The organism is Kitasatospora sp. NPDC001547, from assembly GCF_042894165.1.
Classification (GTDB): Bacteria; Actinomycetota; Actinomycetes; order Streptomycetales; family Streptomycetaceae; genus Kitasatospora.
Genome location: NZ_JBIAVL010000003.1, coordinates 1 through 57,263, shown reverse-complemented (window position 1 = coordinate 57,263; position 57,263 = coordinate 1). Strand labels below are relative to the sequence as shown.

Sequence of the window (57,263 nt, the reverse complement as noted above, 5' to 3'; positions counted from 1 at the left end):
TCCTGGTACGTCCTGATCGCCACGATCGTCGCCGAACTGGCGATCGGCGCCGCGGTGGGCCTGGCCGTCGGCCGGATCGGCGCGTACGGGCTCAAGCACGTCGCACTGCCCTCCTCGGGCCTCTACCCGATCGCCGTGATGGCGCTCACCGTGCTCGCGTACGCCGGCGGCGCGCTGCTGCACGGCTCCGGCTTCCTCGCCGTCTACATCAGCGCGGTGATCCTCGGGAACTCCAAGCTGCCGCACGGCCCGGCCGTCCGGGGCTTCGCCGACGGGCTGGCCTGGATCGGGCAGATCGGCATGTTCGTGCTGCTCGGGCTGCTCGTCACGCCCGAGACCATGGGCGACGCGGTGGTGCCCGCGCTGGTGGTGGGCGGGGTGCTGGTGTTCCTGGCCCGACCGCTCTCGGTGATGGCCTCGCTGACCCCGTTCAAGGTGGCGGCCCGCGAGCAGGCGCTGCTGAGCTGGGCCGGACTGCGCGGGGCGGTGCCGATCGTGCTGGCCACCATCCCGGTGGTGTCGGGCGCGCACCGGGCCGACGACGTCTTCAACATCGTCTTCATACTGGTCGTCGTCTTCACCCTGCTCCAGGGACCGACCCTGCCGTGGGTGGCCAAGCGGCTGCGGATCGACGAGGGCGACATGGGCCAGGACCTGGGCATCGAGTCCGCCCCGCTGGAGAAGCTGCACGGGCACCTGCTGTCGGTCGCCCTCTCCCCCGCCTCGAAGATGTCGGGCGTGGAGATCAGCGAGCTGCGGCTGCCCAAGGGGGCGGCGGTCACCCTGGTCGTGCGGGAGGGGAACTCCTTCGTGCCGGACAAGGCGACGGTGCTGCGCGGCGGGGACGAGCTGCTGGTGGTCACCACCGACGAGGTCGGCGAGGCGGCGGAGCGGCGGCTGCGGGCCGTGGACAAGGGCGGCAAGCTCGCGGGGTGGCTGAACGGGCGGTGACGGCGGGGCCCCCGGGCGGGCCCGCCTGCTCGGGGCCTGGCGAGCCGGGCGGGCTGGCGGGCCGGGAGAGCTGGTGAGCCGGGAGGGCTGGCGTCGTCTACGCGCGTAACTGTATGCTGGTTCGACCACGTCGTATGACTACCGCTAGACCACCCCCAGCATCTGCCTGACGCAGAGTTGGCGCGACCGCTCGGCGGCCGCGGTCCGGCCCCCGGCCAGCACGCCGGACCGACCCGGTATCTACCCCGGTCGACGCGCGAGAGGACGACTCTCGGCGCCGTCGGGGCTCCACCATGCCCTGCCGCGCTACCAGGCAGCAGGAAGGACCGACCGTGACGGCGCGCCGAACGGTCGACACCGCCGCGGACCACGCGGCCACCCCCGCAGCTCCGGCCCCCGCCCGCGTCGGGTACGGCGAGCTGCTGCGCACGCCCGGGGCCTGGACGTTCCTGTCCCCCGCCCTCGTCGCGCGACTGCCGTACGCGATGCTCAGCATGGGCATCCTGCTGCTCGTCACCCAGACCCACGGCTCGTACGGCACCGCCGGCACCGTCACCGCGGTCGCCGCCGTCGCCCAGGCCCTGATCGGGCCGCAGACCGGGCGGCTCGCCGACCGCTACGGCCAGGCCGCGGTGCTCGTCCCGACCGTCCTGGTGCACGCGGCCTCGGTCGGCGCGCTGATCGCGCTCGCGCTCGGCCACGCGCCCGCCTGGAGCCTGTTCCTGGCCGCCGTCCCGGCCGGGGCGAGCGTGCCGCAGGTCGGCGCGATGGTCCGGGCCCGCTGGGTGGCCCGGTTCACGGCGGACGGCGCCTCCGAGAACTCCGCGGCCCGGGTGAGCACCGCCTTCGCCTTCGAGTCCGTGACGGACGAGTTCACCTTCGTGATCGGCCCGATCCTGGCCTCCGGCATCGCCGCCCTCGCCAACCCGGCCACCGCCCTGGTCGCCGAGGCCGCGCTGACCCTCGTCGGCGGTCTGGCCTTCGCCGCCCAGCGGGGCACCGCCCCGGCCCGGATCGTGCCGCAGCCCGGCACCAAGCGGGCCTCGGCGCTCGCCTCCCCCGGCGTCCGACTGCTGGCCGGGACCTTCCTCGGGGTCGGCGCGGTCTTCGGCGGCATGCAGGTCTCGGTGAACGCCTTCGCCGACTCGGTCGGACAGCACGACGCCGGAGGCACCGTGTACGGGATCTTCGCCGGCGGCTCGATGCTGGCCGGCGTGCTGTACGGCGTGATCGCCTGGCGGCGGCCGGTGCAGCAGCGGATGCTGATCAGCTACGCGCTGCTGGTGCTGGGCTGCTCGGTGCTGTGGGCGATGCCCAACCTGGTCGCGCTGACCGTCGCCGGGCTGGTCTGCGGGCTGGCCATCGCGCCGACCCTGATCAGCGGCTACACCCTGGTCGAGACGCTGGTCGCGGACGGCGCCAAGACGGAGGCCTTCACCTGGCTGACCGGCGCCATCGGGCTGGGCCTGGCCGTCGGCTCGATGGCGGCGGGCCAGCTGATCGACGGGCACGGGCCCTCGACCGGCTTCCTGGTCCCGGTGGCCGGCGCCGGGCTGGGGCTGGTCGCGCTGTTCTCGCTGCGGCACCTGCTGGTCGCGCCGAAGGACGGGGCGGGCGCCGGTGCGCGGACCGCGGAGAGCGGGCGCCCGATGCAGCTGGCGGGTGTCGCCGAGGGCTGAGCGGACGGTGACCGGCGGGCGCTGCGGGCCGATCTCACACCGGGGTCGCTGGACTGTTCCAGCGGAATGCCGCATCATTGACCATCGTTAGCACTCATCAGGCGAGAGTGCCAGGAGGAAGACAAGTGCCCACGTACCAGTACCAGTGCACCGAGTGCGGCAACGGCCTGGAGGCGGTGCAGAAGTTCACCGACGAGGCGCTGACCACGTGCCCCGACTGCCAGGGACGGCTCCGCAAGGTCTTCTCGGCCGTGGGCGTCGTGTTCAAGGGCTCCGGCTTCTACCGGACCGACAGCCGCTCCTCCTCCAGCAGCTCGGTGAGCTCCGGATCGTCGTCGAGCACCTCGACCTCGTCCGCCGCGTCCACGTCCTCCTCGACGTCGTCGGGCTCCGGCTCCTCGGCGTCGACCCCGGCCTCGTCCAGCCCGGCTCCGGCCGCCGGCTGACCCGGCGCCGGGCACCGGCCCGGACGGACCGCAGACCTCGGAAAGGCCCGTCGGCCCCGCTTCCACGCGGGGGCGGCGGGCCTTTCCGCGTTTCCGTCCGGGGTCGTCCGGCGGGTGCGCGCTGTCGTCCCGGGCGCGTGCTGTCGACGCGGGCGTGTCCTGTTGTCACGGGCGTGTCCATGTTGTCGCGGGCGCGGTGCCGCCTCTGCCACGTCTTGCTGCCTCTTGTCTTCTCGGACGGGTCGAATTCACCCGCACGAGTGAGCGGAGTTGCCCACAGGGCCGGGTTGTCCACAGGCCTGGGGAAAGGGCTTTCCGACGTCGCCGAAAACGCTCATCGTGTGGGCATCCGGTCCGCGAGGGGCCGGTCCGCCGACAGTCCGGAGGTGCGTCGATGACGACCGCGAGCTTCTCCTTCCCCCTGCCCGTACCACTGCCGTTGCCCGCGCCGGCCGTGCCGCCCCGACAGGAGCTGCCGAGCTTCCCGCCGATCCGGCGCGGGTGCGGTGGCTGGCACCGCTGGCGCAGCGCCGTGCGGCGGCGAGCCGGAGTGCCCGTCCTGGTGCTGCTCGCGGTGGCGTCGGCGCTCGCGCTGGGGCCCGCACGGGCCGGGCTGCCGCCGCCCCAGGGCGGCGCGCTGGGCCGGACGGGTTGTCAATCCGGGGTCGCGGAAGATCACCCGTGACCGGAGGACGACTTCGTCGTTCGAGGCGACATGAAGGGGCTTCAAGGAATTCGTGCTGCGTGGAAATGTCGTCGAACTCGCCGTGGCCGTGGTCATCGGCGCGGCTTTCACCAACATCGTCAACGCCTTCGTCAAAGGCGTGATCAATCCGATCGTCGGCGTGTTCGGGACGAAGGACCTCGCGTCCTACAGTTCCTGCCTCAAGGGGCCCTGCGAGGTGAGCCCGACCGGTGAGGTCACGTCCGGAATCCTCATCCTCTGGGGATCGGTGCTCAGCGCCGCGCTCCAGTTCCTGATCACCGCGGCGGTCGTCTACTTCGTTCTGATCCTGCCCATGAACAAGCTGGCGGCCCGCCGCAAGACCGACGTCGAGAAGGCGGCGGAACTCGAGGCCAAGGAGGTCAAGCTGCTGACCGAGATCCGCGACGCGCTGGTCTCGCCGCTGCGCTGACCGGCGGGCGCCCCACGCCCCCGGTCCCCGCTCCCCAGTCCCCGTGGTGCGGTCAGTCCCCGTGGTGCGGCGGGCGCTGGCTCAGGTACCAGTCCAGCCCCCGTCCACCGCTCTCCCCCGCTCCGGGGCGACCGCCCCAGCCCGCGTCGGTGTCGTCCCCGGACTGCTGGTCCAACGGGTCCCGGAAGACCAGTCGGGCCTTGGCGGCCGCGGCCTTCCCGGGCTCCTGCTCCCGGTCCTGGTCCTGCGCCCGGCGCCGGTCCTCTTCCCGTCCCTGCTCGCTCACGCTGTCCACTCCGTCCGTTCGTCCCTTCCCTCAAGCCTAAGAGCCCGTGGCACGCCTCGGGCCCCGGTGCGGAGCGCTCCGCGCCAGGGCCCGGGTGAGGGCTCGGCCAGGGGGCCGGCTGGTCCGTCAGGCGGCTTCGAAGCCCGCGTGGTCCGCGATCTTCTTCAGCTCGGCCAGCGCGTGCTTCTCGATCTGCCGGATCCGCTCACGGGTGAGGCCGTGCTGCTTGCCCACCTCGGTGAGGGTGCGCTCGCGGCCGTCCTCCATCCCGTAGCGGGAGCGGATGATCGAGGCGGTGCGGTCGTCCAACCGCCCGATCAGGTCGTCCAGTTCCTCACGGCGGAGCATGACCATCACGGCGTCCTCGGGGGACGTCGCCCCGGTGTCCTCGACGAGGTCGCCGAACTGGGTCTCGCCCTCGTCGTCGACCGACATGTTGAGGCTGACCGGGTCCCTCGCCCAGTCCAGCACGTCCTTGATCCGGGCCTCGGTGGTGTCCAGCTCGGCCGCGATCTCGGCCGGCTCCGCCTCGCGGCCCAGCTCCTTGGACTTCTCCCGCTGCACCCGCCGGATCCGCCCCAGCTCCTCCACCAGGTGCACGGGCAGCCGGATGGTGCGGGACTGGTCGGCGATGGACCGGGTGATCGCCTGCCGGATCCACCACGTCGCGTACGTGGAGAACTTGAAGCCCTTGGCGTAGTCGAACTTCTCGACCGCGCGCACCAGGCCGGCGTTGCCCTCCTGGATGAGGTCCAGCAGCGGCAGGCCGCTGCGCGGGTAGCGACGGGCGACGGCGACCACTAGCCGGAGGTTGGAGCGGATGAAGACGTCCTTGGCGCGCTCGGCGTCGGCGGCTATCGCCTCCAGCTCCTCGCGCGTGACGCCGTCGGGGAGTCCGCCCTCCTCCTCCAGCAGGTGCTGGGCGTACACGCCGGCCTCGATCCGCAGGGAGAGCTCGACCTCCTCGGCGGCATCGAGCAGGGGCGTCCTGGCGATCTCGTCGAGGTACATGCCGACCAGGTCGCGGTCGGCCTCGAGGTTGGTCGGGCGGGCCGCGCGACTCCGGTCGGCCCTGTCGCGAACGACGGCACGGGTGGCCATGCTTGCTCCCTTTGCTGGTGTTGCCGAGGTCTGCCTGCCTGCCTCGTGAGGGCAAGAAGTGCGGGCCCTGGGGCCTCACACGTAACGATCCAACGAACAGAATCCGGACAACATTCCCAAGTCACTCAGATTCTTCCCGGCGATGCAGTATCCTGCCGGTTTTCACCCCGGTCATGGACAACGGGTGACCGGCCGAATACTTCCCGTGCCATCGGGCGACCGGTTCGGGGGCGATTTCTTCACCCGGCCCACACTGGGCCGCCGCCTACTCGTTGAACCCGCGAACGGCCGCCGGCGTTCCCCGTGCGCGCCGTCTCCCGAGCACGCCCCGCTCCGGTGCGCGCAGGTTCTCCCCACAAAAGATGCCGAATCGCTATCACTGCGGCTCTTGCTCGGCGCGGGACACTGGGAAGGTGTCAGCCATGCACCTGACCAACAGCACGACGCACCTCACTGCGCGTAATCGCAGTCTCCTTCGGGACACCGCACTCGCGCTGGGCTGTGCCGCGCTGTTCGGCCTGCTGGCAGTCCTGGTCACCGGCCGCTGGGGCCCGCTGGCCAGCTTCGACCAGGAGTGGGTCGGCGATCTCCACACCTATGCCCGGGGGCACCCGATCTGGACCGCCGCGGTGCAGACGCTCTCGGACATCGGCGGCACCGTCACGATGCGTGCACTCCTCGGGATCGCGGCCGGGTGGCTCTGGTTGATCGGCGCCCGGGTGCTGGCCGGCTGGGTGGCCGCCCAGGCCCTGGTCGGCTGGGGCGCCCAGTGGGCGCTGAAGCTGGCCTTCGAACGCGGCCGCCCCTCCTTCACCGACCCGGTCTCGCACGCCGGCAGCCCGGCCTTCCCCTCCGGGCACGCCATGGCCTCGGCGATCACCTGCGCCGTCCTGGTCGGCCTGCTCTGGTACCGGGTCCGCCGGCGCGGCCGGACCGCCGCCTGCGTGGTGGCGGCGACCGCGGTGCTGACCATCGGCTGGACCCGGGTCGCGCTCGGGGTGCACTGGCCCAGCGACGTGCTGGGCGGCTGGCTGGCCGCCGGGATCGTGCTGGGCGCCGTGACCGCGGTGATCCAGGTCTGGCGCCCCGGCGCGCTGGCCCGGGACGTGCGGCGGGTCAACTGGCGCACCAGACCCCGGGTGCAGCGGGTCGTCGTGTCGACCGGGCAGGCCCCGCACCCCGCCACCCCGCTGGACGAGGACGGGCCGCACGGCCCCCGGGAGGAACCCCTGGGCGACCAGGCCGACCGGCCCCGCCGCCCGGGGCACCCGAGGACCGCCCCCTGAGGACCCGTCACCCCGTCAGCCGTCGACGGCCGCTGCGGGCCGTCGCGACGGGTGTGCGGGCCGTCGCGACGGGTGTGCGGGCCGGTCCGACAGCGCCGTCCGGGGGCCTGACCGGCGGCTGATCGCCGGGGCGGGCGAGGACCGGCGCCAACTCCTCGTCGTCGACGTCGACCCGGCCGTCCCGCGCAGCACCCGCGAGGCCGAGACCCTCCTCGCCGATCTCACCCTCGCCCGGCCGACCGCACCCCGGACCCGGTTCGCCCTGGGCTGGCGGCACAGCCGGCACCGCGGGCTCGGAAGACCCGGCTCGGAAGACCCGGCTCACGACACCCGGCTCAGGAGGCCCGCATCGCGGCCACCGCGCTCATCCGCCCGACCCGGCGGGCCGGGAGCACCGCGGCGGCCAGCCCGACCAGGACGGTCAGGCCCAGGGCGGCCAGCACGGGCAGGACGGGCGGGGCGCCCACCGTCCCCACCGTCGAGGTGATCGAGCGGGCGGCCGCCCAGCCGTAGGCGGCGCCCAGGGCGGTCCCGACCAGCGCGCCGGCCAGGGAGAGCAGCAGTGCCTCCAGGGTGAGCATCCGGCGCAGCTGCTCGCGCGACATCCCGATCGCGCGCAGCATGCCGATCTCGCGGGATCGTTCGCTGATGCTGAGCATCAGGGTGGCCGCGACGCCGAGGCCCGCGATGGCGACGGAGAAGGACAGCAGGGCCATGCTGACGGCCGTCAGCCGGTCCAGCAGGGAGCCCAGGGTGTCCGCCTGGGCGGCCGTGTCGGTGACGGCGACCTGGGGGTGGTCGGCGAGGGCGCGGTCCAGGGCGCGGCGGGCGGTCGGCCGGTCGTCGCCGGCCGCCGGGCTGATCCAGGCGGTGGTGACGGGCGCGGCGGGGGCGAGGCGGTCCAGGGTCGCGGGCGTCACCAGCAGGGTGGCGCCGCTCTGCAGGGTGAACGGCAGGGTGCTGCGGCCCGCCTGGAGCCGCAGTTCGACGCCGCCGACCCGCCGCACCCCGGTCTCGCCGAGCCCGCTCAGCGCGGTGCCCTCGGTGAGCGCCCGGGCCCGGTCCACGTCGTCCGTCGAGGAGTTGAGCCGGGTCGGGTCGACGGCGGCGACCACGGTGGGCCGACCGTCGAGGTCGACGGTGGCCGAGCGGACCGGGGTGACGGTCAGCCCGCGTTCGGCGCCGAGCGCGCCGAGCGCCCCGGCGGGCAGGGCGCCGCCGCCGGTGGCGGTCGCCGAGAAGACGCCCGGCTGGCGCGCGGAGATCGCGGGCACCAGCGACCGGGAGGTGAGGTCCAGCGCGGTGACCGCGCCGACCATCACGGTCACGCCGAGCAGCAGCGCCGCGCCGGTGGCCCCGGTGCGGCCGGGGTTGAGCCGCAGCTGCTGGGTGGCGAGCCGCCCGGCCGTGCCGCCGAGCTTCCGGGCGGGCCGGCCCAGGAGGGCGACGACCGCGGGCAGCACCCGGTGGGAGAGCCGCAGCACCCCGAAGAAGCTGGCGATCGCCCCGACGGTGACGGCGAGCAGCGACAGCGGCGGCGGGATCGTCGCCCCGGCCACCAGCAACGCCGTGCCCGCGAGCAGCAGTGCTGACGTCCACACCGCGGCGCGCACCCTGGCCGCCCCGCCGGCCGGCGCGGGGCTACCGCCGAGTGCGGCGATCGGCGGCACGGCCGCGGCGGCCTTCGCCGGGCCGCGGACGGCCAGCAGGGTCAGCAGGACGCCGAACAGCCCGGCCGGCAGGCAGGTCAGCGGGGAGGGCATCAGCGACAGGTGCACCGGCCCGAGGTCGAGTCCGCCGACCACGGCGGTGCCGAGCGCGCCGAGGGCGACCCCGAGCAGCACGCCCGCGGCCGAGGCGCCGATCCCGAGCAGCAGCCCCTGGCGGCGGATCAGCCGGCGCAACTGCTGCCGGTCGGCGCCCACGCAGCGCAGCAGGGCGAGCTGGCGGGTCCGCTGGGCGAGCACCACCGTGAAGGTGTTGCCGACCACCATCCGGGCCACCGCGAGCGCGATCAGGACGAACGAGAGTGCCGCGATCAGCACGACGCCGTACATGGTGCCGCTCTGCCGGGTCGCCTCGGTGACCGAGGCCTCGCGGGTGTGCACCTGGGCGCCGGCGCCGAGGGTGGCGCGCAGGGCTTCGACGGTCCCGGTCCGGGAGGCGTCGGGGGCGACCCTGACGTCGAGTCGGTCGGTGGTGACACCGGTCGCGTAACCGGCGACCGCGCCGGCCGGGACGCCGATGACCGGGACTCCGGCGAGGCTCGGCGCGCCCCGCTCGTCCAGGGTGCCCACCAGCCGGGCGGTGGCGGCGCTGCCGTCGGCCCGGGTCAGGTGCACCTCGGCGCCCACGACGGCGTCCAGCCGGTGCGCGGTCGCGGTGTCGAGCAGCACCTCGCCGGGGGCGACGGGCCAGCGGCCGTCCGCGAGCAGCTGCCAGCGCAGCGCCGGGTCCTCGGCGACGGCGCTGACGGCGGCGGTCCGGTCGAGCGGCCGCCCGTCAGCCGCCAGCACGCCGCCCTTGCCGGTCAGCCGCGGAGCCACCGCGGCCACCCCGGCGGTCCGCCGCGCCCGCTCCACGGCGGCCGCGTCCAGTCCGCCGTCCGGGGCCTTCCCGGTCACCTGGACGTCGCCGGGGCCGACCTCGGCGGCCGCGGTCTGGCGGTAGGAGTCCACCAGCGCCCCGCTGCCGCTGACGGAGGCGATCAGGAAGGCCACCCCCAGCGCGATCGCGGCACCGCTCAGGAGCAGTTGGCGCAGCTGGCCGCGCAGCTCGGCCACGGTGTATCGGTACGTCGTCATGGTTCCCCGACTCGTCCGCCCTGACCGGGAACGGTGCTCCGGCAGGGGTCCCGTCGAGCCTAGGAGCGCCGTGGCCACGGCCCGTCAGCACGAGGTCTGCTTCATGATCACTCCGTGGGCGGACGGCCGCCCCCGACGTCTCCTCCTCGGGAGGTACACCACCCCCGACGCCGGTCGCACCGGCGCGCCGCGACGGCCCCGGAAATGCCGCAGGCCCTCCCACCCTGTGCGGGCGGAGGGCCTGTGACCTGCGTGTTCGTTGTGCCCCAGACAGGAATCGAACCTGCGACACCGGCTTTAGGAGAGCCGTGCTCTATCCCCTGAGCTACTGAGGCGGGGATCTATCGGAAAACGTGTCTGAAATTCCTTCGGATTTCTCCAGAGTCATCTCGCTGCAGTTATGCCCGTTAGATCCAGCACGTGCGACCCCCACGATGGTCGCACGTGCCACAGTGTAGCGCCTCGTCACGCGACCGTGCGCGAGTCGGGCCAGTTGCGGTGATCTTGCAGGTCGTGAGGGCCCTGGCGTGTGCTTCGAGGCCAGGGGCAGGGGCGGAGCCGGCTCAGCCTCGACGCATGTGGCCCTGGCTACGTGCGGAATCGGTGGAGTGCGTAGGTCAGCGCGTTCTGGGCCCAGGCGAAGCCGATCACGATGAGCAGGCCTGCTTTCGAACCGTACGCGGGCAGCCTTCCGTGGGGGAAGGCCTGGTCGAGTCGGGAGTTGGTGGATTCGCTGTCCTGTCGGAATCCGAGTAGACGCCGGCCGGCGGGTGTTTCCGGGGGGACCTGCCGGAGGTGTTCGGTCCGATTGAATTTCATGCCCTGTCCGTTTGCATCCGCTTCCTGGTCTTCCTGAGTTTCGTCCACGCGGATGCGGGTGATGTGCTTCCCTTTCGAGCAGGGGATTTCAATGCGGTGGTAGAAGCGGATCTTTCCCCTTCCTCGAACTTCGAGCTCACGGACCGGCAGGGGCGTGTAGAGAGTCTTTCCGTCGATGGTGATCTGGCGTTCGCATACGCGTCCGGCGGCCGCGTAGAGCGAGTGCCTGCAGTTCCCTTCTCGGAATTCCTCGACTTCGTGGGGGTTAATTCCATCGTGCTGGCGAGTGAAGACGACGACGCCTTGGCGGATGAGGGGCGCGCGGTGGACGCCGCGGAGTGCGGTGTCGTAGGTGATGGCTTTGACACCTGGGGCGGCCTCGAGGACCTCTGTGGCGATCTTGACGGCCGATGCGGCTTCGTCGAGCTTTTCGGGGTCGAGGTGCTTGGCTCGGTGTCGGACGGCGTCCACGTTGAGGATCATGCGACTGTGGGGGGTTCTGGCCAGCCGTGTGGCAATGGTGATGTATTTGTTTCCGTATACCTGGCGGCCGCCTCCTTCCGTTTGGATGCTGGCATCCGGGTCGATGTGGTGGTTGCGGATTTCTCCGGTCTCTTCGTCCACCGTGACGGGCTCTGTCTGGTCGGTGGGGGGCTTCATCACCGTTCCGTCGCCGTGGATGACTTGGCTGCGGTGGGGGCAGACCCAGCTCCCGCGGGGGCCGTTCGTGCTGAGCAGGCCGACGTCGAAGGCCTGGACGATCCATGCGTCGCGGCTGGCTTCGCGGAGGTGGGACACGAAGTCGAGCATTTTGAGGCGGTAGTAGTACCACTGGCTCGAGGTCGGTCCGGCGTCCGGGAGGCGGTCGGCCTCCTCCGTGCCAAGGCATGCGGTGACCCCTGCCTTGAGGATGCCCCAGAACAGGGGTTGTCGCAGGTGGGCCTGGGTGCTGCGGGCGGAGCCGAAGATGGAGATGCTGGCAGCGAACAGAAGGTAGATATAAGGCGGGAAGAGTGGAGGTCGCCCGCTGCTGCCCTCTGGCTTCGCCGGCAGCACGGCCGCCGCGACCTGGTAGAGCCGCTGATTGTGTGTCAGCGCGGTGAAGCGCCGGTCGGGCGTGATGTGGGGTGCTTGTGGCCCTCGAGGCTCGGGTTGGTCGACGGCGGATCCGAAGACGTCGTCGGGGGTGGGCCCGATCGTGTAGGGCTTGGTCTTCTTGGTCTTGCCGGTGCTGGCGGACGTTTTCGTGGACGGGGCCGGGCGGGCGGTGGCCTTGGACGGGGTGGACTGGGGCCGGCCAGCAGGTGTCTTCGGGGTGGGGGTCATCGCTGGCCTCGGTTCTGGTCCCAGCGGAGGCCTGCACGCTGGGCGGCGACGTCGAGGGAAGCGACGCCGAGCCGGAGAGCGACCTGGGTGATCTGGCCGGTGTCGGCGAGTGTCTGTGCCGCGATGTAGGAGGTGATGTCGCGGGGTTTGGCGCGGTGCCCGTTGGACAGCACCCCGCTGCGGCGGGAGATGTCAGCGAAGGTGGTGCAGATGCTGGCCTGGGTCGTGTAGTCGCTGGTGGCCGAGTGGACGGTGAGCGGGATCGGCGCCTGTGTGCCGGCGCGACGGTGCACGTGAGTGGCGCGCAGTTCCAGGACGGTACAGGACCAGTCGTCCAAGGGACAGAAGCGGGCAGCGAGTTGCTGGGTTCCGCTGGCCCAGACGCGGTTGTGTTCCAGGTCGAGGTCCGCGGTATTGGCCGGTCCGATTTCGCCGGTGCCCAGCCCGGCGAGGAGGAGGGCAAGGACGCTGGCGTGGCGGGTATGGGGCATGCCCCGTTCGGCGTGGAAGCACAGGGTGCGGATGTCGTCCGGGGTGAGGTCGCAGCGGCCGGCTACGGTGGTGCGCGCTATGGCCGGGGTGTCCAGGATCGGGGAAAGAGTGGTCAGGCTCAGGCGGCGCGCCTCGGCGCAGAACAGGGACAGGGTCCAGCGCCGGCTGCGTCGGGTCGAATCAGCGGGACCTTCGGCACTGATGCGGCCGCGGCGGTCCCGGCCGGGGGCATCGATGAACGCCTGGAGGAGGTGCTCGTCGACGTCCTTCATCCGGGAGATGTCGAGTGCGTCGGCGAACTTGAGGAACCGCTCGCTGACGGTGATCAGTTTGTCCAGGCTCTGCCGCCGCAGGAGGCCTTGGGAGGCTTTGCGGTCCCAGGCCCTGGCGACGAGGCAGACCGCAGTGCGGATGCTGGCATCAGGCATCGGCGGCCACCCCCGCGCTCGAGCGCGCTTCGGGCACGCAGCACGAATTCGTGCTCGGGCGGCCAAGCATGCGCAGGAAGGTTTCGCGGTTCCCGCGCGCTGCGACGTGACAGGACAAGTCGAATGGGGTCCTCGCGAGCTCGTCCAACGAGTGGCTGATCAAAACGTTGCGCGATTTCGCACGAAGGCGTGACGGGCTTGGGAGGGCGTGGAGGTTGCCGCTAACGTGACGGTGAGCTCTCTTGATTGAGGGCATACCGAAGCCACTTTCTGTCGCGCCATGCACGACGGGGTTTGGTGGTGGTGGAGGAGGAGGGCCCGGCTGCGCCATAACTTTCCTAGGGTCGAGGCGCGCCGGGCCCGTTAATCGTTGGGGGGCCAGTCGGGGGGCGGTCGGGCTGGGCCGAGGAGTCGTCCGCTCATGACTGGCTTCATCCGTTCGGTGCGGTGAGGACGGCAGCGAAACTGCGCAGGCTGCGGTGCAGCGTGACCAGCTCGTCCTCAGTGAGGCTCAGAAGTTCGTGGAGCTGGAACGGCCGGGCGGTGAGCTCCGCGAGGTGCGCCAGGCCGATCAGCGGGGAGGCTGGTGCGGGGGGCTCAGGGTCAGGCTGTCGCTGGCGCGGGATGTGCGCCTCGGCGTCGTGTTCAGCTGTGGCCTCGGCATCCGCCTCGGGCTGAGATGACCCCGCATCGGTGGGTTTGTCAGCAGGAGGCTCGCCGGGCGGCGTCTGGCCGATGTCTGGTCCGGTGTCAGTTTCAGCTGCGACGTCATCGAACAAGGGGACCTCCTGCTCGGCCTGCATGGTGGGCGTGACGTGGTGCGGATCGAGGGCTTGGGCATTCCATTGGATGTACCCCTCCTCGGCACCAGGGACGAGGAGCCGGGCCTCCAGCAGCCACTCGATGAGCAGCTCGACTTCGGCTCTGCGGACCTCGGGTGCCTGCGCGATGCCCATCAGCCGGTTCATGACCTTGATGCGCGTCCCCGAGCCGCCCTCCAGGGCCTTGTAGGTCGCCCTCGCGTACCAGGTCTTGTTCAGGTTCCGAGCGAGTTCAACCCGTCCGAGCAACTCGTCGTGGCGCCAGGCTGCGGCGACGCGCGCGCCGCGCGGGTTCGCCAGATAGATGCCATGACCGCTCACCTTGGTCAGGAGTCCTGCGGCGACCAGGAAGCCCATGACCAGGCCCGTACGCTCGTGAGCCACGTCGACGATCTCGGCGATCTGACGGCTGGCGAACGCGGCCTTCTGTTCACATGACGCCCGCATGATCGCGATCTGGTCGTACATCTTCACGCGAATCGTCGGCAGTGGCCGCGCCAGCTGGTCGCGACTGCCTTGCGGCGGACGAGCCATGACTACTCCTCGCGCATGAGAGAGGCCTGTGTGTGGTCGCTTGGGATCCTAGATCGCGGACATGGACCGCACGACTGGGCAGCGGCCCGCGCGCAGGCGCCGAGGCATTGCAGTGTGGACGTTCGCCATGCAGCCTGGCCCCTGCGCAGTCCGCACCGGTGCCAGTTCCCACACGGCCCGGGCCGGACTCCTGTGCACGACGGGTGCCACCCCTCGCCGCCAGAGCCCACCCCCGCGGCGACTTCGGACAATCACCCGCGAGCGCGACCCCGAGGATCGGGCGCCAGGTTGACGCCCCGGAGCCGCAAGGAGCGGCAGGTGCGCCACCCAGGCACCAGCCATCGAATGCCTGTCCGAAACCCCGGGCGCCGCCCAGCTTTGCTCCTTTCCGCCCAAGCTTCGACCCTTCTTGCTATACAAGTAGCATCCCTGGGTCGGGGGCGCACGCCGAGCGCGCCTCGGCCACACTGGTAGGCGTGCCTGGAGGAATGAGACGTGGAACCCGACCGTGCGGCTACATCGCCAGCGGCGACTGGCCATTTGCCAAGATGAAGGCACACCGAGGCGCCGAGGTCGCCCAGGCGGTCGCTCGCGCTCTCGCTCAGGCCATGGAGGGCCAGGGCCTGAGCGCCAACGCCCTGGCGAAGCGCAGCGGGGTCAACCGACAGGTCGTCACGAACGTCCTCAATGGCACCGTATGGCCTGATCTCCTGACAGTGGTGGACCTCGAGGTCGCCCTCGGCGTTCCCTTGTGGCCGGACCACCTTCAGTGGACCTCCGAGGAACTCCCCGCACCACGCCCCGAAAGCCAGGCCTGACCGGAGGGGGCACGCCCGGGCGCTCTGCGGGAAGCGCCGCACTACCACTGATTCCGGCTTCCGGTGATCCTGGTGGCTGGCCGGAGGTGATCGCGGATGAGGCGAAGCGACGATCGACCCGGTTCCCGTGACAGGTGTCAATGACACCCTGCCCAGGACTCGTGCCGCTGAAGAAACCTGGGTGCCACCCCATTTCCGCGCTGAAGTCGCAACGAAGATCCTGCCGCGGTCCGGCGTGGCGTGTCAGCATGTTCCAAGCGAACGAGCGATAACCCCTGCCTCAGGAGACCGCTCGTGTCACCGCTATGCCCTCAGCGGGTCGGGCTTGGGCCTGCGCCCATGCTGGGCTGCTGAGCTACCAGCACGTGCAGGAGGGGATGAGCGATGGCCTACGTGCAGCACCTTTCCGTGCGGGTCCCGTGGCACGACACGGGCTGGACGGGAACGGTCTGCAAGGACCCGCTGGCCAATCACGCATGCGTCATGCTCGGTGATGTCGCCAAGAAGCGCGACGACCGGTTCGAGGCCAGGCACCGCGGTCAGCCATGGTCCGCGCTCGGGGAGAATCTGCCGCCGTGCGCGCTCGAGCGGGGCGCCTTCATGAGCGACCGGGCCCACACCGTGGCGCGTGCGCACCCCTACGCGTGGGCCCTGAAGGAACTCCAGCCGGCACAGCTCCTGCTGCCGGCCTACTCCGTTCAAGCGATCCCGTACTTCTGGCTTCACCGCGGCAACGCGGAGGGCACCGTCCTGCACGAGCGGCCCGTGGCCGGCTACCGCACCCACGCCGAAGAGCGCGTCTCCCGCTTCTTCGGCAAGGAGGCGATGACGTGGGTGATGGACGGCGACAACCAGCGCGCCCTGATCGACACGTTCTTCCAGGACGTGACCGAACAGGAGTCACTGGTCTTTTTCTACCTCAAGCACTCCCCGTTCGAGGAGCCGCCCCGTCGCGTGCTCATCGGCGCCGCCCAGGTCACCGGCTGGACCGCTCCGCCGCCGTGGCCGGGCTCCGGCAGCGGGCCCTTCCCCAGCCACATGTGGGAGACCACACTGCGGCACACCCTGCGCCCTGACGGCACCGGCGGGATCCTGCTGCCCGTCCAGGCCCTGGCCAAGCTGGCCGCCGACGGCCAGGACGTGAGCTCCGCGCTGGCCAGGGCCCCTGAGACCGGCCGGAACTTCTCCTACGCCACCGAGCACGTCTCCGCGGACACCGCGGTGGCGTCCTTGATGGAGCTCCACCGCGCGGCACGCGCCGCCGTCGACCTGGGCGCGGGTTCTATCGGTGTCCCTGAGGCCTCGCTGCAGTGGTTGGACGAGCAGCTCGCCCGGGCGTGGCGGCGCCGCGGCCCAGCTCCGGGCCTGCCGGCGGTCATGGGTCCGCTCGGCTTCCAGATGCCGACGTTCGCGGCGCACCGGCTGATGTCCGCTGCTGGCGAGGGCGCGGACCCGTGGCCGCTACTGGAGGACGTGCTGGAAGGCCGCGTGGCTGACAGCGAACTGCGGCAGTTGGCGACCGGCACCCGGCAGGGGCTGTGGTCCCGCACCACAACACAGGAGCGGCAAGTCTTCCGTCTGCTGTCCCGGTTCGATCTGACCTCGCAGACGGTCATGGATGTCCTCGCCCGCCGCACCGCGGTGCCCGTCGAGCCCGCGTACCTGCTGGACAATCCATACGACCTGGTGACGTGCACCGTCGACGACGGCGAGCCAATTGCGTTCGAGACGGTGGACCGCGGTGTGTTCCCCGACCTCCAGCTCACCGAACTCCACCCGCTGCCTGTCACCCGGCCGTTCGACGACCCGAACGACCGGCGGCGGCTGGACGCGGCGATGACGACCATCCTGGCGCGCGCCCAGACCGAGGGACACACGCTCCTACCTGCCGAGCAGATGAACGAGCGGCTCGCTCTGCTGACCGTGACCTGCCCCCTCCCCACGGACGCTTCCGTCATCCGGCGGCTCGGATTGCACGCGGAGGCGCTGCACCCCTCGGACGACCCGAGCATGCCCGAAGCGTGGAGCCAGCTGCGGCGCGCCGTCCTGCAGGGCAGCCAGCCGGCCTACAAACTCGCCTCTGCGGCAGTGCGCCGCAATTTCATCCGGGACCGGCTCAACCAGATCTTCCGCGGACCCGACCGTCCGGTCCCGGCAGACCTGGCCGCGACCTTGAACCACGCCCTGGACATGCTGACGCCAGCCACAGATCCCGACGGCGAGGAGCGCTCTCGCACCGAGAAGACAGCGGCCTTCGAGGAGATCTACCGCAGCCGGGTGACGATCTTGAACGGGCCAGCCGGCACGGGAAAGACGACGCTGATCCAGGCCCTGGCCAAGCGGCCCGAGGTGACCCGGCGTGGCCTGCTACTGCTGGCACCGACCGGCAAGGCGCGGGTTCAGCTGGAGCAGAAGGTCGGCCGCCCGGCGCTGACCCTGGCCCAGTTCCTGCGCGAGCAGGGCGGACGCTACGACGACCAGTACGGCCGCTACCTCATGAAGCCCGCACAGGACCGCCAGTCGGTCGGCACGGTGGTGGTCGACGAAGCCTCCATGCTGACCGAGGACATGCTCGCGGGCCTGCTGGACGCGGTGGAGGTCACCGAGCGGCTGGTCCTGGTCGGGGACCCGCGGCAGCTGCCGCCGATCGGCGCCGGGCGTCCCTTCGTCGACCTCGAGCGCAGCCGCCGCCCGGACCAGGCCGAGCTGCCCTGGCCCCGCGTCGCACCGGGGTGGGCCGAACTGACGGTGCTGCGCCGCCAGCAGGGAAAGGCCCGGGACGACCTCGCCCTGGCCCGCTGGTACAGCGGGGACGGCCGACCGGACGAGGCCGAGAGCGTGTGGAGCACGCTGATGTCCGGCCAGGACACACCCACATTGCGCGCGGTGCGCTGGGGCGGGCGAACCCCCGCGCGTGTCCTGCAGGACGTGCTGCAGCAGGAGTTCGGCGTCACGGACGAGCTCACCTTCGCCCAGTCCTACGGCGCCGGCACCTGGACCGACGGCCAAGGCCGCGTCTACCCCGACTATGCGCCCGCCCCGAGCCGGTGCGAGCAGTGGCAAGCACTGTCCCCGACCCGGACCAGAGCCCACGGCACCGCCGACCTGAACCGGCACCTCAAGCAGACCTTCCGGCGCACGTCCCTGCGCTCCGCGCACATGTTCCCTGGGGCGCGCCGGGTTCCCCCGCCGCTGGGCCCCGAACAGATCGTGGTCGGCGACAAGGTCGTCAACGTCCGTAACCAGTACTTGGACGCCTACCGGCCTGCCACCCGAACACCGGAGCCCAGGCGCTACGTCGCCAACGGTGAGATCGGCGTCGTCACCGGACAGCTCAAGTCTAGGAACATGTCCAAGGCCCCCTCCCGGACCGATATCGAGCCGCCCGCTCGGGCTCTACGACGGGAACCTGATTCACACACCCACTTCGGGCAGGCCGTCCGCAGCAAGAACGAGGTCATCATCGCCGACCTGCTGCACCGGCTCGCCCGCGGCCGCTTCACCTACGAAAAGCCCCTGCCCGGGCCCGACGGACGCAACCGATACCCCGACTTCACGGTCACCACCGACGACCCGAGCCGGCCCATCTACTGGGAGCACCTCGGCCTCCTCAACTGGGAGCACCTCGGCCTCCTCAACGACCCCGAGTACAGGTGCCGCTGGGAGGCGAAGAAGACCTGGTACGCCCAGCAAGGCATCCTGCCGCCGCCCGGCGGGCCCGGTGGACAACTGCTGGTCACCGACGACAGGCACGGGGTGAACGAGCGGCGCTGGGAAGAGCAGTTCAAGGCGGTCTCCGGAGCCGCGACGAGCATCCGACCACAGCAGATCACCCGTCGGCCACCACCGGGCACCTGACGCACAAGGGCCGTGCCCCGGCCGTTCAGTCGCCGTGCGGCTGAACGGCCGGGAGGGTGTACCAGTCCATCGCGGTCATTCAGACATGGAGCAGTCGTCCAGGGCCACGTCAGAGCGCCGCTGACAGCGCCAATCCAGTGCGGCGAGCGGCGGCGCTTCAGGTGCGGAACCTGACGCCGACGCACACCAAGGTCACAACAGCCCACCCGCGCGCCGACCACCAGCGATCGGCAGTCGGGAGTCGCCAGAGCCGCCGCTTCTGATGCACCGCGGCGCCCATTCTTCATACCCCAACCGCACGGCAGGCACAGCGAGCCAGCCCATAGGCACGCCGAGACCGGCGGCCCCCACGGCTCCGCCGAAGACCTCCCGCACAGTCGACATCCACAAAGCAGCCCATCAGCCAGTGTGCCATAAAGCCCATATACGAGACAATTCGGACTCTCGGTCAATTCTGCACCACCAGCCCCTCAATTCACATTGCACCGAAACGGATAAAACGCGCACAATGGTGCGCACTCAATCGAACCGACCTATATGAATTAATGGGTTCCGCGGCCGCAGTTCATCGACTAGCGTGAAGCGCACGGCTCCTGCGCTCGTATGTCGATCGCCCGCGGTCGCATATCGATCGCTTGCCGGTTCCCATTGAGGTTCATCGGTAAACGCAGGGAGGATCAAATGTCTCCGACTCTTGCACTCGCAGAGACCAAGCTCGACATTCCGGTCGAGCAGCTCATGGAGGCCCTGAGCGACGAGGCCGCGGCTGACGCGCTCCTCGCCCAGATGGGCTGGACTCGTGCGGACCTGACCGAGCGTGCCGAGGCGCTCGCCCGGTCGCTTTCCGCCGAGATCTCCACGCTCAACGTCGTCTGAAGAGGACTTTAGCCCTCACTTCAGGCCTATGGGGGCGCCCGGCCGGGCGCCCCCATAGCGCATCAAACCGCTGAAGCTGGAATGGCTCGCATTTTGCGAACCATGCTCTGTGCTCCTGACGCACCGCCCACCCTCGGCCCTAGCGGTAGCTATTGCTATCCCGGAGTTCATATCATGACGACCCTGGACGCCGCACCTTCCGTCGCACTCCCCAGCGCACGGACCGCCTTCCACATGTACTGTACTGCGATTCTAGAGGCGATTTCCGGAGTTGCGGAGTTACAGGCCAACGATGGCTCCAAGATCACTCCAACCGCATATCGTCTGCGCTGCCGCGAACATGAGACGGCGACCGGTATCGGGATCGGTGACAACGTCCCGCTCCAATGGGCCGAGATGGCTCCAGACGGCGGCCTCATAACGGCAACGCTCTCGGCGCTGCTGGATCTCACCATCCCGGAGAACGACAACATTCCGCTGTTCGAGGCCGAGTGGCAGTCAAAGACCGACCCGGCACGGGGCAACTGGCAGTGCGTGCCGGACGGCTCCGGAGACTACGTCTTCTCGTACCCGATCCCACCGGTCGAGACGGACTTGGACGGGACCGACTACCTTCTCCTGCTCCTCGATGCCGTCCTCGACGAACTCGATCTGCTGCAAGACGGCCAAGTCGTGTACCCAGCGGCGGTCAAGACGGGGCAGACGGCCCGCCCCCTTCCGTTGCGTCCGGTGAACGAGCCGCATCCGCTCGCCGAGCGGACCGAAAACACCCGCGCCACCATCCGTCGGCAGCCCCTGTTCTCGGTCTCCCAGACCGAGCCCACTATTCCGGTGCTCGCCCGCCACTGGGGCCTGCTCGCCAATCTTCTGGATGTTCGCAAGAAGGAGCAGGGCACGGCTCTCGCAGGATTTCGCCTGCGCCGCACTGCCGACTGGGTAGTCCCCTCGCACGGGCACCCCTCTGAGGTCTACGAACACCTGGCGCGCATATGCAACGTTGCGTGCACTTTCTGCTACCTCTTTGGAAACCCCGAGACGCTGGCTATTGCGCGAGCGAAGAAGAGTATTGCCCGCGACGAGTTGGATACGCGGCTCGCGTACTACCAGCCGAAGAAGCGGCAGGCCTTGTTCTCCGCCCAATGGGAACTCAACGAGTTCCTGGTCGATCCGCGCCTTCCCGAGGTCATGCGAACGGTTCGAGAGAGAACTGATCGCCCGTTCTTCTTCACCACCAACGGGAATCCACTCACGCCCCAGATCGTCGAGCAGCTGGCCGGCCTCAAGCCCGTTCATTTCGTGGTGTCGACGAACACCGTTGACGAGCCGCTGCGGCAGGAGGTGATGAAGGAGAAGGCCGCGCGCACCTGGACGGCATTGAACTGCCTTCAGGAATTGCGCAAGCACGAGATTCCCTTCGGAGTGAGCATGGTAGCCACTCCGGACTTCCCGCTCGACGACCTCACCCGAACAATCGAGACGGTTGCAGAGCTCGACCCCACCTTCATCCGAGTGAACGAGCCCGGGTTCACTCGCGATCACCCCTTCCCCATGGACTTCGACACGGACGTCCTATGGGGCAGCGTGATCGAGTGGGTGCAAAAGACCCGCGAACAGACCAACATTCCGATCATCGCGATCCCCAGCGCCTACGAAGAAAACTTCTTCTACGAGGATCCGATGGCGGCCCGAATCATCGGGGCCATCCCCGGCTCCCCTGCAGCCGAGGCCGGCCTGCGGCCTGGTGATGTGGTCGAACGCGTGGGCTTCCTGACGCCGGCTACTCGTTCAGAGCTCGTCAGTGCCCTTCTCTTGGTCAAGGGGAAGGTCAAGATGCAGGTCCGACGCGGCGGGCACCTGGTCGATCTCATCCTCGATACAACGCTGCCGGCACGCTACCCCTTCACCGGCGCCTACATCGGCAAGTACTTGGTTCCCCACGGAGTCGTCACAGCCCCTTCGATCAGTGCCCACGATGCGACGGGAATCGCTGCCGCAATCGAGGACGTCGGCGCGCGGCACAGCTGGCTCGTCACGTCCTCACTGATGCTGCCGGCTGCCCGCTGCTTCATCGAGCGATACCTCCCGGATCACGCGGACGGGATCGACTTCGTCATCGCGACCAACGAGTACCTCGGCGGCAACATCCGTGTGATGGACATGTGCACGGTCGGCGACATCGATTCATCCCTACGCCGCCAGGTGGAGGCCACCGGGCGCAAGCCCGATCTCATCCTCCTTCCAGCCACCGGCTTCAACGCCCATGGCCGGGACCTGGTCGGCCGCCACTGGGGTGACCTCGAACGCACCTGGAACATCCCCGTGCGCCTGCTCGGCCACACGACCCAGTTCGTCTTCTGATGGGTACCCGTACTGTTCTCGTCCGCCCACCGGTTGACGTGCTGCACAAGTTCAGCAAGCCGGTGGAGTGTCTCGGAATCGCCTACTGCGCTGGAGCCCTGCGTCATCACGGCTTCGAGGTCGCGATGCTCGACGGCATGCTCCACGACTGGACGGAAGAGGAAACCGCCCGGCGGATCCTTGAGCTGCGGCCGGACGTGGTCGGGATCACCGTCGTCCTCAACCACTTCCCGGACAGCACCGCGCGCCTCTGCGCGCTGCTCCGCGAGAGCGGCTACCAGGGCAAGATCGTGATCGGCGGCCACGCCGTGTCCTTCATCCCGGACCGAGTGCTCAACGGCACCCCGGTCGTGGATGCCGTGGTCTCCGGAGAAGGCGAAGGACCTCTCGTCGGCTACGTCCGGGCCGTGGCCGCCGGTGAGGACCCTCGTCTGGTCCCGGGCGTCTATGCACGGTGGGACGGCGAGGTCCGCTGGAAACCGGCACCCCGCGTCCGAAACCTGGACGCACTGGCGGCCCCGGCCCGAGATCTGACCCGGGAGGTCATCGATCTCGACGGCCTGGTCTGTGTCTCGACCAGTCGAGGCTGCTACGCCAGGTGTACCTTCTGCAGCATCCCGCGCTTCTACGGACTTGAGCGCGATCGCCCGCTTGCCAATGGCAGCTGGCTGGCCCGCTCGGTCAATCACACGACCGCCGAGATCGCGGATCTGCACGAGCGGTTCGGTCTCATCGAACTCCTCGTGGTCGACGATGAGTTCTTCGGCGGTTCCGAGGCCGGGCATGCCCGCGCCCGGATGATCGGGGAGCGACTGGAGGAGCTCGCACTCCCCGTGGAGTTCGCCATGTCCTGCCGGGCCGAGAACGTCGAGGAAGAGGTCCTCACCGCCTTGGCGCGGGGCGGGCTCCGGCATGTCTTCGTGGGCCTGGAGACCGGCGATGACGAGGCCCTGCGGCTGTACGGCAAGGGACACTCCGTCGAGCAGAACGCTCGGGCCGTGCGCATCATCAAGTCGCTGGGCCTGTCCTTCCAGCCCGGCTTCATGCTGTTCAACCACCGGGCGACGATCGCCGAGGTCCGCGCGAACCTCGATTTCCTCAAGGAGATCGGGGAACTCAAGCCGGTCACCATCAACAGCGCGGTCGATCCGCATTTCGGCACACCGCTGAACCGGGTGATCCAGCACGACGGGGCGCTGGAGGACGACGGCAACACGCTCTCCTCCGCATACCTCGACCCCAACGTCGCCCTGGCCAAGAAGGTCGCAGAGACAGTTGCGGCCCGATACGCCCCATACCAGGCGCTGATCGCCGGCCTGCAGTCGTCGGTCACCTTCGAATGGCGGCGCCGAGTCCCCGGACGCAAGCCCGAAGTGGCCAAGGCCATCGACCGGTTCGAGGAAATCTCCAACACGGCCTTCGCGCAGGTTGTGGAGAACGCTGTCGACAACCTCCTCGGGAAGGACGCTCCCGGATCGACCGAACTGCTCGATGACGTGACGCGCGAGCTCGCGCAGGTGGAATCCCGGCTCTCCCTTGCCAAGGCCCTGCTACTCAGCACGGTCGCGAAGGAAGAAGGAGGCGTCCGCTACTACACCCAGAACGATGTCATCGCGCGCAGGAAGGAGCTCCTGGTTTGAACCCGATCCTGGAGTTGCTCGCCGGAATCGACCCGCAGCACCCGCTTCTTGAGCAGATGGCCGAAGGGCTCAGGGCCGAGGCGGAGTGGCGACGCGGCGCGCTCGAACTCGTCGAGTCGCTGAGCGACGACGAACTGGTCGCACTCAACCACCAGACCACCCCTCCCGACGTCGACCCTCGGCTCCTCGCGGTGGCGGAACGCGAAGGGGTGGGTGTCGTCCGGATCAACCTGTTCAGTCGTGAGGCTTTCCTCAGGTTCTGGCGAGCCGGCTCACTCAGCCCGCACTACCACCGCCGTTCCTTCGCGACCCGGCTTCTGAACGGCTCCTACCATCACCTCCGGTTCGACAACGATGGGACGCTCGACGCTCCGAAGTTGACCCCACGCACCCAGGAAGTCCTCAAGGAGGGCGACGGTTATGCGCTGGACTGGCGTGACTACCACTTCGTGATGTTCCCGGCCGACGCCACCTGCACCCTGACTATTCACACACCGCCCGCGATCCCGCCTAGGGGAGAGTTTCCTCGCCAGACCCGGGATGAGGTACTTCGGCTTCGCGTCGACGTCCTCGCCTCACTGACCGCCACGGCCGGCTCTTCGACGTGAGCACCATGAACGCTGCGGACCGTTTCGTACTGGGCACCTGGGGGCTCTCCGGAGCCGGCACAGCCCCCAGCGCATCCGCCTACGGTCCGGTGAGCGCGCATTCGGCGGCGGAGACCTTCGACCGCGCGTGGGAGATGGGATTGAGGATCGTCGATACGGCCCCGGCATACGGCGGCGGCGAAGGGCTTCGCCGACTGGCCCACTGGCAGCGCTCACGTGGGCTGAACTGGCAGGTGGCCGCCAAGCCCGGACGCCCTCGGGTGGACGGTCGACCTGTCAGCAGGATCGATCCTGCCGCTCTGTTGGAGGAGATCACCGCCGGAGCGGACCTGGTGGGGTCACCGGCGTTCGTCCTGATCAAGGACCCTGATCCAGAGTCGTACCAGGACGGGCGGTTGGCACAGGCCCTCGACGCCCTCGAATGGCACCTGCCGCAGACCACGGTCGGTGTGGCCAGCCATCTCCCGGAAGCACTAGCCGGGCTTTCCTGCGGCACCAATGCACGGGTGGCGCAGATCGAGCTGAATGCCGTCAACCGCCATGTGTCGGTGCCCGCGGCACGGCGGCTCGCGAAGTCCGGCTGGGAGGTGTGGGCGATGCAACCCCTTGCCTACGGGTTCCTGGCCCGCCCAGACCGTCGCCCGCAGTCAGAGGACGACTGGCGCGGCCAGATACCCGAACACGTACAGGCGGGGCTTTGTCTCGCGGCCCGGACCTTCGCCGAGGCCGTCGGGGCTGACGCGGGCCTCGAGGAACGTGCCGCCGCCGCCATTGCCTTCTGCCTCAGTGTCCCGGCGGTCTCCCGTGTGGTGATCGGCCCTAAGGGGCCGAAGCAACTCGAAGCGGCCGAGGCCGCCCTGACTCTGGTCGACGATGCGACGACGCTGTCCCGTCTGCACGCCTGGACCCCCTGACACCCGTCCGCATCGAACGATCGGAATCAATCATGGTTGACACCACACCCAAGCTGAGCATGGCCCAACTGGAAGCCTGGCGGGAGGATGGCTTCTTCCTGATCCCTGGTTTCCTCTCGGCGAACGAGCTCGACGCCGCCGGGGCAGAGCTGCCCCAGATCTACCCCACGGCCGAGGAGTTCGCCGCCGATACCGATCCGGCACGCAACGACCGGTACCGCATCACCCGTCAGGGCCGGGCCAACTCCTACTGGACCAACCCCCAGCTACTGTCCCAGCACGCCCTGCAGTTCGCCGGGCTGGTCGACTTCCCATGGACGGGACAGGCGCTCGACCGGCTGGTGGTGCATCCCGCGCTCGTGTCGGTCGCCGCCCAGCTCCTCGACAGCAACGATCTGCGGATCTACCAGGCACAGCTGTGGGCCAAATACACGGGCGCCACCAACTACGCCCAGCCTCTCCACCAGGACTATGCGACGCACACCATGCTGGTGCCGACCAAGTCCGCGCCCCCTCAGCAGGTCGAGATGTTCCTCTACCTGCACGACGTGCCGGAGGAGCTTGCACCGACCCGTCTGGTGCCACGCCGTCTGACCCGCGACAAGCCCCCGATTCCCTATCGTGTTTGGCCGGACACGGACCCCGAGCTCTACGAATCCGAAGTCGCCTTCCCGGGGCCAGCCGGAAGCCTGCTCGTCTACGCACCGGACGTGTGGCATCGGGCGGTCGATCTGACCGCGCCCGGCGGCGCACGGATCTGGATGAACGTCAGTTACAAGACCGCGAACACCGATTGGCTCGGACTCCAGTCATTCGTCCGAAATGGACTGGCCCGGCAGTGGCAGGAGTTCGTCGCCGGTTCGACTCCGGAGGAACTGGCTCTGTTCGGCTTCCCGTTGCCCGGCCACGAGGCCTACGACAAAGACGTTCTCGAAGGAATGGCACTCCGCTACCCTGGCCTGAATCTCGGCCCGTGGCACGCCGCATTGGCGTCAGACGCACATCGGTAAGAGGAACTTGAGCATGACGACTGGTGACAGCACGGCCCACGGCGGGCTGCAGCAGCCTCGGGGGATCAGCGGCCTGATCCGTGACCGGTTCGGCGGACTTCCGAGCTCGTTCACGATTCTGTGGGCCGGCACTCTGGTGAACCGCGCCGGAACCTTCGTCGCCCCGTTCCTGGTTTTGTATCTCACCCAGCACCGGCACGTATCCGGCTCGTACGTGACCCCCATCCTGATCGGATACGGCGTGGGCGTCCTGGCGAGCAGTCCCATCGGAGGACTGCTCGCCGACCGGCTGGGTCGCCGTCCGACCATGGTTTTCGGCTTGGCGTCCGCCGCCTCTTGCCAACTGATGCTGGCCGTGGCCGATTCGACAGCGGTCATCGCACTGTTGATCGTGTTCCTGGGACTCGCCAGCGATCTGTACCGCCCGGCCGCCAATGCCCTGGTGGCCGATGTGGTACCCGCAGACGACCGGCCGCGCGCCTACGGCCTACTCCACTGGGCAACCAACTTGGGAGTCCCGGTCGCCGCACTGGGCGCAGGCTGGTTCGCCTCGCACAACTGGACCGTCCTGTTCCTCGTGGATGCCGCCACCGCCCTGGTCTTCGCCGGCCTGGTTCTTTGGAAGGTCCCCGCCAACCCACCCACTCCTGATGAAGCCGGACAGGCTGCTCAGAACCCGGCCGAGCCGGTCAAACTGTGGCAGGACCGCGGACTCCTGGGTGCCTGTGCCATCAGTCTGGTGGCGTTCGCGATCTACTTCCAAAGCACCTATGCCGTGCCCCTTCAGGTCGTCAGCAGCGGACTGCGCTCCTTCGACTACGGGATCATGATGGCGACGAACGGCGTGCTGATCGCCGTGGTGCAGCCACTGCTCGGGCCGACACTGTCGAGGATCCCCCGCCAGTGGGGTCTTGGCGCGGGCCTGCTGCTGGTAGGCGGCGGGATCGCGCTGACCGGAGTCGCAACCAACCTGCCAGTGCTGCTGTTCTCCGTGGCAGTGTGGAGTCTTGGCGAAATCGCTCTGGCCGCACTGCTGCCTGCTGTCGTCGCCGAGTTGGCCCCTGCCGAAGCACGCGGGCGGTACATGGGGGCATTCGGCGCCAGCCTCGGCTTGGCTGGGGTGGTCGCTCCCCTCGGCGTCAGCTTGTTCGAGACGGAACCGTCTCTACTGTGGACAGTGTGTGTTGGGGCCGCTGTACTACTTGCAGTCGTACAGGGGCGCTTCTTCGGCGGAAACGCCGCTGTTGCCGCCGCCGACCACAACGGAAGCATCAACGTCCCGGGGAAAGAAGAATGTTGAACAGCCACCCCCGCATCTCCGACGTCGCCGAGGCCTGGCGGTCGCTCGATCCTCGACGTTCCCTCTTGAACGCCCCTGAATGGGTAGAGACGTCCGAGGACGACAGCCCCGACTCGGCCAGGTACGCGGTACACCATGATGCGGATGGCCAGCCCAATGCCAGCGTCGCAGTGTTCCGGGTCGACGGGAACATGTTCCGTAACTACGACCCGGTCGAGGTGTTGCTCGACTGCCCCGAGGATGCCCACGAGAACGTGGCCCCGGAGGAGGTGGCACGGCTCACCGCCCTGCAGGACGAAGCCTCCGCTCTGCTCCGGGATGCCATGCGCCCGGCTGCGGTCTGCATGCTCCCCGGCGCATACCTGCCCGGGATCATCCGGACCGCGACAGATGCGCAGACGATTCACGAACTACTCGACACACTCGACCGGGCAGCACAGGACTGGGGGGCACGATCCACCGCGGTCATGCACGTGCCGGCCGAGGACAGCCAGCTCGACCAGATCCTGCGCGAGCGCGGCTACGTGTCCAGCACGGTCACAGCCCAGTGCGTCATCCCCGTCCCCGGGAAGAGTTTCGAGGACTACCTCGCCACGTTCGGCCGCAAGCGGCGATACAAGATCCTGCGTGAACGCCGGGTCTTCGCCGAATCCGGGATCAAGACCCGCTGGGCGGGGCCGGAAGTCCTGGAGGACGAGGCGATGGTGGCAGAGATGGGCCGACTGCAGTCCGAGCAGTTGCGTCAGTACGGTCATGACATTCCCACGGAACGCATGGTCGCCTTGCTCAGGCGGATCAAGGAACACCTCTCCCCGTGGTGCCGCGTCCTCGTGGCCGAGCGTGACGGCGTGATGGAGGCTTTCGTGCTCTCGTACGCGGACGCCGAATCGCTCTACCCGAAGATGGTGGGCTGGTCCGACTACGCACAGCGGAACTTCGCCTACTTCAACATGGTCTACTACGAGCAGGTCGCCTACGCGTCGGAGCAGGGACTCTCTCAGATCGTGGCTGGCCCGGAGACGTACGACGCGAAGGTGCACCGTGGTGGTGTGCTCCATCAGCGGCGGATGTACGTCCGTGCCATGGAGCAGGAGACCAGCGTCCTGGTTTCGCTGGCCGAAGCCCTCGACCGCGTTCACCAGGCCCGCCTGAACGCCTACGTCTCCTAGTCGCGCCCCCGAGGACACGAGCACGGCGATACGGGCCGCGCCCGTACGTTCGACGAGTGTCGAGAATCCGGGTACTTCCGCCAACACGTCTGCGCCAAAGTCGTATTGATGTGGCGCTACCCGACGCGAGGGCGAGTTTCGATCTCCGTAAACTGTCCGCGTGGCCGACTAGGCGACAGAGCCTCACGTGATCGACCGCTGGAGTCACGCTCTGGTGGTCGACCCGCCAGGCAGGCAGTAGTCAACAAGCGAGAGGAGGGAGGGGCACCTCTTCCTGGCCGGAAGGCCAGGTACTGAGCCCCGGATCCCGATGAACCACAGCTCCAGTGCCCGTGATCTGCCAACCCAGTACGCCCCGGCCGAGGTAGAAGCGAAGCTTTACGAGCACTGGGTAGCCGCGGGCTACTTCGAGGCGGACGTCGAGAACGACAGGCCGCCCTACACGATCGTCCTCCCCCCGCCGAACGTCACCGGCTCCCTGCACCTGGGCCACGCATTCCAGCACACCCTCATGGACGTCCTCACTCGCCGCAAGCGCATGGAGGGCTACGAGACGCTGTGGCTGCCGGGAATGGACCACGCCGGCATCGCCACCCAGAACGTGGTCGAACGCGAGCTGGCCAAGGACGGCGTGAGCCGCCACGACCTCGGCCGCGAGGCGTTCATCGAGCGTGTGTGGCAGTGGAAGGAGGAATACGGCGGCAAGATCCTCGGCCAGATGCGCCGCCTCGGCGACGGAGTCGACTGGAGCCGCGAGCGCTTCACGATGGACGAGGGGCTTTCCAAAGCCGTCCAGACCATCTTCAAGAAGCTGTACGACGACGAGCTGATCTACCGCGCCGAGCGCATCATCAACTGGTGCCCGCGCTGTCTGACCGCGCTGTCCGACATCGAGGTCGACCACCAGGACGACGACGGCGAGCTGGTCTCCATCCGCTACGGCGAGGGCGAGAAGTCCATCGTGGTCGCCACCACCCGTGCTGAGACCTTGCTGGGTGACACCGCGGTCGCCGTCCACCCGGACGACGAACGCTACAAGCACCTGATCGGTACCGAGATCGAACTGCCGCTGACCGACCGGCGTATCCCGATCATCGCGGACGAACACGTCGATCCGGAGTTCGGTACGGGTGCCGTCAAGGTGACGCCCGCCCACGACCCCAACGACTTCGAGATCGGCAAGCGCCACGGCCTGCCGTCCATCACCGTGATGGACGAACGGGCGGTCATCACCGCACACGGGCCGTTCCAGGGGCTCGACCGGTACGAGGCCCGCCCGGCCGTGGTCGCGGCCCTGCGCGCGCAAGGCCGGCTCGTCGCCGAGAAGCGCCCCTACGTCCATTCCGTCGGCCACTGCTCACGGTGCAAGACCACGATCGAACCGCGGCTGTCGATGCAGTGGTGGGTCAGGGTCGGCCCCCTCGCGAAGGCCGCCGGCGACGCCGTCCGCGACGGCCGCGTCAAGATCGAGCCCAAGGAGATGGAGCCGCGCTACTTCGACTGGGTCGACAACCTGCACGACTGGTGCATCTCGCGCCAGCTGTGGTGGGGTCACCGAATCCCGGTCTGGTACGGCCCGGACGGCGAGGTCGTCTGCATCGGCCCGGACGAGCAGCCGCCCACCGGCGAGGGCTGGCACCAGGACACCGACGTCCTGGACACCTGGTTCTCCTCCGGCCTGTGGCCGTTCTCCACGCTCGGCTGGCCGGAGCAGACCGAGAACCTCGCGAAGTTCTACCCGACGGATGTACTGGTCACCGGGTACGACATCCTCTTCTTCTGGGTCGTGCGGATGATGATGTTCGGCCTCTACGCGATGGACGGAACGCCACCTTTCCACACCGTGACGCTCACCGGTCTGGTCCGCGACCAGTTCGGGAAGAAGATGTCGAAGTCCTCAGGCAACGTCGTTGACCCACTGGACTGGATGGACACGTACGGCACCGACGCGGTCCGCTTCACTTTGGCCCGCGGCGTCAACCCTGGTACCGACGTTCCGATCGGCGAGGACTGGGTCCAGGGCTCCAGGAACTTCTGCAACAAGCTGTGGAATGCTACCCGATTCGCGTTGATGAACGGTGCCACCGTGGTGCCCGGGTTCCCGGCCGGTACCGCAGGCACAGGTGGGCAGACGCTGAACACGGACTCGCTCTCAGCCACCGACCGCTGGATCCTCTCGCGGCTGAACGCCACCGTCGCCGAGGTGAACGCCCTCTACGACGAGCACCTGCTGGCAAAGGCCTCCGACGCCCTCTACCACTTCGCCTGGGACGAGGTATTCGACTGGTACGTCGAGTTGTCCAAGACGTCGCTGGCCCGTGGAGGCGAACAGGCGGAAGCGGTCCGCGCCGTCCTGGGCCACGTCCTCGACGTCACCCTCCGGCTGCTGCATCCGATCATGCCGTTCGTCACCGAGACACTGTGGACCACATTGACCGGCGGCGAATCGCTGGTGATCGCCGAGTGGCCCAAGCCCGACGCCGCCTGGCGCGACCCAGCTGCAGAAGCAGAGATCAGCGCGCTTCAGCAAGTGACCACCGAGATCCGCCGGTTCCGCGCCGACCAAGGGCTCAAGCCCGGCCAGAAGGTCCCGGCCCAGCTGAATCTGGCCGACAGCGCGGTCACTGGCCACGAGGACGCCATCCGGCAACTGACCCGCCTCACGCCTGCCGAGAGCGGCTTTATCTCCACTGCCTCCCTGTCAGTGGCTGGGGCGCACGTGCAGCTCGACCTCTCGGGCGTCATCGATGTGGACGCCGAACGCAAGCGCCTGACGAAGGACCTGGCAACGGCCGAGAAGGAGAAGGAGCAAGCACAGGCAAAGCTGTCTAACCAGGCCTTCCTGGCCAAGGCTCCTGATGAGGTAGTAAAGAAGATCAACACCCGCCTGGTGGCTGCTCAGGAGGACATCGCGCGCCTCACTTCTCAGCTCGCTGCGTTGCCCCAGAAGTGACCTAACACCCGAACACGGGCCCCGGCCGCCGCAGGGCTACATATCGGCCCCCGACGGGAAGGCACCGCAACGAGAATTCGAATGGGGGGCGGTCGTGAACCGCCCCCCATTTGCCCTTGACCATCCTTGCGAACACACACGCCACGACAGCGAACTCGCAGGCGTTCAGTCATGGGGCGGGATGAAACACGGTCCTTGGCGCAGTCGGCCACAACGTTCTCCGGTACCTCATCACAAACATGCGACTTCTCACCCGAGAGCAACCGAGAGGGAGTGATCTTGGCCGCCGGATCCACCGATCTCGAACTCCCCTGGCCCAACCTGCGTCGACCGACTCCGGATTTCCTGGTACAAATCCGCAGGCCACTCGGTCTTCCCAGACCACAAGATCCCAACCAGGTTGGCACTAACCAGGATGGCTCGGGTCAAGTCTGCTCCGCGCAGGTCAGCGCCACCCAGGTTGGAGCCACTCAGATCAGTGCCGCGCATCCTCGCACCATTCAGGCTGGCGCCGGCCAGATTCGCGCCGGTCAGGTTGGCGCCGCTCAACTTGGCGTTGGTCAGATCAGCGGAGCTCAACCTGGCGCCCTGCAGGACAGCACCGCTGAGCCTGGCCCGAACCAATCGAGCCCCCGCCAAGTTGGCAGCAGTCAGATCAGCGACCGCCAGGTTCGCGCCAGTTAGGTCGGCATCGACCAAGTTGACACCGGCTAGGTCAGTATTGAGCAGGTCGGCGCCGCGCAGGCTGGTGCCGTGCAAACTGACGCGACGCCGCTTAGTGACCACCGGGCCAGCGTTACTCACGTCGGCCCGATTCAAATCCTGGGGCCGCGATCCACCCTTCCAATTCATCGACTGATCCACCGTGAAGACCGGGTGAACCCTGGTCATAAGAGCCCAGAGACCCCCTCTCCGAAGAGGCGTCTGTGGCACAGAAGGCCCTGCGAAAACCGGGTGGGACCGGGTGAGGAGCATCCAGAGCTGGGTGAGAGCGGACTCAGCTGGCATCCTGAACAGCTCCTTCCTGCTTGAGCTGCGAGGGAAAGACGGTGTTCTGCTCCTGCAAGAAGTCAGCCGCTGGCTCGATCGATCGGCCTGGCGCTGCTTGCGTCTGGAGCGCTTCGAGGATCTTGGGAGCAGCTATTCCGGCAAGAATCGCGCCGAAGCCTCCGGAGACTTGGCCGGACTCTCCAAGTGCAACGGCCACTCCGACTCCCAGCAACATCCGAAGAAGAGCCGCTAGGGAATACAGGCCTAGTGAAGCCGCGTTTCGCCCCTTCCACGGCAGCTTCCTGCGCTCTTTCAAGCTCGCCTGGAAGTCTGCGACCTCCACCAGCGCGGCCCCGAGAGCCCCCCATAGGCCGGCCTGCCACCACTGCACCAGCGCCTCCATTTGAGCTGCCCCAGTCTCACCTCCAGGGTTCCACGAAGGCTCAGCCTTCGTGGCGACATCGGCGGATCTCGCGGCGCGAACCCGGGCGAAGGCGGACGTGGTTCGAGTCACTCAAGACGCAACTCCCCCGGCGGGAGCCACCCGTCCAGATATCCCGACACGAGCGTGACAACACCTGGGGGGTAGATCGAGCGGCGGTTGCGCATCAACGCTTCAGTGCTCCACCAGACATGCTGCGAGTCGACGGGTCCACCCGTGGGCTGTACAGGCTCATGTAGCCGCAAGATGATCACCGACATGGAGGTTCGGCGCTCACGCTCCCACGTCCCCGCCGGCCCCGGCCATGACCGGCCCTGCATATCGCCCACGCGGTAGCCGGCTTCGCCGAACATCCTCGCTATGAAATCGCGAACGGGATCGACTTTGGCGAACCCGCACTCCAGAGACAATTCGGGCGGCATCCACCCTCGACAGCAGCCACCGCAGAGGAACAGCCGTCTCGCGCCATCCAAGATCAACAGCATCGCTCGACGCTCCAGTCGAGCTCCCGGGATCCACACACATCCAGCGATCCCCGCTGCTACTCAAGCAGCAACGGTCCAGCACTGGCTACCACCCGAAAGGGCCCATGCCCGACACAGTCACTGAAGATCGAAAGCAGGTGCCAGGCCTCACTTCGAGCGGCTCGCGCCTGTCACCTGCAGAGCTGGCCTGACCTGCACCTCTGCAACCGCAGCGTTGGCAAATCGCCCCCCTGGCGTTGTCGCGGGAGCCAGGCCACATCACCTGAGCTGGGGCGACTGGATTTCGGAGACATCCCACTGAGGCGCGGCCCGGGTGCTCCCAGGCCGTTCACAGCGTACCGGATCGGGCGCGGGGCGCGGGGTGACGGAGGGGGGCACGGGCGGCCGACGGGGTGTCAGGGCGGGTCAAGTAGCCTGCCGGGCAGGGTGGGATCCGCCCCGGCACGCCGCGCTAAGGAGACGAAGGCCCGATGAGACCTGCTGTGCACCCGGTGGGCCGGTTGTTGGGGCAGGTCTGGGTGTGGCCCGCGGCGGTCATGCTGGCGGTGGGCGGGTACCGGCTGGGGACGCCGGACCTGTGGCGGGACGAGATCGCGACGTGGACGGTGGCCACCCGCTCGCCGGGCGACCTGCTGCGGCTGCTCCAGCACGTCGACGCCAGCAACGGCGCGTACTACCTGCTGATGCACGGCTGGACGGCGGTGTTCGGCGACTCGGCGGTCTCGCTGCGAATACCCTCCGTGCTGGCGATGGCCGGGGCGGCGGCGCTGGTGGCGCTCACCGCCCAGCGGCTGTTCGCCGGCCGGGTGGCGGCGGTCAGCGCCGGCCTGCTGCTCGCGGTGCCGCCGGAGATCTCCCGCTACGCCCAGGAGGCGCGCTCCTACGCGCTGGTGACCTGTGCGATCGCGGCGGCCTCGTACTTCCTGCTGCGGGCGCTGGAGCGGCCGACCTGGCGGCGCTGGGCGCCGTACTGCGTGGCCATGGCGCTGGCCGGTGCCGGGCACCTGGTCTCCTTCAGCACGGTCGCCGGGCAGGTGGCGCTCCTGGCGCTGCACCTGTGGCGCACCCGTCCGGCGGCGGACCGGCGGCTGCTGTGGCAGTACCCGCTGGCGGTCGCGGTGGCGGTGCTGCCGGGGCTGCCGGTGGTGCTGCTGGGCAGCCGGCAGTCGGACCGGCAGCTGGGCTGGATACCGACCCCCTCGATGCGCGGTCTCGCCTACTTCGGCGAGCGGCTGTTCGGCTCGGAAGCCGTCTTCTACGCCTTCCTCCCGCTGGCGCTGCTGGCGCTGGCGCTGCCCGGCCGGCGGATCCAGGCCTGGCAGGCGCTGCTGCTGGCGGAGCTGCCGGTGGTGGGCGTCTGGCTGGTGTCCCGGCTGAGCGACACCTCGTACTTCCTCGGCCGGTACCTGCTGTTCACGGTGCCCGCCTGGGCGGTGCTGGCCGGCGGCGGGGCCGGGGCGGTGTACGGCGCGGTGGCGGCCCTGGCCCGGCGACGCGGCCGGGCCACCCGCGGGGCCGTCGCGGCGGCCGGGCTGCTGGCCGTCGGACTGCTCGCGGCACCGGCCGTGGCGGCGCTGCCGGAGCAGCGCGCGGTGCGGTACACGGGCTCGCACAACGGCTCGGAGGAGCCGTTCAAGGCGGTGGCCCGGGAGATCTCGGCCGGCTACCGCGCCGGGGACGGGCTGGCGGCCCCGCTGGGCGACCAGTCCTGGGCGATGGCCTGGCCCGGCGTCAGCTACTACCTGCCCTCGGACGTGCGCCCCTTTCCGGTCTTCGTCGCGCGGAGCGCCGACGACGCCGAGGAGCTCTCGCCGACCGCCTGCCCGCGGCCGGAGGACTGCCTGGGCGGGGCGTCCCGGGTCTGGCTGGTGGTCCTCGGCGACACCGCGGACCCGCTGGGCACGATGCCGACGGACCAGGCGCAGGCGCTCCGCACCCGGTACGGCGCCCCGGACCGGGTGACGCCGCTCGGCGGGCTCACCCTCGCGCTGCTCGACCGGGACGTCTAGGGCCGGCGGAAACGGAGGAAGGGGAGCCGGTGCGGACCGGCTCCCCTTCCTCCTGTGCTCGACGGCTCGGCGCGTCAGCGCCTCCACGCCTCAGTGCCTGAGCGGTTCAGCGCCTCCGCCTCAGCGGCTCACAGCGTGCGCAGCAGTCGGGACTGGATGGACGGCGGGTTCAGGTCCGACTGGAGCGCCACCGGGACCTCCAGCTTGTCCGCGCCCGCGCCCACCCGCAGTACGCCGATCTCCTTGCCGGCCTGCTCGGTGTGGCCGATCTTCGAGGTGTCCAGGGTGATCGTGCCGGCGACGCCGGGGAAGCCCGCCACCACCAGGTCCTTGGTCGCGACGAGCGGGACCTTGCCGCCGAGCCCGTCCTCGACCGAGCCGACGACGTCGCCCTTCTTCACCACGGTCTGGCCGGTCACGCCGTTCTGCGCGGCCTGGATCTGCTTGCCGCTGACCTTCAGCACGGTCGGCAGGATGCCGTCGCCCGGGTTGGGCGAGGTGGCCTGCTGGCCCAGGGTGACGCCGAGGATCAGCCGCTTCACGCCGCCGATCTCCTTGTACGCGGCCCACATCAGGCAGCCGCCGGCCGGGGTGCTGGAACCGGTCTTGACGCCGATGACGCCGGTCTTCGGGTTGATCAGGCTGTTGGTGTTGGGGATCTTCACGTTGTTGAAGTTGGTCTCCGAGGTGGAGACGATCTGCCGGAAGATCTCGTCCTGCATGACCTGCTCGGCCAGCTTCAGCTGGTCCTTGGCGGTGGACTTGGTCTCCTGGTTGAAGCCCGCCGGGTCGGCGTAGATGGTGTTGGCCATGCCGAACTTGGACGCGGTGTCGTTCATCGCCTTGACGAACGCGTCCTCGGAGCCGGAGTGGTAGCGGGCGAGCAGCCGGGCCACGTTGTTGGCCGAGGGCAGCATCAGCAGCTCCAGCGCCTGGTACTCGGTGAGCACCTGGCCCTCGGTGAGCGTCACCCGGGACTCGTCGGCGTTGCCGGACTCCTGCGCGGCCTGCTTGTCGACGATGATCTTCGGGCCGCTCTCCCCCTTCTGCAGGGGGAACTTCTGGAGGATCAGGTAGGCGTTCATCACCTTGGTGACGCTGGCGATCGAGGCCGGCGTCTCCGGGCCCGAGCTGCCGAGGCTGCCGACGCCGACCACCTCGGCCGCGGACTGGCCCTTGGCCGGCCAGGCGAGGTCGAGCGCGTCACCGGAGAAGCTGTAGCTGCCGACGGCGGTCATCTTCGCCTTGGGGTCCGGCAGCGGGCGCAGCAGCTGGGCCACCGCGAGCGCGCCGAGCACCACGGCGAAGAAGACCGTCCAGATGGTCACGCGCTTGAACGCGCGCTGCAGCGGCGAGACCGGGCGGGCGTTGAGGGAGGCCAGGACCTCCATCGCCTCGGCGGTGGTCTCCGGCGACGGCAGCGGCTCGGGGGCGGGCAGCGGCTCGGGCTTGGGCAGCGGCGGGACCGGCGGCACCGGCCGCGGGTCGGGCTCCGGCAGCGGCTTCGGGCCGGGTACGGGGGCGGGGGCCGGCTTCGGCAGCGGCGCCGGACCGGGGGCCGGCTCGGACTTCGGCTCCGGCGCGGCGCCGGCCGGGCGGGCGCTGCCGGCGGAGGCCGCGGAGGAGCCGGAGGCGCGCAGCGGCGCGGGCTTCTCCAGCTTCTCGGCCTGACCCGACGGCTGACCGGGCTGCCCGTTCCTGGTCAGTGCGAGGGTCACGGCGCCCCTGGCGGGTGCGTCGTCGGCGCCGGTGTCGTCGGCGCCCCCGGTGTCCTCCGGGTGGTCCCCGGCTCGGGCGTCCTCGGCGTCCTCGGTGTCCTCGGTGTCCTCGGCGTCATTGGCGTCATTGGTCGGGCCGGCCGCGTCGGTCGGGCCGGCCTTGCCGGTCGGCTCGGGCTCCGAGGTCTTCTCGGACTTCTCGCCCTGCTCCGCCTTCTCGCCCTGGTGCGCCTTGTCGGCCCTGGCAGCCTTGTCGGCCGCGTCGTCGGCCGGCTTCCCGGCAGGTGCGGCCGCGCCCTCGGCGCCGGTCTCCCCGGACGGCTCCGCCGCCGCCTCCCCGGCTTCCGCCCCGGCCTTCTCCCCGGTCTGTTCACCGGCCTTGTCCGCCACCGCGGCGTCCGTCCGCATGACGAGACGCGGGTCGGCGGCGACCGGACGCCCGACGGGCTCGGTCACCTCCGCCGCCTCCGGCGAGGACTCCTTCTTCCCGTCCCCACCTTCGGAACTCCCGTTTCCGGCACCCTTCAGCAGCTCGTCGGGCAGCCGCAGCGCGGTGGTCTTGTTGTCCACCGGCAGCCGCAGCATCGTCGTCCGGCTGTCCACATCCCGGACACGGAGCTGCACGGTCGAGCCGCCCTTGGGCGCCGCCCCCGAAGCGTCGGCGGACGCCTTCGGAGCCGCCTCGTCGGAGGTCTCCGCAGGGCTGTCCGAGGAGGCGTCGGAGGTGGTCCCGGCGGTCGCCCCGGCGGCCGCGGTTGACGAACCGTCGGCCTCCGAGCCGGAGCCGTCCTCGGTCGGCCCGGCGGCCCCGGCCGCCGCACCGGTCCGTTCGCGCTCGCGGTCCCGCTGCCGCTCGTCGCCGTCCCTCAGCACCCTGTCGGGGGACTCGCCCACGTATCCCAGCCTCCTCAACGCCCCGCGGGGCACCGGCGAACCCGATTTCGGGAAGCCGACGCCCCGCCCGTGTACCTGTACAGTCTCCGCCACCGGCGGCCGTTCCGGCCGCGCACACCCCGCCCGACCGGCGCTTATTGTCGTCGCCCGGTCGCGCCGCGGTCTGTTCACCGGTCAGACGCGAGGCCCGCCGCCGCCGGTTCCGCGCCTTCACCGCAAGGTCACGATTCGGAGGCGTACTCGACAAGCCCGTGTGAGAGGCGTCACCCTGTCTCTCATCCACGCGGGGAGGCTTGGATGGGCAAGAGCCGCAGAACTGTTCCCGAGGAACTCTTGCTGCTCGCTTTGGACCCGACCACGGGTACCACGGCGCAGCCGCAGACCCTCGACCTCGGACTCGCCGGGGCGCAGCTCGTCGAGCTGTCCCTGGCCGGACGGATCGTACCGGAGGGAGACCGGATCGCCGTCGTGCTCGCACGACCGACCGGTGACCCGACCCTTGACCACGCACTGGAACTGCTGCGCCGACGCGGCAGTCCGGTCCGCGCGGCGCACTGGATCGGCGGGCCCCGGCTGGGGCTGCGGCAGACCTACCTGGCGCACCTGGAACGCTGCGGCATGGTCACGGCCGTGCCGGGCCAGGTGTGCGGGGTGCTGCCGACGACCCGGTACCAGGCGTCCGACGACTGCACCAACGCCGCGATCAAGCAGCGGCTGGACACCGCGATCCGCACCGGTGTCCCGCCGGACCCGCGGACGGCCGCGCTCGCGGCGCTCGCCCACTCGGTCGGGCTGGGCAAGCACCTGTACCCGGGCAACGAGGGCCGTTCCTCGCGGTCGAGGCTGCGCGACCTGATCCGGTACGACCCGCTGGGCGGGATGGTCGCGCACGCCGTGATGGACGTGCAGAACGGCCTGCCGGCACAGCAGAACCGTTCTTCCCAGGGTTCCGGGGCCGCCGTCGGCCGCCCCGGCGCCCGTACGGCGAGCCGGGGTTCGGGTGGGCGGGTCCCCGCCTCCCGGGTCGGCGTCCGCTGACCCGGGAGACCGGGAGAATCGCGGAGGCCTCCGGGAGCGCGGAGGCCTTCGAGACGGAGGCCTCCGGGAGCGCGGAGGCCTTCGAGACGGAGGCCTCCGGGAGCGCGGAGGCGGGGAGGACCGCCCCGGCCGGGGCGGTCCGCACGGCCCGGCGGGCAGCCACCACGGCGCCCGACACCACCGGCCGCGCACCCGGCGGCGCACGCCGCCCCGCTCGCACCGCCCGCGGACGCTGAGCGACCCGACGCACGACCGGTGGTACCGGTGCCGGGAACACCGCCGGCACCACCGCTCCGGACGCGCCGCCGGCACCACCGGCAGCACCACCAGCACCGAGGGGCGGTCGCCCCGCGACGCGAGTCGCCCGGCGACCGCCCCTTCGCCGTCCCCGGACGCCCGGCAACCGCCCGCCCCCGCACGTGCCGGGGCAGGTGCGGACCGGTCCGGGGGCGGCTTCCGCAGTACCTGTCCGAGTCACCGAGCCGCATTACCACCTGGGAACTTTCGCTGTCTCGCGGAAGCACTTTTCCGATGATCTGTTCTACCGCGCTGCTGTGAATCCCCGGCGCCGAGCTGGCCCAAGGTGACATGCTGCTCCAAGTCAGGGGGGTTGGTCCCAATGTCCGAAGTGTTCCGAGGACTGCAGTTCCAACGAGCACCAGAGGTCCGGCCGGAGGTCGAAGTGTCCGCCAACGTCAATCCCACCGTGCGCCGCCGACGCCTGGGTTCGGAGCTGCGCAAGCTCCGCGAGGGCCTGGGTATGACGGCCGAGGAGGTCGCCGGCCGGCTGATGGTCTCCCAGTCGAAGATCAGCCGGCTGGAGAACGGCCGCCGCAGCATCAGCCAGCGCGACGTGCGCGACCTCTGCGACGTCTACAAGGTGCCCGACGACCAGCTGCGCGCCAGCCTGATGGAGATGGCCAAGGAGTCCCGCCAGCGCGGCTGGTGGCACGACTTCAACGACATGCCGACCCCGTACAGCGTCTACATCGGGCTGGAGGCCGAGGCCTCCTCGATCCGCGCGTACGAGTCCTCCTTCGTCCCCGGTCTGCTGCAGACCGAGCACTACGCCCAGGCCGTGGTCGAGGGCACCCAGCCGGACACCGACGCGGTCGCCGTGCAGCGCCGGGTGCAGGTCCGGATGAAGCGCCAGGAGCGCATCCACGGCGAGAACCAGCTGGGCAGCCTGTGGACCGTCATAGACGAGGCGGTGCTGCGCCGCGAGGTCGGCAGCAAGGCCGTGATGGCCCAGCAGCTGCGGCAGATGCTGGAGCTCAGCCAGCGCCCGAACATCACCATCCAGGTGATCCCGTTCTCGCACGGTGCCCATCCCGGCATGACCGGGACATTCTCGCTGCTGGAGTTCCCCGAGTCAGCCGATTCCACGGTTGTCTACTTCGAAGGTGTGACGAGCGATCTCTACCTGGAGAAGGAGGCGGACGTGCGCCGCTATACCGGTCTGTACGACTACCTGAGGGCGGCCGCGCTCGGTGTCGCGGAGAGCCGGTCGCTGATAGCAGACATCGAGAAGGAATTCCACGAATGATCACCCCGTCCGAGTACGGAACCCGTTGGCGCAAGAGCAGTCACAGCGGCGGCCAAGGCGCCTGTGTGGAGATAGCCGCCCCAGGCGCGGGGGAGGTCGCCGTCCGGGACTCCAAGGACCCCCGCGGACCCCAGCTGCGCTTCTCGACCGAGGCCTGGAACGCCTTCGCCTCGGCCGCGGCGGGCGGCGCCTTCGGCGAGCTCCCCGGCTGACCGGCCCACCCGGTTCCGTACCCGGACCAGTTGCCCGTAGCGGTGTCCGTCGCCCCCCGGCGGCGGCCGGCGCTACGGGCAACTCCCTTTCCGGGCCCTCCGGATCAGCTCCGAGAGCTCCGAGGGCGCCGAGGGCCCCGGATCAGCCCGTCACCGGGTAGCGGGCGGCCCAGTTGACGCCCTCCGCGGTCCGCCGGTCGTGCAGTTCGGGGCCGTGCACCAGCTCCAGCACGAAGTCGTCGGCGAGTTCGAGGATCGCCCCGCGCCCTTCGAGCCCGGCCAGCAGGCCCGGCGGCAGCGCGGTGTCCCCGTGCAGCGCCCCGAGCAGGTTGCCGCAGATCGCGCCGGTGGAGTCGCTGTCCCCGGAGTGGTTGACGGCGAGCAGCAGGCCCGAGCGCACGTCGTGCGCGACCAGGGCGCAGTAGACCCCGATCGCCAGCGCCTCCTCGGCCACCCAGCCCTCCCCCAGCGCCTCGACCCGGTCCGCGGACGGCTCGCCGGCCCGCACCGCGTCCAGGGCGGCCCGCAGCGCCGCGGTGGTCTCCTCGTGCGCCGGCCGCTCGGAGAGCAGGGCGAGCGCGAGGTGGACGCCCTCCTCCAGGGTGCCGCCGCGGGCGACGGACTGGACGATCACCGCGAACGCGCCCGCCGCGAGGTAGCCGGTGGGGTGGCCGTGGGTGAGCACCGAGCACTCCACCGCGAGCTGGAACACCAGGCCCGGCTCCCAGGTGGTGAGCAGCCCGAAGGGCGCCGCCCGCACCACCGTGCCGCAGGCCTTGGAGTGCGGGTTCTTGGGGGCCTCCAGGGTGCCGAGCCGCTCGGCGTCGGCCCCGCCGAGGCCGGACAGGCAGCCCTGCCCGGGGGCGCGCTGGGCGTACAGCCACTCCTCGCGGCCGAGCCAGCCGAGGTCGGGGCGGCGCTCGTCCGGGCCCCAGTCGCGCTGGGTGGCGGCCCAGCGCAGGTAGGCCAGGTGCAGGTCGGTGGGCGGGTGCCAGCTGCCGGTGTCCCGGCGGATGTGGGCGCGGATCAGCCCGTCGACGGTGAACAGGCTGAGCTGGGTGTCGTCGGTGACGGCGCCGGTGCGCCCGTACGCGGGGACGTAGCCGGTGACGCCCTGGGGGCCGTGCTGGGCCCGGATCTTCTCCAGCGACTCGAACTCGACGCCGGCACCGAGCGCGTCGCCGATGGCACCGCCGAGCAGACAGCCCCGCACCCGGCTGCGGTAGTCCTGCTGCTGGGCGCGTGACCACAGTGGCATCACGACGGGGCGCCTTTCCTCGGGTGTGGGGGCCGCGCGACGCTCGGCCGGGCGCGCGCCCTCGCACTGTATTCGAAGAGCCGATCGAATCGGCCCCGTCCCCCGAGTTCGGCGCCCCTCCCGCCCCCGGGGGTCCGGCTCCTCCATCCCGTCCTCCGGAGTTCGGCGCCCCCGTCCCGGTCCCCGTGAATACGCCTCCGTCCCGGCCCCCGTACGGACGGCGGCCGGGACGGGGACGCCCCGGGTCTCAGTCCAGCACCGGCAGCAGCTCCGGCAGGTGTCCGTCCGAGGCCAGCGCCGCCGCCCGCCGCTCGGCCGGCACCTCGCCGTAGGTGGTGGTGCGCTGGCGGTGCGGCCGGCCCGCCGCCTCGGCGATCGCCTGGAGGTCGCGCACCGACTTGTAACTCCCGTACGCCGAGCCGGCCATCCGCGAGATAGTCTCCTCCATCAGTGTGCCGCCGAGGTCGTTGGCGCCCGAGCGGAGCATCTCGGCCGCGCCCTCGGCACCCAGCTTGACCCAGCTGGTCTGGATGTTGGGGATGTGCGGGTGCAGCAGCAGCCGGGCCATCGCGACCACCGCGCGGTTGTCCCGGGCGGTCGGACCGGGCCGGGCGATGCCGGCCAGGTAGACCGGGGCGTTGGTGTGGATGAACGGCAGCGTGACGAACTCGGTGAAGCCGCCCGTGCGTTGCTGGATCCCGGCGAGCAGCCGCAGGTGGCCCAGCCAGTGCTTCGGGGTGTCCACGTGCCCGTACATCATCGTGGACGAGGAGCGGATGCCCAGCTCGTGCGCGGTGGTCACCACCTCGACCCAGGTCGCGGCCGGCAGCTTGCCCTTGGTGAGCACCCAGCGGACCTCGTCGTCCAGGATCTCGGCGGCGGTGCCCGGGATGGTGTCCAGGCCCGACTCCTTGGCCCGCTGCAGCCAGTCCCGGATCGACAGCCCGGTGCGGGTCGCCCCGTTGACCACCTCCATCGGCGAGAAGGCGTGCACGTGGATGCCGGGCACCCGCTCCTTCACCGCGCGGGCGATGTCGAAGTAGGCGGTGCCGGGCAGGTCCGGGTGGATGCCGCCCTGCATGCAGACCTCGGTGGCGCCCACCTCCCAGGCCTGCGCGGCCCGGTCGGCGACCTGCTCCAGGGAGAGGGTGTAGGCGTCGGCGTCGGTGCGGCGCTGGGCGAAGGCGCAGAAGCGGCAGCCGGTGTAGCAGACGTTGGTGAAGTTGATGTTCCGGGTGACGCAGTAGGTGACGTCGTCCCCGACCGCGTCCCGGCGGACGTCGTCGGCGATCCGGCACAGCGCGTCCAGGGCCGGGCCGTCCGCGTGGAAGAGGGCCAGCGCCTGGTCGTCGGTCAGCCCCGCCGGGTCGTCGGCGGCCACCGCCAGGGCCTCCCGGAGGTCCCCGGCCAGCCGCTCGGGGGCGCCCTTGGCGAGCACCTGCTCGCGCAGCACCTCCCAGTCTCCGTACACGTCCTCGAAGTCGGCCCGGCGGTCGCCGGTGCGGCCCTCGGTGTCGACGGCGGTGTGCAGGTCGGTGCGCCCGTACGACTCCGGCAGGTCCTCGGGCTCCTGCCAGGGCAGGCCGCGGACCACCGCGTCCGGGTTCGCCAGGCCGGTGGCCGGGTCGGCCAGCGCGCGGACGTGCGGCAGCACCCGCGGGTCCAGCCAGGGCTCGCCGCGGCGCACGTACTCGGGGTAGACGGCGAGGCGTTCGCGCAGTTCGAAGCCGGCCGCGGCGGAGCGCTCGGCCAGCCGCTCGATCTGCGGCCAGGGGCGCTCGGGGTTGACGTGGTCCGGGGTGAGCGGGGAGACCCCGCCCCAGTCGTCGATGCCGGCCGCGATCAGCCGCTCGTACTCGCCGTCCACCAGGTTCGGCGGGGCCTGGAGGCAGGCGGCCGGGCCCATCAGGTGCCGGGCCACCGCCACCGTGGCCACCAGCTCGTCCAGTTCGGCGTCCGGCATGCCGCGCATCGCGGTGTCCGGCTTGGCCCGGAAGTTCTGCAGGATCAGTTCCTGGACGCCGTGGTACGCGCGGGAGACCCTGCGCAGCGCGAACAGCGACTCGGCGCGCTCCTGGTAGGTCTCGCCGATGCCGATCAGCAGGCCGCTGGTGAACGGGACGGAGCTGCGCCCGGCGTCCTCCAGCACCCGCAGCCGGACGGCCGGCTCCTTGTCCGGGGAGCCGAAGTGCGGGCCGCCGGGCTCGCTCCACAGCCGGGTGGCGGTGGTCTCCAGCATCATGCCCATCGAGGCGGAGACCGGCTTGAGCCGCTGGAAGTCCGTCCAGCCCAGCACCCCGGGGTTGAGGTGCGGCAGCAGGCCGGTCTCCTCCAGGATGCGGATCGACATGGCGCGCACGTAGGCGATGGTGTCGTCGTAGCCGTGCGCGTCGAGCCACTCGCGGGCCTCGGGCCAGCGGTCCTCGGGCTTGTCGCCGAGCGTGATCAGGGCTTCCTTGCAGCCGAGTTCGGCGCCCCGGCGGGCCACCTCCAGCACCTCGTCCGGGGACATATACATCCCGTGCCCCTCCCGGCGCAGCTTGCCGGGGACGGTGGCGAAGGTGCAGTAGTGGCACTTGTCGCGGCAGAGCCGGGTGAGCGGGATGAAGACGCTCTTGGAGTAGGTGATGACGCCGGGTCGGCCGGCCGCTTCGAGGCCCGCGTCCCGGACCCGGGCGGCACCGGCACAGAGGTCCAGCAGGTCCTCGCCTCTGGCCTGGAGCAGCACCGCGGCCTCGGTGACGTCGAGGGCGACGCCGTCCCGGGCTCGGCGCAGGGCGCGGCGCATCGCGTTGGCGGTCGGCGGGGTGCTGGCGTCCGTGGCGGTTCCGTCCATGGCGCGACCCTACGCCAGCGGAGGGGCCCGCGGAGGGGCCGACCCTGAGACCGTCTCAGGGTCGGCGTACCCAAGAAGGCCACCCGATCTGCCCCCACAGGGCGATGACGGCGGCGGCGCGGCGGCCTCTAATGGAGGGGCAAGGCCAATCGGACGTGTTCGCGGAGGAGTTGAGGACGCCATGACCAATGAGAAGACGGCGGGGGACGATCTGGACGGCGGTGTACCGTACCGCTCCCGGCGGCGCGTCCTGATGCGTGCCGGGGTGCCGGTGGCGGTGGTCGCGGTGATCGCCGCGGGGGTGGGCCTGGTCCCGGCGCTGGCCGCCGACGGCGCGCCCGACCTCCCGGCGCTGTCCGCGGAGCAGCTGGTCGCCAAGGTGCTCGGCTCCGAGGCGCAGACGCTGTCCGGGACGGTCTCGATCAGCACCGACCTCGGGGTGCCCGGTCAGCTGCTCGGCACGGCCGGCGGCCTCGGCGCGGCGGCCGGCGGCAAGGGCGGCGGGGGCTCCGCCGCGGACCCGCAGTCCAAGCTGCTCGGCCTGCTCGGCGGGGACCAGACGCTGCGGATCGCGGTGGACGGCCCGGACCGCCAGCGGGTGGACGTGCTGGAGAACATGGCGGGCTACACCCTGGTCCGCAACGGCGACCAGGCCTGGGCCTGGGACAGCTCGTCCAACAGCGCGGTGCACATGACCGGTCGGGCCGCCGGCGAGCGGCCGCACGCCGGGACGCCGCTGTCCGAGCTGCCGACCAGCCCGCAGGAGGCCGCCCGGCAGTTCCTGGCCGGGAGCGCCGGCACCACCTCGGTGACCGTCGCCGGGACGGCCAAGGTGGCCGGGCAGAACGCCTACCAGCTGAGCGTGAAGCCCACCCAGTCCGGTTCGACCCTCGCCGAGGTCCGGATCGCGGTGGCCGCCGAGAACGGGGTGCCGCTGTCGGTGGCGGTGAAGTCCGTGGACGGCAGCACCGTGCTGAACGTCCGCTTCACCCAGGTGTCCTTCGCCAAGCCGGCCGACAGGACCTTCGACTTCACCGCCCCCAAGGGCGCCAAGGTGACGGAGCAGAAGGCGGGGGACGCGGCCGGGGGCGCGCCGGGCGGGGCCCGGGAGCACCGGGGCGCCGGGGCGGCCGAGGGCGTCAACGTGATCGGCGAGGGCTGGACGACGGTCGTCTCCACCAAGCTGCCCGGCGCGGTGGACGGGGCGCCGAAGGGCGACACCCAGGGCGGCGGGCACGGGGACCGGTCGGGGCGGTCGGTGGACCCGCGGGCGATGGTGAAGTCGCTCGGCAAGCCGGTCGCCGGCGGCACCCTGGTGAGCACCAAGGTGCTCAACGTCCTGCTCACCGACGACGGCCGGGTCCTGGCCGGCGCGGTGACCCTGCCGGTCCTCCAGCACGCCGCCGGGGTGAACTGACGGATGACCAAGGCTCCCGTAACGGGGGACGTTACGGAGTCGGCCGGGGGTACGGGCGCCGCGTCGCGCCCGGCCCCCGCGCCCGTTCCATCCGCTTCCTCCGCCGCCCCCTCCGCCCCCTCGCCCCAGGACGCCGCCTCGCCCGCCTCCCGGGGTGCCGCCGGACCGCCCGGCCCCGGCACCGACGACGTCATCCGGACCCGCGGCCTGACCAAGCGCTTCCGCGGCGGCCAGCTCGCCGTGGACGGCCTGGACCTGGCCGTGCCGCGCGGCTCCGTCTTCGGCTTCCTGGGCCCCAACGGCTCCGGCAAGACCACCACCATCCGGATGCTGATGGGCCTGATCGCCCCCACCTCCGGCGCGGCCACCGTCCTCGGCGAGTCGATGCCGCAGTCCGTCGCCACGGTGCTGCCCCGGGTGGGCGCGCTGATCGAGGGCCCGGCCCTGTACGGCTTCCTCTCCGGACGGGACAACCTGGTGCGCTTCGACGCCGCCGACCCGACCGCCGACCCGCGCACCCGCCGGCAGCGGGTCGAGGCGGCGCTGGAGCGGGTCGGCCTGAGCGCCGCGGCGGGCAAGAAGGCCCGGGCGTACTCGCTGGGCATGAAGCAGCGGCTGGGCCTGGCCTCCGCGCTGCTCCAGCCGCGCGAGCTGCTGGTGCTGGACGAGCCGACCAACGGGCTGGACCCGCAGGGCATGCGGGAGATCCGGACGCTGGTCCGGGAGGTCGCGGCGGAGGGCACCACGGTGTTCCTCTCCTCGCACCTGCTGGACGAGATCGAGCAGGTCTGCACCCACGCCGCGGTGATGTCCCGGGGCCGGCTGGTGGTGCAGGGCACCGTCGCCGAGCTGGCCGCCCGGGCCCAGGGCCGGCTGGTGGTCCGCACCCCGGACGTGACGCGGGCCGCGGAGGTGCTGGCGGCCCACCGGGTCACCGCGCTGGTGCCCGGCGACGGCCGGGTGGACGGCGAGCCGGGTGTGCTGGACGAGGAGGCGCTGCCCAGGCTGTGCGCGGCGATGGTCGAGGCCGGGGTGCGGGTGCACGGATTCGGGCTGGAGCGGGGCACGTTGGAGGACGCCTTCGTGGCGCTGACCGGGGAGGGCTTCGATGTCGCGGGCTGACGCGCGGACCGAGTCGCGGACCGAGTCGCCGGCCGAGGCACCGGCCGGGACACCGCCGATCGTCATCGGTCGGCGGCCGCAGACGGCGGCCGGGTTCCTGGCGCTGTTCCGCAGCGAGCTGCACCTGACCTTCCGCCGGATGCGCACCAAGGTGCTGCTGGGCATCCTGGCGGTGCTGCCGATCCTGATCGGGGTGGTGGTCAAGCTCAACACGGACAGTCCGCACGAGGGCGGCGGCGGTCCGAGCTTCATCGCGCAGACCACCCAGAACGGGCTCTTCCTCGTCTTCACCGCGCTCGCGGTGGCGCTGCCGGTCTTCCTGCCGATGACCGTCGGCGTGGTCGCCGGGGACTCGGTGGCGGGCGAGGCGGCCACCGGGACGCTGCGCTACCTGCTGGTCGCCCCCGCCGGCCGGACCAGGCTGCTGGCCGCCAAGTTCACCGCCGGACTGGTGTTCTGCCTGGCCGCGACGGCGGCGGTCGCGGTGACGGCGCTGGCCGCCGGCGCCGCGCTCTTCCCGCTCGGCCGGGTCACCCTGATCTCCGGGGACACCATCGGGCTCGGCGACGCGCTGCTGCGCGCGCTGCTGGTGGCCCTGGTGGTCGCGGCCTCACTGGCCGGGCTGGTGGCGATCGGGCTGTTCGTCTCCACCCTCACCGGCAGCGGCATCGCGGCGATGGCCGCCACCGTCGGGCTGGTGGTCACCGTCCAGATCCTGGACGCCTTCCCGCAGCTGGACGCCGTCAGCCCGTTCCTGTTCTCCCACTACTGGCTGAGCTTCGCGGACCTGCTGCGGGCACCGATGTACTGGGACGGCGTGCTGAAGGACCTCGGCCTCCAGGCCGCCTACGTCGCGGTGTTCGGCTCGGCGGCGTGGTCCCGCTTCACCAGCCGGGACATCAGCGCGTGACGGCCGGCTCCGCCGGTACGGGCTGCGGCGCCACCGCCGCGGCCCGCACCGCGCGGTCGGCCCGCACCTGGCGCAGCGCGTCCCAGGTGAGCAGCGCGAGCGCGGCCCAGACCAGGGCGAAGCCGGCCCAGCGGGCGGGCGGCATGGACTCGTGGAACACCGCGACGCCGATCAGGAACTGGAACACCGGCGCCAGGTACTGCAGCAGCCCGAGCACGGTCAGCGGCACCCGGACGGCGGCCGCGCCGAAGAACAGCAGCGGGATCGCGGTGATCACCCCGCTGAGCATCAGCAGCCCGGAGTGCCCCCAGCCGTACGAGCCGGCCACCGTGTGCCCGAAGGTGCCGCGCCCGGAGACCTCCAGGTAGACCAGGTAGCCGAGGGCGAACGGGAACATGAAGGCGCTCTCGGCCGCCAGGCTCTCCAGCCCGCTCAGGCCGACCTGCTTCTTCAGCAGGCCGTAGGTGGCGAAGGAGAGCGCCAGGGTGAGCGCGATCCAGGGCAGCTGCCCGTACGCGACGGTCAGCACCGCGACGGCGGCGGCGCCGATGCCGACCGCCGTCCACTGCGCGTTGCGCAGCCGCTCCTTGAGCACCAGGACACCGAAGCCGATGGTGACCAGCGGGTTGATGAAGTAGCCGAGGCTGGTCTCGACGACGTGGCCGGCGTTGACGGCCCAGATGTAGACGCCCCAGTTGACCGAGATCACGGTGGCCGCGCCGGCCAGCATGGCGAGCCGGCGGGGCTGGCGCAGCAGCGGGCGTATCCAGCCCCAGTGCCGCTGGGCGATCAGCAGCAGGACGACCGCGACCAGGGACCAGACCATCCGGTTGGCCAGGATGTCGTCGGCGGCACCCGGTTCCAGCAGCGGCCAGAACAGCGGGAAGAGGCCCCAGATGCCGTACGCGGCGACGCCGTACCAGAGGCCCCGGCCGTTGTCCTGCTGGTCTGTGTCCGCCATGGCCGAGTGCCCTCCCGCGCGCGTGTGTCCAGGTGACGGTAACCGGCGGGAGGGGTGGCTGTCATCTCCGTTTCCGCACTTTGGTCATGACACCGTTTGCATGCTGGACCTTCCACGGCCTCCCGGGGGCCCGGAGCTGCGGCGTTCCGGGCCCCCGGGGGCACGGTGGCGCTTCGGGCTCCCGGGCCCGTAGCGGCTCGGGAGCCCCGTGGGCCGTGGCGGCTCAGGCGTTCAGGGCCTCGCGGACGGACTCGGCCAGCGGGACGGTCGGACGGCCGATCAGCCGGGCCAGGTCGCCGGGGGTGCCGGCCAGCTCGCCGCGCGCGATGCCCGCGTCCACGTCCACCAGGGCCTCGGCGAAGCCCTGCGGCAGGCCCGCGCCGACCAGCGCGTCCAGGTGCTCGGCCGGGGTGACGTCCCGGTGCCCGACCGGCTTGCCGGAGGCCTTCGCCAGCTCGGCGGCCAGCTCGGGCAGGCTCCAGGCGGTGTCGCCGCTCAACTCGTACACCGTGTTGTCGTGCCCCTCGCCGACCAGGACGGCGACCGCCGCGGCCGCGTAGTCCCGGCGCGGGGCGGTGGCGATCCGGCCCTCGCCGGCGCTGCCGAGCACCGTGCCGCGCGCCACCGTGCCGGCCGCGTCGCCCAGGTAGTTCTCGGTGTACCAGCCGTTGCGCAGGAACGCGTACGGCAGGCCGGAGGCGAGGATCAGCTCCTCGGTCGCCCGGTGCTCGTCGGCCAACCGGAAGGTGGCCGCGCCGGGAGCGCTGGTGTAGGCGAGCAGCGCGACCCCGGCGGCCTTGGCGGCCTCGACCACGGCCCGGTGCTGCGGGATCCGGCGGCCGACCTCGCTGCCGGAGATCAGCAGCACCCGGTCGCCCTCGGCGAAGGCGCCGGCCAGGGTCTGGGGCCGGTCGTAGTCGACCACCCGGACGGCCACGCCGCGCGCGGCCAGGTCGGCGGCCTTCTCGGCGGAGCGGACGGCGACGGCCACCTCGCTCGCGGGGACCTGGGCCAGCAGGCCCTCGACGACGAGACGGCCGAGCTGGCCGGTGGCGCCGGTGACGACGTACATGGTGTTGCTCCTCAGGGGTTGCTACGGGGTTCTGACCTCGAAACTCACCCTACGGACAGCACTAACCTTTCGAAAGTACGCACTTCAAAGTAGGGTACTGACATGAAGGTAAGCGAGCTGAAGGCGGGCGGACCGCCGCCCGCCGACGTGTTCGACCGGATGTGTCCGTCCCGGGGCGTGCTGGAGCACGTCACCAGCCGCTGGGGCGTGCTGGTGCTGGGCGCGCTGAACGAGCGCGGCTACCGGTTCAGCGAACTGCGCCGCCGGGTCACCGGGGTCAGCGAGAAGATGCTCGCCCAGACCCTCCAGACGCTGGAGCGGGACGGCTTCGTGCTGCGCGAGGCGCACCCGGTGATTCCGCCGCGGGTCGACTACAGCCTCACCCCGCTGGGGCGGGAGGCGGCGGAGCTGGTCGCCGCGCTGGCGCACTGGTCGGAGCGGCGGGTGCCCGAGGTCGAGACGGCCCGTCAGGAGTACGACGGGCGCGCTACCGCTCCGCGATGAGGGCTTCGAGCCCGTCCAGGACCCTGGCCAGGCCGAAGGCGTAGGCGTGGTCCGGGCTGTAGGCGCCGCCGTGCGCCTCCCCGGCGGCGGCACCGACCCGGGCGGCGACCGGGTAGCGCTCGGGGTCGAAGACCCGGGCGAGCAGTTCGGCGTTGGCGGCCCACCACTGCTCGTCGGTCATCGCGCTGTCCTGCCGGGCGGCGCGCTCGTCGGCCGCCATCCGGGCGCAGGTCTGGACGAAGCCGAGCAGGTGGGTCAGCCCGGCGTCCAGGTCGACGTCGGACAGGCCGGTGCCCTCGAAGGCGCGCAGCTCGTACTCGTACTTGGCCATCAGCCCGGGCCCGAGCGGCGGGCGGCTGGTGGAGACGGCGGCCACCCACGGGTGGGCGCGGTGCAGCGCGCGGTTGTCGTCGGCGACGGCGGTGACCCGGGCTCGCCAGCCCTCGTCGGCGGGGGTGCTGCGGGGCATCGTGGCGTAGACCGTGTCCAGCATCAGGTCGAGCAGCTCGGCCTTGCCGGGCACGTAGGTGTAGAGCGCCATCGGGGAGAGCCCCAGCTCCTGCGCGACCCGGCGCATGGTGACGGCGTCCACGCCCTCGGCGTCGGCCAGGGCGATCGCGGTGGCGGCGATCTCGCCGGTCGAGCGGGCCTGCCGGGGGCCGCGCCGACCGGGCTTCTCCTCGGCGGTGAGCCCCCAGAGCAGGGCGAGGGTGCGTGCCGGATCTCCTGCGCTGCTGCGGTCGGTGGCCATGGGGCCATCGTGCCACGCACCGGCAGGGGGCCTTGACGGTGCGGGCGGCTACCGTCTGACCATGACCAGCCCGACCGATCCGCCCAGCCCGACCGGACCGCCCAGCCCGGCGGGTCCGTCCAGCCCGACCGGACCCGAACCGCTTCCCGGTACGGACACCGCGCGGACCCTCCGGCCGCGGGTGACCTGCCGCCGGTGCCACCGGCCGCTGCACGATCCGGAGTCCCGGATGCTGCGGCTGGGGCCGGAGTGCCGGGATCCGGCGGAGCGGGTCGCGCGGTTCGACGTGGACCAGGATCCGCTGCCCGGGGTGGGTTAGAGCCGGCCCGTCTCAGCCCCTCCCGAAGAGGCGGCGCAGACGGCCGGGGCGGGGCTCCTTCCCCGCCGCTGCCCCCTCCGCGCGCTCCGCCGCCCGGTCGGCCTCCCCCGTCGCCGGTTCCGCCCCCGCCGGTTGGGCCGCCGATTGAGCCGCCGCCCCCGCGTCGGCGGCGTCCTCCCGGGCCGTCAGGCGCCGGGCGAGCGCGCGGTCCTCGTCGGACATCCAGGGCGCGGCGAGCACCAGCGCGGACAGCGAGCGCAGGATGGTCACCACCCGGGTGTGGCGGGCCCGGGCGTCGTGGTGCAGCCGCTGCTGGAGCAGGGCGGCGACGTCCGCCCGGGTCCGCGGCTCGGTCCAGCCGATCGCGACCAGCGCGAAGCCGGCCGCCTCGACCACCCAGTCCTCCGGCCCGAGCAGCAGGTCGCGCAGTACCCGGCGGCGCTCGGAGCCCTCCCAGGGCTGGTCGGTGCGGTGGTGGGCGATGCCGAGGCAGGCGAAGACCTGGACGGCCCGCACCCAGAGTTCGGGCTGGTGGGCGAGCAGGGCACGGCCGAGTTCGTCCTCGCGCGGCATCGGCGGATGGACCAGGACGCCGAGCAGGTCGTCCAGCGGCAGCCCGGCCAGCCGCACGGCGTGGTCGTAGGCGGCGGGGACGGTCGGCCAGAAGACCTCGGCGGTGGCCCGGACGAGTTCGGCGCTCCGCGGTGCGGGCGGGGCGACGGCCGGGCGCGGGTCGGTGCCGTCCCAGGCCCAGATCCGGGTGGTGGGCTCGGTCAGCGGCAGCCGGGGGTCGGGCTCGCCGACGGCCTGGTAGCCGACGGTGGCGCGCGGCAGCGCGAGCCGGACGGCCAGCACCGAGCTGGGCGGCTCCAGGGTGGAGGCGGTGCAGTCGATCTCGGTGTCGCGGGTGGCGCCGGGCTCGGCGAGCACCTGGTGCAGCACGTTGACGGTGGCCTCGGTGGCACCGGAGACCAGGCCGAGCCAGGGCTCCCGGCGGCTCAGCCGCTCCAGCAGCTCCTGGGCGTACCCGTGCTCGGGGTGGGCGCGGTGGTGGTCGGCCAGGCCGAGCAGGTGGGCCGGGTCCCCGTCGAGGGCGTGCCGCAGCCCGTACCGGGCCGGGCCGGCCTTGGGGTGGTCGGGCTCGACGGCGAGCACCCGGTCCAGCCAGGGCAGGCCTTCGGCGGGGCGGCCGAGCGCGCCGTACAGCTCGGCGACGTCGACGGCGAGGTAGCCGCTGGAGTCGTCGCGGTCCGGCGCGGCCCGCTCCAGCTCGGCCTCCCAGACGTCGAGCGCCCGCTCCGGCCGACCGGCCGAGCGCAGGGCGTTGCCGAGCATCACGGCGGGCAGGTAGCCGGGGGCCAACCGGTGGGCCCGCTCGGCGAGTTCGACGGCCCGGACGGTGTCACCGAGCCGGCGGGTCAGGCCCGAGGCCATCGCGAGCAGCAGCACGTGGTCGGTGTGGCGGGCCAGCACCGCCTGCGCGAAGTCGTGGAACGGCCGTACGGCTTCGGCGAGTCCGGCCGGGAGCGGGTCGGGCAGCGCACCGGTCGCGCGGGCCACCGCCTGGGCGACGGCGTCCGGGTCGACCAGGCCGGGCAGGTCCTCGCGGGCGAGCCAGGCGGCGTGCGCCCAGGGGCGGGCCGGCTCGTACTGGACGGCGGAGGCGAGCAGGCCGACGGCGGCGTCCCAGTCCCCGGCGGCGGCCTCCACGTGGGCCCGGCAGGCCACCGTGCCGAGGTACACCTGGCCGTCCAGCGGGAACAGCCCGCGGGCCGCCGCCGGGCCTCCCGCCGCGGCGCACAACTCGGCCAGCGCCTCGTGCAGTTCGGGCAGTTGGGGGTCGGCGAGGATCGCGTCGCCGAGGTGCTCGGCGGCGTGCGCCAGGTCCCCCGAGTCGATGGCCAGCCGGGCGACCGCCACCTCCCCCTGCGCGGCCAGGCGCCCGTCGCCCCCGTCGTCGGTGTGACCGCTCATTCGTCCTGCTCCCCCGGTGGTCCCGCGCGGTCCCGTCCCCGCTGCGCACGAGGCTATCCGGTGCCGACGACAGCCGGATGATCACCATGGCCCGGCCGTCCACCTCTTGGATCGGATACGACCCGTGCGGGTGGTTTAGACCTCCGAGGGGTGCGGTCGACGGCCGGCGACCACCACGATGGCCGAGGTCCTTCGCGAGCGAAGCGCCAAGAGCAAACTTCCGATCCAGCCAACGGAATCGAGGCATCGATGAAGCTCTCGCGCACCCTGTCGCTGGCGGCCTCCGCCGCCGTCCTGAGCACCCTCGCTGTCGCCGGCCGGACCGCCCCGGCCTCCGCCGCCGGCTCCTTCGTGGTCAGCGAGTCCCAGTTCAACCAGATGTTCCCGAGCCGGAACGGCTTCTACACCTACCGGGGCCTGGTCGACGCCCTGAGCGCCTACCCGAAGTTCGCCACCACCGGCGACGACGCCACCCGCAGACGCGAGGCGGCGGCCTTCCTGGCCAACGTCGGCCACGAGACCGGCGGCCTGCGGTTCGTGGTGGAGCAGAACACCGCCAACTACCCGCACTACTGCGACGCTTCGCAGCCGTACGGCTGTCCGGCGGGGCAGGCGGCGTACTACGGGCGCGGGCCGCTCCAGCTGAGCTGGAACTTCAACTACAAGGCGGCCGGCGACGCCCTGCACATCGACCTGCTGCACGACCCCTCCAAGGTCGAGAAGGACCCGGCCGTCTCCTGGAAGACCGCCCTCTGGTTCTGGAACAGCCAGACCGGCGCCGGGCGGATGACCCCGCACGACGCCATCGTCAACGGCAAGGGCTTCGGGGAGACCATCCGGAGCATCAACGGCGCGCTGGAGTGCGACGGGAAGAACCCGGGCCAGCGGGACGACCGGATCAACCTGTTCAAGAAGTTCGTCGGCGTCCTGAACACCAGCGTCGGCGGCGGCAGCGTCTCCTGCTGAGTCCCCTGCCGCCGGTCGGCCCGCTCCGCTGTCGGTGCCCGCTGCTTCACTGGTCCCCGACGTCGAACGAGAACGAGTGGGGTGGCCGCGATGGGTGTGCTGACCGACTACTTCCGGGCGCCCGATGCGGCGACGGTCGTCCGGGCCCTGGAGCTCGGGGAGGGCGTGCTGCCTCCGTTCGACGGGCCCTCCGGCGGTTCCTCCGACGAGGCCTCCGAGGGGGCCATCGACGGGGTGCAGGCCAAGGGCGTCGATCCGGACGTCATGCTCGGCCAGCTGGTGGCGGCCGTCCTCGGGGAGCCGTGGCGGGCCGGCCTGGTGTCGGAGACGGCGGTCTGGCCGACCACGCCGCAGCCCGGCCCGTCCGGGCCCTGGGACGGGGACGACCCGTGGGCGACCGGCCCGTGGGTCACCGAACTGGGCGCCGCCGCCCGGGACGCGCTCGCCGCGGTGCCCGACGAGCGGGTGCCGGAAGCCGTCGCGCGGTGGGCCGAGGCCGAGGAGTGGTACGGCGCCGATCCGTCCGATCTGCTGCCGCTGGCCGAGGAGTTGATCGCCCTCGCCCGCCGGGCGCGGGCGGCCGGCGAGCGGCTGTACTGCTGGATCTGCCTGTAGCGGGGCCTGGGGCCCGACTGCCGGCGCTGGACGGCCGGACGGACGAGGCCCTCGGCCTGCTCAGGTCGTCCACCGAGTACGGGGCTCACCGAATCCTTGCCGGAATCCTGAGCAGGCACGGCCACTACGCAGAGGCCGTCGCCGCCGTCCCCACGGTGTCCTCCCAGCGCGAGGCGTGGGAGCGGCGCTGGGGCGGGCGGCCGCCGACCGGCTCGCCCGGATGTTTCAGAGAGAGAAATATTCAGGTGGACGGCGGTGTTCCGGTAGGCGTCGACGCGGGAGGTCCGCGCGAGGCTGGAAGGAGTGCGGCGCCGTGCGCGTGGAGATCTGGAGCGACATCAACTGCCCGTGGTGCTACGTGGGCAAGGCCCGGTTCGAGCAGGCGCTGGCGGCCTTCCCGCACCGTGAGGAGGTGGAGGTCGTCCACCGCTCCTTCGAACTGGACCCGCGGGCGCCGCGCGAGGCCCGTCCGGTGGTGCCGCTGCTGGCCGCGAAGTACGGCATGAGCCTGGAGCAGGCCGAGGCGGCGGAGGCCCGGATCGCGGAGAACGCGCATGCCGAGGGCCTGCCGTACCTGCGCGAGGGCCGCGACGCGGCGAACTCCTTCGACATGCACCGCCTGCTGCACTTCGCCGAGGAGCACGGCCGGCAGGCGCAACTGCTGGACGGGCTGTACCGGGCCAACTTCGCCGAGGAGCGGTCGGCCTTCGAGTCGGGCCGACTGGTCGAGCTGGCCGTCGAGGCCGGCCTGGACGGCGAGGCGGCCGCGGCCGTCCTGGCCGACCCGGAGGCGTACGCGGAGGCGGTGCGCGAGGACGAGGCCACGGCTAGCGCCATGGGTGCGACGGGCGTGCCGTTCTTCGTCCTGGACCGTCGGCTCGGCGTCTCGGGCGCTCAGCCCGCCGAAACGTTCACCCGCGCGCTGGAGCAGGCCTGGGAGAGCCGGGTCGCGACGCCGCTGACGCCACTCACGCCGAAGGAGTGAACGGCGGCGGAGCAGGAAGTCGGCCCGTCCGACTTCCTGCTCCGCATAATGGGGGCCCGCAGGACACCGGCTGCGGGCTGTCCCGCTGCCGGGCGGTGCCGCGGGCGCTACTCCCGCACGAACCCGTGGCTCCGCTCCACCTTCGCCACGTGCAGCGTGTAGCCCTGGTACCAGTCGGCTCGCCCGCGCTGCTGCGCCACGCGGTGCTCGGCGTTGGTCCGCCACTCCGTGAGGGCCTCGGCGTCACGGAAGTACCCGACCGTGATGGACAGCCCGCCGGGATTCTGCGCGTGGTCCATCCCCAGGAAACCGGGGATGTCCTTCACCAGCTCCTCCATGCGGGCGCTGGTCTCGCCGTAGCCGCTCTGGTCCTGGGTCCGCACCGAGGTGAAGACCACCGCGTAGTAGGGAGGTTCAAAGGCCTGCACGGGCCCGACAGGTGCATCCGGTTCGTTGCTCACCGCGCCACCGTAAGGCGGGCGGCACCGGATGATCCAGCGGCTTTTGCCGCCACGAGCACGGGCCGTAAACGCGAAGAACCCCCATCCGGATCCCGGATGGGGGTTCTTCAGCAATGATTGTTCGGCGGCGTCCTACTCTCCCACAGGGTCCCCCCTGCAGTACCA

The 57,263-nt window shown here is 71.0% G+C and carries 44 protein-coding genes, 1 tRNA gene and 1 pseudogene (1 of these 46 running past the window's edge); 29 read left to right on the top strand and 17 right to left on the bottom strand.

Going from position 1 to position 57,263, the window contains the following annotated elements:
- The 5 genes and pseudogenes from ACFY0X_RS06055 to mscL all read left to right on the top strand — a co-directional run.
- Positions 1-951, top strand: partial view of a potassium/proton antiporter gene (locus ACFY0X_RS06055; RefSeq protein ID WP_387749436.1) — the 3' portion only. The gene continues 534 nt to the left of window position 1, outside the view; 951 of the gene's 1,485 nt are visible here — the last part of the coding sequence; the start codon falls outside the window, past its left edge; it ends in the stop codon at positions 949-951.
- A gap of 332 nt (positions 952-1,283) precedes the next feature.
- Complete coding sequence (locus ACFY0X_RS06050; RefSeq protein ID WP_387749433.1) at positions 1,284-2,630, top strand: MFS transporter; 1,347 nt, start codon at positions 1,284-1,286, stop codon at positions 2,628-2,630.
- Positions 2,631-2,755: 125 nt separating this feature from the next.
- Complete coding sequence (locus ACFY0X_RS06045) at positions 2,756-3,076, top strand: FmdB family zinc ribbon protein (RefSeq protein ID WP_387749431.1); 321 nt, start codon at positions 2,756-2,758, stop codon at positions 3,074-3,076.
- Positions 3,077-3,470: 394 nt separating this feature from the next.
- Complete coding sequence (locus ACFY0X_RS06040; protein WP_387749428.1) at positions 3,471-3,761, top strand: hypothetical protein; 291 nt, start codon at positions 3,471-3,473, stop codon at positions 3,759-3,761.
- Positions 3,762-3,798: 37 nt separating this feature from the next.
- A pseudogene (mscL, locus tag ACFY0X_RS06035) lies at positions 3,799-4,212 on the top strand (large conductance mechanosensitive channel protein MscL); the annotation flags it as partial.
- Positions 4,213-4,264: 52 nt separating this feature from the next.
- Here mscL and ACFY0X_RS06030 read toward each other — a convergent pair.
- Together ACFY0X_RS06030 and ACFY0X_RS06025 are read right to left on the bottom strand one after the other, a co-directional pair.
- The gene (locus ACFY0X_RS06030) at positions 4,265-4,498 is read right to left on the bottom strand and encodes a hypothetical protein (RefSeq protein ID WP_387749426.1); all 234 of its coding nucleotides are present in this window, start codon (positions 4,496-4,498) and stop codon (positions 4,265-4,267) included.
- A gap of 126 nt (positions 4,499-4,624) precedes the next feature.
- The gene (locus ACFY0X_RS06025) at positions 4,625-5,599 is read right to left on the bottom strand and encodes a sigma-70 family RNA polymerase sigma factor (RefSeq protein WP_316526644.1); all 975 of its coding nucleotides are present in this window, start codon (positions 5,597-5,599) and stop codon (positions 4,625-4,627) included.
- A gap of 422 nt (positions 5,600-6,021) precedes the next feature.
- On the opposite strand from ACFY0X_RS06025, the gene ACFY0X_RS06020 reads away from it, so the two are divergent.
- The gene (locus tag ACFY0X_RS06020; protein ID WP_387749424.1) at positions 6,022-6,885 is read left to right on the top strand and encodes a phosphatase PAP2 family protein; all 864 of its coding nucleotides are present in this window, start codon (positions 6,022-6,024) and stop codon (positions 6,883-6,885) included.
- Positions 6,886-7,220: 335 nt separating this feature from the next.
- On the opposite strand, the gene ACFY0X_RS06015 is transcribed toward ACFY0X_RS06020, so the two are convergent.
- The 5 genes from ACFY0X_RS06015 to ACFY0X_RS05995 all read right to left on the bottom strand — a co-directional run bounded on the left by ACFY0X_RS06015 (position 7,221) and on the right by ACFY0X_RS05995 (position 14,109).
- Positions 7,221-9,689, bottom strand: a complete 2,469-nt coding sequence (locus ACFY0X_RS06015) for an FtsX-like permease family protein (RefSeq protein WP_387749421.1) — start codon at positions 9,687-9,689, stop codon at positions 7,221-7,223.
- A gap of 262 nt (positions 9,690-9,951) precedes the next feature.
- Positions 9,952-10,024: transfer RNA gene (locus tag ACFY0X_RS06010), tRNA-Arg, on the bottom strand.
- Between the two features lie 253 nt (positions 10,025-10,277).
- Positions 10,278-11,834, bottom strand: a complete 1,557-nt coding sequence (locus tag ACFY0X_RS06005; protein ID WP_387749418.1) for a hypothetical protein — start codon at positions 11,832-11,834, stop codon at positions 10,278-10,280.
- Entirely contained in the window at positions 11,831-12,754 is a 924-nt protein-coding gene (locus ACFY0X_RS06000; RefSeq protein WP_387749416.1) for a hypothetical protein, read from the bottom strand. Before ACFY0X_RS06000 ends, ACFY0X_RS06005 begins: the two co-directional genes overlap by 4 nt.
- Positions 12,755-13,185: 431 nt before the next feature.
- Positions 13,186-14,109 carry a hypothetical protein gene (locus ACFY0X_RS05995; protein ID WP_387749415.1) on the bottom strand — a complete coding sequence of 308 codons (924 nt, stop codon included), beginning with the start codon at positions 14,107-14,109 and terminating at the stop codon, positions 13,186-13,188.
- A 488-nt stretch (positions 14,110-14,597) separates the two neighbouring features.
- On the opposite strand from ACFY0X_RS05995, the gene ACFY0X_RS05990 reads away from it, so the two are divergent.
- The 11 genes from ACFY0X_RS05990 (at position 14,598) to ACFY0X_RS05940 (ending at position 31,613) form a co-directional block, all read left to right on the top strand.
- Positions 14,598-14,927 (top strand): helix-turn-helix domain-containing protein, encoded by a 330-nt coding sequence (locus ACFY0X_RS05990; RefSeq protein ID WP_387749413.1) that lies wholly within the window; start codon positions 14,598-14,600, stop codon positions 14,925-14,927.
- A 384-nt stretch (positions 14,928-15,311) separates the two neighbouring features.
- Positions 15,312-18,785 carry an AAA family ATPase gene (locus ACFY0X_RS05985; RefSeq protein WP_387749411.1) on the top strand — a complete coding sequence of 1,158 codons (3,474 nt, stop codon included), beginning with the start codon at positions 15,312-15,314 and terminating at the stop codon, positions 18,783-18,785.
- Positions 18,786-19,466: 681 nt separating this feature from the next.
- Positions 19,467-19,661, top strand: a complete 195-nt coding sequence (locus tag ACFY0X_RS05980; RefSeq protein WP_387749409.1) for a hypothetical protein — start codon at positions 19,467-19,469, stop codon at positions 19,659-19,661.
- A gap of 174 nt (positions 19,662-19,835) precedes the next feature.
- Entirely contained in the window at positions 19,836-22,019 is a 2,184-nt protein-coding gene (locus ACFY0X_RS05975; protein WP_387749406.1) for a radical SAM protein, read from the top strand.
- Complete coding sequence (locus ACFY0X_RS05970; protein WP_387749404.1) at positions 22,019-23,659, top strand: B12-binding domain-containing radical SAM protein; 1,641 nt, start codon at positions 22,019-22,021, stop codon at positions 23,657-23,659. The genes ACFY0X_RS05975 and ACFY0X_RS05970 overlap by 1 nt, the downstream gene beginning before the upstream one ends.
- A complete protein-coding gene (locus tag ACFY0X_RS05965) occupies positions 23,656-24,267 on the top strand; it encodes a hypothetical protein (RefSeq protein WP_387749401.1) in 612 nt (203 codons plus the stop codon). The genes ACFY0X_RS05970 and ACFY0X_RS05965 overlap by 4 nt, the downstream gene beginning before the upstream one ends.
- Positions 24,268-24,272: 5 nt before the next feature.
- The gene (locus ACFY0X_RS05960; protein WP_387750565.1) at positions 24,273-25,181 is read left to right on the top strand and encodes an aldo/keto reductase; all 909 of its coding nucleotides are present in this window, start codon (positions 24,273-24,275) and stop codon (positions 25,179-25,181) included.
- A gap of 32 nt (positions 25,182-25,213) precedes the next feature.
- Positions 25,214-26,191, top strand: coding sequence for a phytanoyl-CoA dioxygenase family protein (locus ACFY0X_RS05955; protein WP_387749399.1), 978 nt, complete (start codon positions 25,214-25,216; stop codon positions 26,189-26,191).
- A gap of 13 nt (positions 26,192-26,204) precedes the next feature.
- Positions 26,205-27,491: an MDR family MFS transporter gene (locus ACFY0X_RS05950; RefSeq protein WP_387749396.1), complete on the top strand. Its 1,287-nt coding sequence runs from the start codon at positions 26,205-26,207 to the stop codon at positions 27,489-27,491.
- Positions 27,485-28,660 carry a GNAT family N-acetyltransferase gene (locus tag ACFY0X_RS05945; RefSeq protein WP_387749393.1) on the top strand — a complete coding sequence of 392 codons (1,176 nt, stop codon included), beginning with the start codon at positions 27,485-27,487 and terminating at the stop codon, positions 28,658-28,660. Before ACFY0X_RS05950 ends, ACFY0X_RS05945 begins: the two co-directional genes overlap by 7 nt.
- A gap of 310 nt (positions 28,661-28,970) precedes the next feature.
- Complete coding sequence (locus ACFY0X_RS05940) at positions 28,971-31,613, top strand: valine--tRNA ligase (RefSeq protein ID WP_387749390.1); 2,643 nt, start codon at positions 28,971-28,973, stop codon at positions 31,611-31,613.
- Between the two features lie 249 nt (positions 31,614-31,862).
- Here ACFY0X_RS05940 and ACFY0X_RS05935 read toward each other — a convergent pair whose 3' ends face one another.
- Entirely contained in the window at positions 31,863-32,504 is a 642-nt protein-coding gene (locus ACFY0X_RS05935) for a pentapeptide repeat-containing protein (RefSeq protein ID WP_387749387.1), read from the bottom strand.
- A gap of 106 nt (positions 32,505-32,610) precedes the next feature.
- On the bottom strand, positions 32,611-33,006 hold the full coding sequence (locus ACFY0X_RS05930; RefSeq protein WP_387749384.1) for a hypothetical protein: 396 nt from the start codon (positions 33,004-33,006) through the stop codon (positions 32,611-32,613).
- Positions 33,007-34,000: 994 nt separating this feature from the next.
- On the opposite strand from ACFY0X_RS05930, the gene ACFY0X_RS05925 reads away from it, so the two are divergent.
- A complete protein-coding gene (locus ACFY0X_RS05925) occupies positions 34,001-35,539 on the top strand; it encodes a glycosyltransferase family 39 protein (RefSeq protein ID WP_387749381.1) in 1,539 nt (512 codons plus the stop codon).
- A 128-nt stretch (positions 35,540-35,667) separates the two neighbouring features.
- Here ACFY0X_RS05925 and ACFY0X_RS05920 read toward each other — a convergent pair whose 3' ends face one another.
- On the bottom strand, positions 35,668-38,151 hold the full coding sequence (locus ACFY0X_RS05920; RefSeq protein ID WP_387749379.1) for a D-alanyl-D-alanine carboxypeptidase family protein: 2,484 nt from the start codon (positions 38,149-38,151) through the stop codon (positions 35,668-35,670).
- 297 nt (positions 38,152-38,448) lie between these two features.
- On the opposite strand from ACFY0X_RS05920, the gene ACFY0X_RS05915 reads away from it, so the two are divergent.
- The 3 genes from ACFY0X_RS05915 to ACFY0X_RS05905 all read left to right on the top strand — a co-directional run bounded on the left by ACFY0X_RS05915 (position 38,449) and on the right by ACFY0X_RS05905 (position 40,947).
- Positions 38,449-39,189 (top strand): GPP34 family phosphoprotein, encoded by a 741-nt coding sequence (locus tag ACFY0X_RS05915; RefSeq protein WP_387749377.1) that lies wholly within the window; start codon positions 38,449-38,451, stop codon positions 39,187-39,189.
- Between the two features lie 682 nt (positions 39,190-39,871).
- Positions 39,872-40,735, top strand: a complete 864-nt coding sequence (locus ACFY0X_RS05910; RefSeq protein WP_387749374.1) for a helix-turn-helix domain-containing protein — start codon at positions 39,872-39,874, stop codon at positions 40,733-40,735.
- A complete protein-coding gene (locus ACFY0X_RS05905) occupies positions 40,732-40,947 on the top strand; it encodes a DUF397 domain-containing protein (RefSeq protein ID WP_387749371.1) in 216 nt (71 codons plus the stop codon). Before ACFY0X_RS05910 ends, ACFY0X_RS05905 begins: the two co-directional genes overlap by 4 nt.
- A 142-nt stretch (positions 40,948-41,089) precedes the next feature.
- Here ACFY0X_RS05905 and ACFY0X_RS05900 read toward each other — a convergent pair whose 3' ends face one another.
- Together ACFY0X_RS05900 and ACFY0X_RS05895 are read right to left on the bottom strand one after the other, a co-directional pair.
- A complete protein-coding gene (locus ACFY0X_RS05900) occupies positions 41,090-42,205 on the bottom strand; it encodes an ADP-ribosylglycohydrolase family protein (RefSeq protein WP_387749368.1) in 1,116 nt (371 codons plus the stop codon).
- Between the two features lie 247 nt (positions 42,206-42,452).
- Entirely contained in the window at positions 42,453-45,041 is a 2,589-nt protein-coding gene (locus tag ACFY0X_RS05895) for a bifunctional FO biosynthesis protein CofGH (protein WP_387749365.1), read from the bottom strand.
- A gap of 181 nt (positions 45,042-45,222) precedes the next feature.
- Here ACFY0X_RS05895 and ACFY0X_RS05890 point away from each other — a divergent pair, with 181 nt between their 5' ends.
- Genes ACFY0X_RS05890 through ACFY0X_RS05880 form a run of 3 tightly spaced genes read left to right on the top strand, consistent with a single transcriptional unit; the run spans position 45,223 to position 48,490 of the window.
- Positions 45,223-46,458: an outer membrane lipoprotein carrier protein LolA gene (locus tag ACFY0X_RS05890; protein ID WP_387749363.1), complete on the top strand. Its 1,236-nt coding sequence runs from the start codon at positions 45,223-45,225 to the stop codon at positions 46,456-46,458.
- A gap of 3 nt (positions 46,459-46,461) precedes the next feature.
- Positions 46,462-47,580, top strand: coding sequence for an ABC transporter ATP-binding protein (locus ACFY0X_RS05885; protein ID WP_387749360.1), 1,119 nt, complete (start codon positions 46,462-46,464; stop codon positions 47,578-47,580).
- Entirely contained in the window at positions 47,567-48,490 is a 924-nt protein-coding gene (locus ACFY0X_RS05880; RefSeq protein ID WP_387749357.1) for an ABC transporter permease, read from the top strand. The genes ACFY0X_RS05885 and ACFY0X_RS05880 overlap by 14 nt, the downstream gene beginning before the upstream one ends.
- Here ACFY0X_RS05880 and rarD read toward each other — a convergent pair.
- Together rarD and ACFY0X_RS05870 are read right to left on the bottom strand one after the other, a co-directional pair.
- Positions 48,480-49,451: an EamA family transporter RarD gene (rarD, locus tag ACFY0X_RS05875; protein ID WP_387749354.1), complete on the bottom strand. Its 972-nt coding sequence runs from the start codon at positions 49,449-49,451 to the stop codon at positions 48,480-48,482. The genes ACFY0X_RS05880 and rarD overlap by 11 nt on opposite strands.
- Positions 49,452-49,674: 223 nt before the next feature.
- Complete coding sequence (locus ACFY0X_RS05870; RefSeq protein ID WP_387749351.1) at positions 49,675-50,523, bottom strand: SDR family oxidoreductase; 849 nt, start codon at positions 50,521-50,523, stop codon at positions 49,675-49,677.
- Positions 50,524-50,625: 102 nt separating this feature from the next.
- On the opposite strand from ACFY0X_RS05870, the gene ACFY0X_RS05865 reads away from it, so the two are divergent.
- Positions 50,626-51,027, top strand: coding sequence for a winged helix-turn-helix transcriptional regulator (locus ACFY0X_RS05865; protein WP_387749349.1), 402 nt, complete (start codon positions 50,626-50,628; stop codon positions 51,025-51,027).
- On the opposite strand, the gene ACFY0X_RS05860 is transcribed toward ACFY0X_RS05865, so the two are convergent.
- Entirely contained in the window at positions 51,011-51,778 is a 768-nt protein-coding gene (locus ACFY0X_RS05860) for a TetR/AcrR family transcriptional regulator (RefSeq protein WP_387749346.1), read from the bottom strand. The two genes, ACFY0X_RS05865 and ACFY0X_RS05860, sit on opposite strands and share 17 nt — an antisense overlap.
- On the opposite strand from ACFY0X_RS05860, the gene ACFY0X_RS05855 reads away from it, so the two are divergent.
- Positions 51,777-52,097: a DUF6011 domain-containing protein gene (locus ACFY0X_RS05855; protein ID WP_387749343.1), complete on the top strand. Its 321-nt coding sequence runs from the start codon at positions 51,777-51,779 to the stop codon at positions 52,095-52,097. The two genes, ACFY0X_RS05860 and ACFY0X_RS05855, sit on opposite strands and share 2 nt — an antisense overlap.
- A gap of 12 nt (positions 52,098-52,109) precedes the next feature.
- Here ACFY0X_RS05855 and ACFY0X_RS05850 read toward each other — a convergent pair whose 3' ends face one another.
- Complete coding sequence (locus tag ACFY0X_RS05850; RefSeq protein ID WP_387749340.1) at positions 52,110-54,071, bottom strand: tetratricopeptide repeat protein; 1,962 nt, start codon at positions 54,069-54,071, stop codon at positions 52,110-52,112.
- Between the two features lie 249 nt (positions 54,072-54,320).
- Between ACFY0X_RS05850 and ACFY0X_RS05845 the strand changes: the two genes are divergently transcribed.
- The 3 genes from ACFY0X_RS05845 to ACFY0X_RS05835 all read left to right on the top strand — a co-directional run bounded on the left by ACFY0X_RS05845 (position 54,321) and on the right by ACFY0X_RS05835 (position 56,637).
- The gene (locus tag ACFY0X_RS05845; protein WP_387749337.1) at positions 54,321-55,037 is read left to right on the top strand and encodes a chitinase; all 717 of its coding nucleotides are present in this window, start codon (positions 54,321-54,323) and stop codon (positions 55,035-55,037) included.
- A 90-nt stretch (positions 55,038-55,127) separates the two neighbouring features.
- On the top strand, positions 55,128-55,652 hold the full coding sequence (locus ACFY0X_RS05840; protein WP_387749334.1) for a hypothetical protein: 525 nt from the start codon (positions 55,128-55,130) through the stop codon (positions 55,650-55,652).
- A gap of 313 nt (positions 55,653-55,965) precedes the next feature.
- Positions 55,966-56,637 (top strand): DsbA family oxidoreductase, encoded by a 672-nt coding sequence (locus ACFY0X_RS05835; RefSeq protein WP_387749332.1) that lies wholly within the window; start codon positions 55,966-55,968, stop codon positions 56,635-56,637.
- Positions 56,638-56,744: 107 nt separating this feature from the next.
- Here the strand turns inward: ACFY0X_RS05835 and ACFY0X_RS05830 are convergent, their stop codons facing one another.
- Positions 56,745-57,098 (bottom strand): antibiotic biosynthesis monooxygenase family protein, encoded by a 354-nt coding sequence (locus tag ACFY0X_RS05830; RefSeq protein ID WP_387749329.1) that lies wholly within the window; start codon positions 57,096-57,098, stop codon positions 56,745-56,747.
- Positions 57,099-57,263 lie beyond the last annotated feature (165 nt).

What these genes read in the sequence shown, in the direction of transcription:
- ACFY0X_RS06040 (WP_387749428.1), top strand. Translation starts at nt 3,471, where the DNA reads ATGACGACCGCGAGCTTCTCCTTCCCCCTGCCCGTACCACTGCCGTTG.
- ACFY0X_RS05945 (WP_387749393.1), top strand. Translation starts at nt 27,485, where the DNA reads ATGTTGAACAGCCACCCCCGCATCTCCGACGTCGCCGAGGCCTGGCGG.
- ACFY0X_RS05955 (WP_387749399.1), top strand. Translation starts at nt 25,214, where the DNA reads ATGGTTGACACCACACCCAAGCTGAGCATGGCCCAACTGGAAGCCTGG.
- ACFY0X_RS05990 (WP_387749413.1), top strand. Translation starts at nt 14,598, where the DNA reads ATGAGACGTGGAACCCGACCGTGCGGCTACATCGCCAGCGGCGACTGG.
- ACFY0X_RS05865 (WP_387749349.1), top strand. Translation starts at nt 50,626, where the DNA reads ATGAAGGTAAGCGAGCTGAAGGCGGGCGGACCGCCGCCCGCCGACGTG.
- ACFY0X_RS06000 (WP_387749416.1), bottom strand. Translation starts at nt 12,754, where the DNA reads ATGCCTGATGCCAGCATCCGCACTGCGGTCTGCCTCGTCGCCAGGGCC.
- ACFY0X_RS05985 (WP_387749411.1), top strand. Translation starts at nt 15,312, where the DNA reads ATGGCCTACGTGCAGCACCTTTCCGTGCGGGTCCCGTGGCACGACACG.
- ACFY0X_RS06005 (WP_387749418.1), bottom strand. Translation starts at nt 11,834, where the DNA reads ATGACCCCCACCCCGAAGACACCTGCTGGCCGGCCCCAGTCCACCCCG.
- ACFY0X_RS05970 (WP_387749404.1), top strand. Translation starts at nt 22,019, where the DNA reads ATGGGTACCCGTACTGTTCTCGTCCGCCCACCGGTTGACGTGCTGCAC.
- ACFY0X_RS05915 (WP_387749377.1), top strand. Translation starts at nt 38,449, where the DNA reads ATGGGCAAGAGCCGCAGAACTGTTCCCGAGGAACTCTTGCTGCTCGCT.
- ACFY0X_RS05900 (WP_387749368.1), bottom strand. Translation starts at nt 42,205, where the DNA reads ATGCCACTGTGGTCACGCGCCCAGCAGCAGGACTACCGCAGCCGGGTG.
- ACFY0X_RS05890 (WP_387749363.1), top strand. Translation starts at nt 45,223, where the DNA reads ATGACCAATGAGAAGACGGCGGGGGACGATCTGGACGGCGGTGTACCG.
- ACFY0X_RS06020 (WP_387749424.1), top strand. Translation starts at nt 6,022, where the DNA reads ATGCACCTGACCAACAGCACGACGCACCTCACTGCGCGTAATCGCAGT.
- ACFY0X_RS05850 (WP_387749340.1), bottom strand. Translation starts at nt 54,071, where the DNA reads ATGAGCGGTCACACCGACGACGGGGGCGACGGGCGCCTGGCCGCGCAG.
- ACFY0X_RS05960 (WP_387750565.1), top strand. Translation starts at nt 24,273, where the DNA reads ATGAACGCTGCGGACCGTTTCGTACTGGGCACCTGGGGGCTCTCCGGA.
- ACFY0X_RS05975 (WP_387749406.1), top strand. Translation starts at nt 19,836, where the DNA reads ATGACGACCCTGGACGCCGCACCTTCCGTCGCACTCCCCAGCGCACGG.
- ACFY0X_RS05880 (WP_387749357.1), top strand. Translation starts at nt 47,567, where the DNA reads ATGTCGCGGGCTGACGCGCGGACCGAGTCGCGGACCGAGTCGCCGGCC.
- ACFY0X_RS05930 (WP_387749384.1), bottom strand. Translation starts at nt 33,006, where the DNA reads ATGGAGGCGCTGGTGCAGTGGTGGCAGGCCGGCCTATGGGGGGCTCTC.
- ACFY0X_RS05860 (WP_387749346.1), bottom strand. Translation starts at nt 51,778, where the DNA reads ATGGCCACCGACCGCAGCAGCGCAGGAGATCCGGCACGCACCCTCGCC.
- ACFY0X_RS05905 (WP_387749371.1), top strand. Translation starts at nt 40,732, where the DNA reads ATGATCACCCCGTCCGAGTACGGAACCCGTTGGCGCAAGAGCAGTCAC.
- ACFY0X_RS05840 (WP_387749334.1), top strand. Translation starts at nt 55,128, where the DNA reads ATGGGTGTGCTGACCGACTACTTCCGGGCGCCCGATGCGGCGACGGTC.
- ACFY0X_RS05855 (WP_387749343.1), top strand. Translation starts at nt 51,777, where the DNA reads ATGGGGCCATCGTGCCACGCACCGGCAGGGGGCCTTGACGGTGCGGGC.
- ACFY0X_RS05870 (WP_387749351.1), bottom strand. Translation starts at nt 50,523, where the DNA reads ATGTACGTCGTCACCGGCGCCACCGGCCAGCTCGGCCGTCTCGTCGTC.
- ACFY0X_RS05935 (WP_387749387.1), bottom strand. Translation starts at nt 32,504, where the DNA reads ATGACCAGGGTTCACCCGGTCTTCACGGTGGATCAGTCGATGAATTGG.
- ACFY0X_RS05895 (WP_387749365.1), bottom strand. Translation starts at nt 45,041, where the DNA reads ATGGACGGAACCGCCACGGACGCCAGCACCCCGCCGACCGCCAACGCG.
- ACFY0X_RS05995 (WP_387749415.1), bottom strand. Translation starts at nt 14,109, where the DNA reads ATGGCTCGTCCGCCGCAAGGCAGTCGCGACCAGCTGGCGCGGCCACTG.
- ACFY0X_RS05885 (WP_387749360.1), top strand. Translation starts at nt 46,462, where the DNA reads ATGACCAAGGCTCCCGTAACGGGGGACGTTACGGAGTCGGCCGGGGGT.
- ACFY0X_RS05925 (WP_387749381.1), top strand. Translation starts at nt 34,001, where the DNA reads ATGAGACCTGCTGTGCACCCGGTGGGCCGGTTGTTGGGGCAGGTCTGG.
- ACFY0X_RS06015 (WP_387749421.1), bottom strand. Translation starts at nt 9,689, where the DNA reads ATGACGACGTACCGATACACCGTGGCCGAGCTGCGCGGCCAGCTGCGC.
- ACFY0X_RS05845 (WP_387749337.1), top strand. Translation starts at nt 54,321, where the DNA reads ATGAAGCTCTCGCGCACCCTGTCGCTGGCGGCCTCCGCCGCCGTCCTG.
- ACFY0X_RS05950 (WP_387749396.1), top strand. Translation starts at nt 26,205, where the DNA reads ATGACGACTGGTGACAGCACGGCCCACGGCGGGCTGCAGCAGCCTCGG.
- ACFY0X_RS06025 (WP_316526644.1), bottom strand. Translation starts at nt 5,599, where the DNA reads ATGGCCACCCGTGCCGTCGTTCGCGACAGGGCCGACCGGAGTCGCGCG.
- ACFY0X_RS05940 (WP_387749390.1), top strand. Translation starts at nt 28,971, where the DNA reads ATGAACCACAGCTCCAGTGCCCGTGATCTGCCAACCCAGTACGCCCCG.
- rarD (WP_387749354.1), bottom strand. Translation starts at nt 49,451, where the DNA reads ATGGCGGACACAGACCAGCAGGACAACGGCCGGGGCCTCTGGTACGGC.
- ACFY0X_RS05980 (WP_387749409.1), top strand. Translation starts at nt 19,467, where the DNA reads ATGTCTCCGACTCTTGCACTCGCAGAGACCAAGCTCGACATTCCGGTC.